43 protein-coding genes and 1 tRNA gene are annotated in these 52,349 nt (G+C 70.5%); 14 read left to right on the top strand and 30 right to left on the bottom strand.

Annotation, left to right across the window (positions count from 1 at the left end; all coding sequences use genetic code 11):
* The coding region (locus Q8Q85_03320) for a hypothetical protein (GenBank protein MDP3773275.1) at window positions 1-235 on the top strand (235 nt) is incomplete at its 5' end.
* On the opposite strand, the gene Q8Q85_03315 is transcribed toward Q8Q85_03320, so the two are convergent.
* The 13 genes from Q8Q85_03315 to Q8Q85_03255 all read right to left on the bottom strand — a co-directional run bounded on the left by Q8Q85_03315 (window position 222) and on the right by Q8Q85_03255 (window position 10,171).
* Window positions 222-677 (bottom strand): redoxin domain-containing protein, encoded by a 456-nt coding sequence (locus Q8Q85_03315; protein MDP3773274.1) that lies wholly within the window; start codon window positions 675-677, stop codon window positions 222-224. The two genes, Q8Q85_03320 and Q8Q85_03315, sit on opposite strands and share 14 nt — an antisense overlap.
* A 104-nt stretch (window positions 678-781) precedes the next feature.
* A complete protein-coding gene (locus Q8Q85_03310) occupies window positions 782-2,194 on the bottom strand; it encodes a proton-conducting transporter membrane subunit (protein ID MDP3773273.1) in 1,413 nt (470 codons plus the stop codon).
* Entirely contained in the window at window positions 2,191-2,493 is a 303-nt protein-coding gene (locus Q8Q85_03305) for a hypothetical protein (protein ID MDP3773272.1), read from the bottom strand. Before Q8Q85_03305 ends, Q8Q85_03310 begins: the two co-directional genes overlap by 4 nt.
* Window positions 2,494-2,504: 11 nt before the next feature.
* The gene (locus Q8Q85_03300; GenBank protein MDP3773271.1) at window positions 2,505-3,026 is read right to left on the bottom strand and encodes an NADH-quinone oxidoreductase subunit J; all 522 of its coding nucleotides are present in this window, start codon (window positions 3,024-3,026) and stop codon (window positions 2,505-2,507) included.
* A complete protein-coding gene (locus Q8Q85_03295) occupies window positions 3,023-3,724 on the bottom strand; it encodes an NADH-quinone oxidoreductase subunit H (protein ID MDP3773270.1) in 702 nt (233 codons plus the stop codon). Before Q8Q85_03295 ends, Q8Q85_03300 begins: the two co-directional genes overlap by 4 nt.
* 359 nt (window positions 3,725-4,083) lie before the next feature.
* Window positions 4,084-4,156 (bottom strand) — tRNA-Ala (locus Q8Q85_03290).
* 125 nt (window positions 4,157-4,281) lie between these two features.
* Window positions 4,282-5,466, bottom strand: coding sequence for a prolyl oligopeptidase family serine peptidase (locus tag Q8Q85_03285; GenBank protein MDP3773269.1), 1,185 nt, complete (start codon window positions 5,464-5,466; stop codon window positions 4,282-4,284).
* A complete protein-coding gene (locus Q8Q85_03280; GenBank protein ID MDP3773268.1) occupies window positions 5,388-5,822 on the bottom strand; it encodes a hypothetical protein in 435 nt (144 codons plus the stop codon). Before Q8Q85_03280 ends, Q8Q85_03285 begins: the two co-directional genes overlap by 79 nt.
* Window positions 5,798-6,160: a hypothetical protein gene (locus Q8Q85_03275; GenBank protein ID MDP3773267.1), complete on the bottom strand. Its 363-nt coding sequence runs from the start codon at window positions 6,158-6,160 to the stop codon at window positions 5,798-5,800. Before Q8Q85_03275 ends, Q8Q85_03280 begins: the two co-directional genes overlap by 25 nt.
* Entirely contained in the window at window positions 6,094-6,633 is a 540-nt protein-coding gene (locus Q8Q85_03270; protein MDP3773266.1) for a hypothetical protein, read from the bottom strand. Before Q8Q85_03270 ends, Q8Q85_03275 begins: the two co-directional genes overlap by 67 nt.
* 15 nt (window positions 6,634-6,648) lie before the next feature.
* Entirely contained in the window at window positions 6,649-7,044 is a 396-nt protein-coding gene (locus Q8Q85_03265) for a hypothetical protein (GenBank protein ID MDP3773265.1), read from the bottom strand.
* Complete coding sequence (locus tag Q8Q85_03260) at window positions 7,041-9,266, bottom strand: M6 family metalloprotease domain-containing protein (protein MDP3773264.1); 2,226 nt, start codon at window positions 9,264-9,266, stop codon at window positions 7,041-7,043. The genes Q8Q85_03265 and Q8Q85_03260 overlap by 4 nt, the downstream gene beginning before the upstream one ends.
* A gap of 155 nt (window positions 9,267-9,421) precedes the next feature.
* Window positions 9,422-10,171 carry a phosphatase PAP2 family protein gene (locus tag Q8Q85_03255; protein ID MDP3773263.1) on the bottom strand — a complete coding sequence of 250 codons (750 nt, stop codon included), beginning with the start codon at window positions 10,169-10,171 and terminating at the stop codon, window positions 9,422-9,424.
* Between the two features lie 45 nt (window positions 10,172-10,216).
* On the opposite strand from Q8Q85_03255, the gene Q8Q85_03250 reads away from it, so the two are divergent.
* From Q8Q85_03250 to Q8Q85_03235, 4 genes are read left to right on the top strand one after another with little or no spacing between them, the layout of a single operon-like run.
* A complete protein-coding gene (locus Q8Q85_03250) occupies window positions 10,217-11,428 on the top strand; it encodes an aminotransferase class I/II-fold pyridoxal phosphate-dependent enzyme (protein MDP3773262.1) in 1,212 nt (403 codons plus the stop codon).
* A gap of 23 nt (window positions 11,429-11,451) precedes the next feature.
* Entirely contained in the window at window positions 11,452-12,552 is a 1,101-nt protein-coding gene (locus tag Q8Q85_03245; GenBank protein MDP3773261.1) for a hypothetical protein, read from the top strand.
* Complete coding sequence (locus Q8Q85_03240) at window positions 12,549-13,523, top strand: NAD-dependent epimerase/dehydratase family protein (GenBank protein MDP3773260.1); 975 nt, start codon at window positions 12,549-12,551, stop codon at window positions 13,521-13,523. Before Q8Q85_03245 ends, Q8Q85_03240 begins: the two co-directional genes overlap by 4 nt.
* Complete coding sequence (locus Q8Q85_03235; GenBank protein MDP3773259.1) at window positions 13,493-14,380, top strand: phosphatase PAP2 family protein; 888 nt, start codon at window positions 13,493-13,495, stop codon at window positions 14,378-14,380. Before Q8Q85_03240 ends, Q8Q85_03235 begins: the two co-directional genes overlap by 31 nt.
* Here the strand turns inward: Q8Q85_03235 and Q8Q85_03230 are convergent.
* Window positions 14,346-15,449, bottom strand: a complete 1,104-nt coding sequence (locus Q8Q85_03230; protein MDP3773258.1) for an NAD-binding protein — start codon at window positions 15,447-15,449, stop codon at window positions 14,346-14,348. The two genes, Q8Q85_03235 and Q8Q85_03230, sit on opposite strands and share 35 nt — an antisense overlap.
* 71 nt (window positions 15,450-15,520) lie before the next feature.
* On the opposite strand from Q8Q85_03230, the gene Q8Q85_03225 reads away from it, so the two are divergent.
* The 5 genes from Q8Q85_03225 to Q8Q85_03205 all read left to right on the top strand — a co-directional run bounded on the left by Q8Q85_03225 (window position 15,521) and on the right by Q8Q85_03205 (window position 23,474).
* Window positions 15,521-17,314, top strand: coding sequence for a hypothetical protein (locus Q8Q85_03225; protein ID MDP3773257.1), 1,794 nt, complete (start codon window positions 15,521-15,523; stop codon window positions 17,312-17,314).
* A gap of 31 nt (window positions 17,315-17,345) precedes the next feature.
* On the top strand, window positions 17,346-19,217 hold the full coding sequence (locus Q8Q85_03220) for a hypothetical protein (protein MDP3773256.1): 1,872 nt from the start codon (window positions 17,346-17,348) through the stop codon (window positions 19,215-19,217).
* A 116-nt stretch (window positions 19,218-19,333) separates the two neighbouring features.
* The gene (locus Q8Q85_03215; protein ID MDP3773255.1) at window positions 19,334-21,580 is read left to right on the top strand and encodes a VIT domain-containing protein; all 2,247 of its coding nucleotides are present in this window, start codon (window positions 19,334-19,336) and stop codon (window positions 21,578-21,580) included.
* An 18-nt stretch (window positions 21,581-21,598) separates the two neighbouring features.
* On the top strand, window positions 21,599-22,081 hold the full coding sequence (locus Q8Q85_03210; protein ID MDP3773254.1) for a sigma-70 family RNA polymerase sigma factor: 483 nt from the start codon (window positions 21,599-21,601) through the stop codon (window positions 22,079-22,081).
* A complete protein-coding gene (locus Q8Q85_03205; protein MDP3773253.1) occupies window positions 22,068-23,474 on the top strand; it encodes a zf-HC2 domain-containing protein in 1,407 nt (468 codons plus the stop codon). Before Q8Q85_03210 ends, Q8Q85_03205 begins: the two co-directional genes overlap by 14 nt.
* 20 nt (window positions 23,475-23,494) lie before the next feature.
* On the opposite strand, the gene Q8Q85_03200 is transcribed toward Q8Q85_03205, so the two are convergent.
* On the bottom strand, window positions 23,495-24,697 hold the full coding sequence (locus Q8Q85_03200; GenBank protein MDP3773252.1) for an FAD-dependent oxidoreductase: 1,203 nt from the start codon (window positions 24,695-24,697) through the stop codon (window positions 23,495-23,497).
* Between the two features lie 171 nt (window positions 24,698-24,868).
* Here Q8Q85_03200 and Q8Q85_03195 point away from each other — a divergent pair, with 171 nt between their 5' ends.
* Together Q8Q85_03195 and Q8Q85_03190 are read left to right on the top strand one after the other, a co-directional pair.
* Window positions 24,869-26,842, top strand: coding sequence for a protein kinase (locus Q8Q85_03195; GenBank protein MDP3773251.1), 1,974 nt, complete (start codon window positions 24,869-24,871; stop codon window positions 26,840-26,842).
* Window positions 26,839-30,300, top strand: a complete 3,462-nt coding sequence (locus tag Q8Q85_03190) for an Ig-like domain-containing protein (protein ID MDP3773250.1) — start codon at window positions 26,839-26,841, stop codon at window positions 30,298-30,300. Before Q8Q85_03195 ends, Q8Q85_03190 begins: the two co-directional genes overlap by 4 nt.
* A gap of 80 nt (window positions 30,301-30,380) precedes the next feature.
* On the opposite strand, the gene Q8Q85_03185 is transcribed toward Q8Q85_03190, so the two are convergent.
* From Q8Q85_03185 to Q8Q85_03115, 15 genes are all read right to left on the bottom strand, one after another.
* Window positions 30,381-31,667 (bottom strand): hypothetical protein, encoded by a 1,287-nt coding sequence (locus tag Q8Q85_03185; protein MDP3773249.1) that lies wholly within the window; start codon window positions 31,665-31,667, stop codon window positions 30,381-30,383.
* Between the two features lie 57 nt (window positions 31,668-31,724).
* The gene (locus Q8Q85_03180) at window positions 31,725-32,306 is read right to left on the bottom strand and encodes a cytochrome c (GenBank protein MDP3773248.1); all 582 of its coding nucleotides are present in this window, start codon (window positions 32,304-32,306) and stop codon (window positions 31,725-31,727) included.
* Window positions 32,299-32,823 carry a DUF3341 domain-containing protein gene (locus Q8Q85_03175; protein ID MDP3773247.1) on the bottom strand — a complete coding sequence of 175 codons (525 nt, stop codon included), beginning with the start codon at window positions 32,821-32,823 and terminating at the stop codon, window positions 32,299-32,301. Before Q8Q85_03175 ends, Q8Q85_03180 begins: the two co-directional genes overlap by 8 nt.
* A complete protein-coding gene (gene nrfD / locus Q8Q85_03170) occupies window positions 32,823-34,187 on the bottom strand; it encodes an NrfD/PsrC family molybdoenzyme membrane anchor subunit (GenBank protein ID MDP3773246.1) in 1,365 nt (454 codons plus the stop codon). The genes Q8Q85_03175 and nrfD overlap by 1 nt, the downstream gene beginning before the upstream one ends.
* A gap of 3 nt (window positions 34,188-34,190) precedes the next feature.
* Window positions 34,191-37,178: a molybdopterin-dependent oxidoreductase gene (locus Q8Q85_03165; GenBank protein MDP3773245.1), complete on the bottom strand. Its 2,988-nt coding sequence runs from the start codon at window positions 37,176-37,178 to the stop codon at window positions 34,191-34,193.
* A 183-nt stretch (window positions 37,179-37,361) separates the two neighbouring features.
* Window positions 37,362-38,015, bottom strand: coding sequence for a cytochrome c3 family protein (locus Q8Q85_03160; protein ID MDP3773244.1), 654 nt, complete (start codon window positions 38,013-38,015; stop codon window positions 37,362-37,364).
* Between the two features lie 81 nt (window positions 38,016-38,096).
* The gene (gene lgt / locus Q8Q85_03155; protein ID MDP3773243.1) at window positions 38,097-39,056 is read right to left on the bottom strand and encodes a prolipoprotein diacylglyceryl transferase; all 960 of its coding nucleotides are present in this window, start codon (window positions 39,054-39,056) and stop codon (window positions 38,097-38,099) included.
* 103 nt (window positions 39,057-39,159) lie between these two features.
* A complete protein-coding gene (locus Q8Q85_03150; protein MDP3773242.1) occupies window positions 39,160-41,157 on the bottom strand; it encodes a hypothetical protein in 1,998 nt (665 codons plus the stop codon).
* A gap of 190 nt (window positions 41,158-41,347) precedes the next feature.
* Window positions 41,348-42,136, bottom strand: a complete 789-nt coding sequence (locus tag Q8Q85_03145; GenBank protein ID MDP3773241.1) for a hypothetical protein — start codon at window positions 42,134-42,136, stop codon at window positions 41,348-41,350.
* A gap of 271 nt (window positions 42,137-42,407) precedes the next feature.
* Window positions 42,408-43,130: a hypothetical protein gene (locus Q8Q85_03140; GenBank protein ID MDP3773240.1), complete on the bottom strand. Its 723-nt coding sequence runs from the start codon at window positions 43,128-43,130 to the stop codon at window positions 42,408-42,410.
* Entirely contained in the window at window positions 43,127-44,023 is an 897-nt protein-coding gene (locus Q8Q85_03135; protein ID MDP3773239.1) for an amidohydrolase family protein, read from the bottom strand. The genes Q8Q85_03140 and Q8Q85_03135 overlap by 4 nt, the downstream gene beginning before the upstream one ends.
* Entirely contained in the window at window positions 44,020-45,078 is a 1,059-nt protein-coding gene (locus tag Q8Q85_03130; protein MDP3773238.1) for an aminotransferase class III-fold pyridoxal phosphate-dependent enzyme, read from the bottom strand. Before Q8Q85_03130 ends, Q8Q85_03135 begins: the two co-directional genes overlap by 4 nt.
* 168 nt (window positions 45,079-45,246) lie before the next feature.
* Window positions 45,247-47,997: a heparinase II/III family protein gene (locus Q8Q85_03125; GenBank protein ID MDP3773237.1), complete on the bottom strand. Its 2,751-nt coding sequence runs from the start codon at window positions 47,995-47,997 to the stop codon at window positions 45,247-45,249.
* Window positions 47,994-49,004 carry a hypothetical protein gene (locus Q8Q85_03120; GenBank protein ID MDP3773236.1) on the bottom strand — a complete coding sequence of 337 codons (1,011 nt, stop codon included), beginning with the start codon at window positions 49,002-49,004 and terminating at the stop codon, window positions 47,994-47,996. Before Q8Q85_03120 ends, Q8Q85_03125 begins: the two co-directional genes overlap by 4 nt.
* The gene (locus Q8Q85_03115; GenBank protein ID MDP3773235.1) at window positions 49,001-50,530 is read right to left on the bottom strand and encodes a peptide ABC transporter substrate-binding protein; all 1,530 of its coding nucleotides are present in this window, start codon (window positions 50,528-50,530) and stop codon (window positions 49,001-49,003) included. The genes Q8Q85_03120 and Q8Q85_03115 overlap by 4 nt, the downstream gene beginning before the upstream one ends.
* A 48-nt stretch (window positions 50,531-50,578) precedes the next feature.
* Between Q8Q85_03115 and Q8Q85_03110 the strand changes: the two genes are divergently transcribed.
* Complete coding sequence (locus tag Q8Q85_03110; GenBank protein MDP3773234.1) at window positions 50,579-51,571, top strand: ABC transporter permease; 993 nt, start codon at window positions 50,579-50,581, stop codon at window positions 51,569-51,571.
* On the top strand, window positions 51,568-52,349 hold a 782-nt coding region (locus Q8Q85_03105), incomplete at its 3' end, for an ABC transporter permease (protein MDP3773233.1). The genes Q8Q85_03110 and Q8Q85_03105, both read left to right, overlap by 4 nt.

The raw sequence follows: 52,349 nt of genomic DNA, 5'->3' as shown, positions 1-52,349 counted from the left end.
GCTGGTGGCGCGCGCCTCCCGCGAGACCGCGGGTGCGGTAACGATCCCGCGGGAGTCGCCGCTCTACACGCCGATCTTCGACCTCAACAACGACGGCCTCTGGAGCCCGGCCGAGCAGCTCGCCGGGCGGCGCGCCGCGCTCCTGGATGCCGCCGATCCCTCCCTCTACTTCGGCCCCCCGCGCCTGGTGCGTGTGGGCGTCGTGCTGTCGCTCCCCGGCGCTATAACGCCCTGATCTGGGCGATCAGCTCCTCGTCCTGTCGCCGGTGCCCCAATTCGGTCTCGGTGTGCGCCCAGCGCAGAGTTCCCGCCTTGTCGACCAGGAAGTACGCGCGTCGCGAGAAGAACTTGTCCGCGAGCAGGGTGTCGTAAAGACGGCAGACGTCCCGGTTGAAGTCCGACAGCAGGTCAATCGAGAGCCGTTCCTTCGCCTTGAACTTTCGGAGCGACGGGATCGAGTCCACGCTGACCGGGAGCACGCGGGTGCCGAGCGCCTCGAATTGCGGGTAATCCGCGGAGAACGAGCCCAGTTCCGCGGTGCAGGTGCTGGTGAAAGCGAGCGGGAAGAAAGCGAGCAGGGCGCTGGAGTCTCCGCGGAACGACGACAGCGTGACATCCTTCCCTGCGGTCGAGGGCAGCGAGAAATCGGGAGCGGGTTGGCCGATGACGGGGGCCACGGCGCAGGCCTTTCGAAAGGTGATGGGTGATAGGGAGACCGATGCCTGATGCGATGTACGAGTCAATCTACCGGCGCGCGTGCCGCGGAGCAAAGCCCGTCAGGTCAGATCACGAAGTGGGACAGGAAGTCGGCGCCGCGATGGAGCGGCCCCGGAGCCAGCGCCAGGACGAGCAGCAGGATCGCGAGCGCCCAGGCCACCTTCAGCGCAACGCGCGCGGGCGGAGGAGCGGCGGCGGCCCCGCGCCCGCTGTCCCCGCGTACCAGCAGCTGACGCACCAGGGCGAGCGCGAGGAACGCGAGAACGGTGCTGGCGGCCAACCCGGCCAGCGCCGGTGCCCACCATCCCTCGCGCCAGGCGGCGTCGAGGAGGCGCCACCGGGCCAGGAACCCCGCGGTCGGCGGGAGCGCGGCGAGCGCCAGGAGACCGGTGACGAGCGGCACGGCCACGAAGGGTGAGCGCCCAACGATCGCGCGGAAGTCGCCGGGTCCGGTGACCGGCCCGCGGGCCGTCGAGTCGGTGAGGACGAGCAGGATCGCGGCGTTGGCTGCAGCCACCACCAGCGTGGCGGCGAGCGCCGCCGAAACGGCCCGCGGGCCCGGCGTCGCAAGCGCCGCGATCACGAAGCCCGACTGCGCCACGAGCAGGTACGACAGCAGGCACCTCGCGTCCCTTCGTGGCCGCAGGTTGGAGGTCCCGAACAGGAAGGCCACTACCGCCACGAGCGCGAGGAGCACGGCGAGGGAATGGCCGAGCGGCGCGAGCGCGGCGACCAGACGCACGATGACCACGCCGAGTCCCATCCAGATGGAGGTACCGGCGAACAGCGCGGCGCGCGGCGAAGGGTCGCGCAGCAGGTGGGGCAGCCAGGCGTAGAACGGCGCCGCACCCCACCGCACCAGGAACCCGCAAAGGAAGAGCGCTGCGCCCGCGAACCCGGCCGGCTGCGCGGCATCGGCGCCGAGCGCGGACGTGATGTCGGCGAGCCGCGTGGCCCCCGTCGCTCCGACGAGCAGCGCGAGGCCGAGCGCGCCGAGCGCCGACGGCGTGAGGCTCGTGCTGGTCAGCCGCCCCCAGCCGCGATGCCCGTCGGCGAGGCTGCCTAGCCCGGCGAGCGCGATCATCGCTACTGACGTGATCTCCAGGGCTAGGAAGAGCGCGAGCACATCGACCAGGCTGGCGGCGACGACGAGACCCATCGCCGCGACCACCAGGAAGAACTGGTCCTCCGCGGCCGGCTCGGGGTGCCCCGTCGCGCCGCGGGTGGTGCCTGCGAGCACCAGGCCGGCGATGACTATCCCCTTCGCGGCCTGGGAGTAGGCATCGACCCGGTACGCGAGATAGAGGAACTCGTCGCTCACGCCGATGGTGCCTATCGCGGCCGCAAGCGCCGCGATCCCGCCGCCGACGAGCACGACACCCGAAGCGCGCCGCCTCCGGCCCGGCATCATGGCGAACAACGTGACGGAGGTCCAGACGAGCGCCAACTCCGGCGCGAGCGCGACCAGCCGGCTCACGCCTTCGGCGCTCCGCCCACCCGACCCGCGCCGCCGCCCCCCCCGGCCCCACCGGCCGCGCCGGCCGCGCTCGCCAGATGAGCGCCGATCACGAGCACGCCGACCGCCGCGCCCGCCCCGACGAGCACGACCGCTACCACCTGGCCCAGCGCGCTCTGCGATCCCGAGAGAGTGGTCGTGGCGGCCGTCGTCAGGATCGCGGCGGCCAGCATCAGCTCGAACGCGAGGAGCGCTCCCAGCAAGCTGCGCCGGCAGATCAGCGAGCCCAGGCCGAGCGAGAAGACAGCCGCGGCCGCCACCAGCGTGTAGGTCAGGGTCTCGGCGACCGATCCTCCACTTCTTCTCGCGGCCCCGTAGCCGCCCTCGCGAGGACCAGTGCCGCGATGGCGGCGACGGCGAGCAGCGCCCCGACGAGCTCCAAGGCCGCGACCGAGTCGGTGAGCAGCCCCCAGCCGACCCAGACCGCGGCCGTCTCCCGCTGGCCACCCGCGGGCGGCCATTCGGTGCCGAGTACGAGCGCCGTCAGCCCGGCGAACGCCGCGAGGCCGATGACGATCGCGACGGAGACGCGGGACCGGCGCGGCGGCCGCGCGGCGGCGGGGGCGATCTTCGCGGCCGCGAGCAGTCCTGCCGGCAGCGCCGCCGACATGACGAGGACGATGAGGATGGCCAGGAAGTCGTCGCCCAGCGTCAGGCAGACGCCCGCTACTCCGAGCATCGAGAGGGCGAAGCCCGCGATCGCGGGCGCGGCGCCGCGCGCCAGGGCTACCACGGCCGCGCCGAGCACCGCGATGGTCGCAGACGCGCCGAACCCGAAGCCGGCCCAGTTCACCGGGGCCGACCGACCGCGACGAACGTGGCGATCAGGTTGAGCAGCGCGGCCGGGGCCAGCACGCGCCAGGCCAGGCCCCGCCGCCGCTCGTCCGGCAGTCCGCTAAGCCGGCGGCTCAGCGCCAGCACCGCGAGCATGAGAGCGCCGGCCTTCGCGAGCAGCCAGACGGGTCCGGAGAGGAACGGGCCCGAGTAGCCTCCGAGGAACAGCGTGCCTCCGACCGCGCATCCGACCAGGAGGTGCAGTCCTTCAGCTAGGCGGCGCGCGCCGGGGGCGTCCCCCATGGGCGGGCGCACGCCGTGACTCACCGCGACCGCCAGCGCGAGTACGAACCCGAGCGCGGCGACCGGTTGCAGCAGCAGATAGGGCAGCGTGTTCTCCTGGGCCAGCACCCCGTTGCGCAGATCCATCGTTTGTGCCGTCACGACGACCGCGGCGATCGCCAGCACCATCGCCACCCAGCATCCCGCCCAGACGATCGCCCCACCCGGTCGCTCCGCCGCCGCCATCCAGTCGTCGCCGGCCGTGCCCGTGACCGCCAGCGTGAGCGCGACACCGGCGTAGCCGGCCACTAGGACGAAGAGACCGTACGGAAGGTCGGCGAACGGCCCGGTGGTGGCCATCGGGATCACCGAGGCGAGGACCAGCGCGGCGATCGAAAGGCCGACGCTCTCCGACAGGTCGTCGGTCGCCTTCACCGGTCGGCCAGCGTCACAGGGCGCGCGTCCTCACCGCGTAGACCCCCGGCGCTGCCGCCACGATCACGAACGCGACCAGGAGGGCGACGGACTGCCAGGTCTGGAAGAACCGGAAGACGAGGCCGATGGGAAAGGAGATAGAGGAGGGTCCCGGAGGTCGCGATGGCGACCAGTAGGCCGAGCACATCGCGCCAGGGGCCGACGCGGGTCTCGTCGCGCGCCGGCTCCGCGGGGCCGCCCGTCGCCCTGCCGGCGGTCCGGAGCAGCGCGACCGCAAGCATCGCCGCCACCAAGCCGGCACCGAGGAAAAGCTTGACGATTCGGTACTGATGGAGCGTCGAGGCGTCCATTAACAAGGATGGAGCGGACGGGATTCGAACCCGTGACCCCCTGGTTGCAAACCAGGTGCTCTCCCAGCTGAGCTACCGCCCCGTGCCGGCGGCCGGAATGTAGCGGCGGGGCCGCGACGCGGGCAAACGCCTACGCGGGCCGCGCGAGGATGCGCCGCTCTTGATCGGCGAGCCCGATCGGCGCGGCGAGCACGCAGAATGCGGCGTCTAATTCCCCGTGCGCACCGTCTCCCGCTCCCGCAGGTTGGTGTCGAACAGCCGGAGAATGCGCCGGTATTCGTCCGCCCAGCTGGATGCCTGCCGAAAGCCGTGCGGCTCGACGGGATAAATGGCGATCTCCCAGTTCTCCTTGCGCAGCTCGATGAGCCGCTGCGATAGTCGGACGGCGTCTTGAAAATTGACATTGTCGTCAACCATGCCATGGCAGATCAGCAGGGCGCCGCTCAGTCCCTCCGCGAAATAGATCGGGGAAGACCTGAGATACGCGGTGCTGTCCTCCTGCGGCTCGTTGAGGATCGCGGCCGTGTAGCCGTGGTTGTAGTGCGCCCAATCGGTCACCGGCCGGAGCGCGGCACCGGCCCGGAAGACACCCGGAGTAGTGAACATGGCCATGAGAGTGATGAAGCCGCCGTACGAGCCACCGTAGATCCCGATCCGCGTGGAGTCCACGCCCAGCGTGCGAGACATCCACCGCGCGCCGTCCACGTTGTCCTCGAGGTCGGGGCCGCCCATGTGCCGGTAGATCGCGGCCCGCCAGTCGCGCCCGTGGCCGGCGCTCGCACGGTAGTCCAGGTCGAGCACCGTGTAGCCTCGCTCCGCCAGCAGGTGGTGGAACAGGTACTCCCGCGAATATGACGACCACCACTTGTGCACGTTCTGGGTGTAGCCGGCGCCGTGCACGAAGATCACGCCCGCGCCGTTGGACCGGCCCGTGGGCCGGTACAATCGCGCCGGCACCTGCACCCCGTCGCGCGCCGGGACCATCACCAGCTCCGGCACGCGCCATGCGAAGCTACGGAATTCCTCGGTGGTGGACTCCGTCACTTGCCGCCACGGCGCGCCGGGGCGGTTGGCCTGGATGTACAGCTCCGGCGGATGATTGGCCTGCGAATACATGATGGCGAGCCAGCGGTCGTCCGGACTCACCACCCCGTCGTGCCGGCCCTCGCCTCGCGTGAGCTGCGTCTTGCCGGCGCCGTCCGTTCCCATCGCGTAGAAATGGTGCTCGCCCCAGTGAACCTCGCTGGAGTGGAAATAGAAGCGTCGTCCGTCGGGGGACAGCTCCACTCCCTGCACCTCCCACGGGCCGCTGGTCAAGGCGCGCCGCGTTCCACCCGAGGCCGGGACGGTATAGGCGTGCGCCCACCCGGAAACTTCCGACGTGAACCAGATCGTCTCGCCGTCAGGTAGCCATCCGGCCTGTACGAGAGCTGAGCGACCCACGCGCTGTCGTGCAGTACGTCCACCTGGCGCACCGCGAAGCCGGGCACGTCCACCACCCAGAGCCAGCGGTCGTTGAAGTCCGCCGCCATGCCGCGCACCAGCGCGCGGCTGCCGCTCGCGGACCAGCCCACTCCGCGCACGCTCAGCTGGCGCCGGCCGAGGCCCGGGTCCACCCAGTTCACCGCGCCGGTGGCCAGTTCCAGGATGGCGGCGCGGGTGCGCGACTGTTCGTCGCCCACTTTGGTGCGGTTGGGCTGGGTCTCGACGTAGCCGGTCGCGCTCACCCAGATGGGCAGTGTCTGCACCGCGCGCCCGCGGCGCGGTCGCTCACCGTCAGGAGCAGGTAGCGCCCGTCCGGCGAGACGTCCCACGACTGGATGTTCTGTCCCTCGGCGAGATAGAAGGGGCGCGGACCGGTGGTGTCGGAATCGCCGCGGATCGCGAAGGGATCGGGGTCCGCTCGCGGAGGCCGGCGCACGAACTCGAAGAGCCGCCGCTGCTGGGCCCGGAGGAAAGCGCGCTGGCCGGTCGTGTCGCGCGCCGCGCCCGCGGGCTCCGGGCCGCGGCGGATGTCGGTCACCTGGCGCAGCGGACCGCCGTCGAGCGAGATGCCGTAGACGTTGTTGTCGCGGACGAAGTACACGGTGCGCCCGTCCCCGGGGGCTGGACGTTGCCCTCCGCTCCGGGCGTGTCGGTGAGGCGTCGGCGCTGGCCGCGCACCGCGTCGAACCGGTACACGTCGCCGCGGAAGAGATAGGCCTTCGCGCGCCGGTCCCGCGACCAGACGCCGTTCTGCGGATACCCGCTGTCTGCCGGCGACGCCATCCTCTCCGGCTCGCCCCCGGTCACAGCCACGCGGTACGACGCTTCCGCGGTGTCCACGTCCGGCTTCTTCCAACGGAAGTAGACGTAGCGCGAGTCGTCCGAGAACCGGACCAGGCGTGGCGGCGTGCCGTAGAGGTCGGGGCCGCGCATGATGTTGTCTATGGTGAGGTCGAAAGCGGGGGACGAAGGTGATGCCGGTGCGGGCGAGGCGGGTCCGGAACGCTGCGCCTGGAGCGGCGCGACGAACCCCCCGGCGAAGGTGATCGCCAGGAGTGCGAGCGTACGGCTCATGGGTGACTCCGTTGTCTAAGGCTTGACGACGGAGAGAACGTAACCCGTGGTATCGAGTTGGGTGTAGTCCCGGGCGACGACCTGCGTGACGAAGGCCGTGTAGGATGCGAAGCGGTCGATGTCGTTCACCCGGATGAGGGCTACCGCGCCGGGCGCCAGCGTCTGGCCCGACGCCGCGATCACCGCGATGTGCGTGCTGTCACCGGGGAACGTGGTCGAGACGACGCCGTAGCTCGCGCCGGAGGGCGCCACCGCGCCGCTGAGCCGTCCCTTCACAGTGAACAGGATCGCACGGTCGGCACCGGTGTTGGGGGTGGTGAGCCGCACCGACAGCTCTCCCGCGGTCGGGCCGTCGCTGCACGCCGCGAGCGCGACCGCCGCCGCGGCCATCACTGTCCGTCGGACGTTCATCGCCGCAGCCTCCCCAGCACGCGGGCCATCACCTGCGCGCTCACGGTCGTGCCCGACCGGTCGAGCCACGCCACGAAGTCGCCGAGGTCGAAGACGCCGTTGTTGTTGGCCTGGAGGTCCATCAGGCTCTGCTGCGCATCGGTGAGCCCCGAGCCTCTCAGCAGCTGAGCCACTACGCTATCCAGCAGCAGTGGAGTGAACGACGCCGTCAGGGTCAGCGGGCGCCTGACCAGCAGCGCCAGGGACGGATCGAGGCTGGTCGTGTCCCCATCCCACGCCACGAAGATGTTCTGCGGTGAGGGGCTCGCGGTGACGCGCAAGGTGTCGGTCGCGGGGAGCATAGCGCTCCCGCCCGCGCCGAGACTCGGCGAGATGGTGATCGTGCCGTTGCCGCTCTTCGACACCGTGACCCGGTGGAACACGGCGAGTTGCGCCACCAGTGAGAGCGGGTTCGCCGGCGTGACAATGACGGTGTGCGAGCGCGCCCCGCTGTCGCTCCAGCCGCGGAACTCGAAGCGCGTCACGCCCCCGCCGGTCGTCTGCACGGAGTCGATGTCCACCAGCAGCGTTTCCGCGCCCGAAGTCACGAGCCGGCGGAACACACTGTACGCGACCCCGTTCACCCGCACAACCGCCGCCGTGTCGCTCGCCCGGACCTCGCTCCCCGCCAGCAGGTGAAAGGCGACTGCGCCTCCGGGGGTCACCTGGCGGATGGAATCGATCTGGATGCCCGACGGCAGGCCGGTGTTGAGGTTCGATGACGGGTTCGTAGCCGCACCGAAGACGGTGTTGTTCGTGGTGCCCGGGAACGGGTCACCGGCGTCGCCGCGGTTCCGGACGTCCGGGGTGCTGCTGCGCAGGTGGTTCAACCCGTCGGCCTGCCTCAGCCACACGGCGTGGATCGGGCCCGAATTCACCTCGTTCAAGAAAAAGCTCTGCGCGTACTTGGTCGAGTCCACGTGCCAGATCAGCAGTCCCGGGCCCTTCGACCGGATCAACGCCGTGTCCGAGAGCGCCGCCTGCCGGTTCTCGAGCAGGAAGTACTCCCCGCGCAGGTTCGCGACGGTCGGGCGGATCAGGAACGCGGTATCCCCGACGGCGGTGGGACCAAGTTGATACGAGCCGGGAAGCGTGAGCGCGCGGACCGCGATCCAACCCAGCTCGGCGCGCGAGAAGGCCTCCATGCTGGCGGGGCTCAACGGCGTCGCGAAGCCGCCCGAGCCCATTAGCCCCCAATGGCCCACCCCCTCCGAGTCGTCGCCGTCGTCGGGATTCGTGTCGTAAAGGTCGTCGAGGCCGAGGCCGTGTCCCATCTCGTGGGCGATGGTCCCGATGCCCATGATCTGGGCGCCGGTGCAGGCGTCGCTGCCTCCGACGCCCGACTGGATCGTGTAGTTGTCGATCCTGATCGGCCCGCCCCCCGTGCGCGGATCGTTGGTCGTGTAAGGCTGTCCGGTCCAGGCGCTGTAGTAATAGCGGTGTGACCAAATGTTGTTCGCGGATGACGGAGCCTTGGCCACGCACTCCCCGCCCAGCTCCGGCTGTATGAACCCGGCGATGTCCACCTCGCCATCGTCGTCGTCCGAGTTGGGGATCCCGTCCGGCCCATCGTTGTCGAACAGACCGAAGTTGACCGTCGAGTCCACGCCCAGGATCGCCTCGCGCATGAGCTGCGCCATGCGCCCGGGGCTGGCGCCGGAGGAGCACAGCGCGTTGCAGTTCCCTTCGTACCAGGTGTCATTGCTGTCGAGCGCGACCCGCGCGAGCACCTGGCCCTGGAGGCTCAGCAACCCGTTCGACATCTCCTCGTAATAGGTGCGCACGGTGTAGGGCCGCCCCGGCGGGGCCGTCGCGAACGTGAGGGCCGTGTCGTATGCCGCGACCGGGAGCAGCGCGGTCGGATCGGTGTTGCGGAAGCTGACCAGGAAGTACGGAACCTTCAGTACGCCGGAGACCGCCGTGGGTGACGGGGCTGCCTGGGCGCGCAGCGCCACCGGTGCGCGGAACGCGAGGGCTGAGTTGAGGGAGCGAAAGTCGCCAAGGGCCAGCGCGCGCGCCCGAGCGAGGCGAACCCGCCGCGCGCGGACGCGCCACACGGCGTCGGGCTTGAAATCGAACCCGAACGGCTCGCGTGGGCGTCCGTCGACACCCTGGGAGAGTGCGCCTTGCGCCGGCATCGCCAGCGCAGCAAGAAGGAGCATCAGGACCGGCCGACGACCCACCCAATCTCCCGCGAAAAAGGCGTTCTGCGCTGCAACTTAGCGGAAGCGGCGCTCGCCCAACAAGGCGCGCGTCGCCTCGAAAAGCGAATGTGGGGGTCCGGGAGCCGCCCCTCCGTAACGGCGGTCACGGGCGCCGGGTGCGCCGTGGCCGCGCGCTATCGGATCGCGTGCAAGGCGGGGATGGTCCAGCCGATGGCGGTGCCGAGCAGCGCGCCCGCGATGACGTCGGTCGGGAAGTGCTTGCGCGATGCGACTCGCATCACCCCCGTAGCCGCGGCCGTCGTGAAGAGAACGGCGATCTCGGTGCGGTGCCGGCCCGCGACGCCGCGCCGGTGAAGGATGGACGCGTACGCGGCCGCAGCGGCGAACGCCTGGCTAGTGTGCCCGGACGGGAACGACAGCCCGTAGTTGGCCGACGGGTAGTCCAGCGCGTCGGCGCTATAGCGGACCGGCCTCGGCCGGTGGAAGAGCACCTTCATCCAGTCGGTCGCCGCCGAAGTGAGACCCACGGCCTCAGTGAACACGGCGAAGTCCTCACGCCGCGCGTCTCCTCCCTCCCCGCTCCGGGTCGTAGCGAGCAGCACCGCGCCGCCCAGCGTGGTCCCGAGGACCAGTACGTCGCTGACGCGGGCCGGCGCGCCGCGGAGCGGCCCGACCGCGCCCCGATCTATCCGCCACAGCCCCGACGGATCGCAGGGCGCGCAGGTGGCATGGGGCAGACTTCCCTTGAGGAGTTGGGGGACCAGCGTCGCGGCCGCGGCGCCGGTCAGGATGGCCGCATCCGGCCAGGCCCGGACCTCGTACCGCAGCGGCGACGGAACCTGCTGTGCCCGAGCGGGTTGAATGGCAACCAGAGCGCCGACGAAACCGCCCGCCAGCGAGCGCCGTAACTTGATTAACCGCATGATCATCGGTACAATCAGCCCAGTTCGTTTATAGGGGAGGACCCAGTGGCCACGATACAAGTCGCGCGGGAAGTCGCGCTGTTCGAGAAGTGCAAGAGTTTCACCCGGGCGCGCGAAGTCCAGGCGATGGGGCTCTACCCGTACTTCACCCCGATCACCGAGTCGGAAGATACTGTCGTCAAGATCGACGGCAAGACAAAGGTCATGATGGGGTCGAACAACTACCTCGGCCTCACCCATCACCCCAAAGTGCTGGAAGCGGCGCGGGAAGCGCTCAACAAGTACGGCTCCGGGTGCACCGGGAGCCGCTTCCTCAACGGCAACCTTGACCTGCACGAGATCCTGGAGGCCCGGCTCGCCGAGTTCCTCGGCAAGGAAGCCTGCCTCGTCTTCTCCACCGGCTATCAGGCCAACCTCGGCGTCGTCTCCGGCCTGGTCGGCCGCGGCGAGAACGTCTACCTCGACAAGCTCGACCATGCTTCCATCCTGGACGGCGCCAAGCTCTCCCAGGGCGACGTGGTGCGATTCAACCACGGCGACCTCGCCGCGCTGGAACGCAAGCTGGCCCGCGACGACCGGCCGCGGGGCGCGATGATCATCGTGGACGGCGTCTACTCCATGGAAGGCGACATCGCCGACCTGCCGCACCTCGCGCCCATCGCGCAGCGCTACGGCGTGGCGCTCGCGGTGGACGACGCGCACTCGGTCGGCGTCCTCGGGCCCACGGGCGCCGGCACCGCCGACCACTTCGGCATGACGGACGAAGTGGACCTCATCGCGGGCACCTTCTCGAAGTCGCTCGCGTCCATCGGCGGCTTCGTGGCGGGCGCCGACTACATCATCCACTACCTCAAGCACCATGCGCGGCCGCTCATCTTCACCGCGGCGCTCCCGGCGTCGAACACCGCGGGCGTGCTCGCGGCGCTCGATATCCTGAGGAGCGAGCCCGAGCGACGCGCCGCGCTGTGGGAGAACACGCGTCGCCTGCAGGAGGGGCTGCGCAACCTCAAGTTCGACATCGGGCACACCCAGACGCCGATCGTGCCGGTGCTCATCGGCCCGCTCGAAGGGACGCTCGTATTCTGGCGGAAGCTGTTCGACGCCGGCGTGTTCACGAACCCCGTGGTGCCACCGGCGGTGCCGCCGTCACAGTGCCGCCTTCGTACCAGCGTCATGGCTACGCACACCGCGGACCAGGTGGACTTCGCGCTCGACGCGTTCGCGGCCATCGGCCGCGAGTTGGGAGTGATAGCCTGACGGAGACCGTCGCCGTCCGGCGGGTGGTATCGCCGGCCGACCTCGACCGCTTCATCGACTTCCCGTATCGGCTGCACCGGGGCGATCCCACATGGGTCGCCCCGCTGCGCAGGGACGTGAGGACGCTGCTCTCACGGTCCAAGAACCCCTTCTTCCAGCACGCGGAAGCGGACTACTTCCTGGCCGAACGGGACGGTGCGATCGCAGGCCGCATCGCCGCGATCAGGAACGACGCGCACGGCGCGGTCCACGAGGAGGAGAAGCAGGTGGGGTTCTTCGGCTTCTTCGAGAGCGTGAACGACCAGGCGGTGGCGGACGCGCTCTTCGCGGCGGCAGGCGGTTGGCTCCGCGCGCGCGGCCTGACGGTGATGCGCGGGCCGGCCAGCTTCTCCACCAACGACGAGTGCGGCCTGCTGGTGCAGGGCTTCGACACGCCGCCCACGATCCTGATGCCGCACAACCCGCCCTACTACCCGGAGCTGGTCGAGCGCGCCGGGTTCACGAAGGCGATGGACCTGCTCGCGTACCAGGGCTCCGGCGACGCGCCTCCCGCGCGGCTCGTCGAGGGCGCCAGGAAGCTCGCGCAGCGGTACCGGATCACGCTGCGTCCGATCGACATGCGGAGGTACTGGGAAGAGGTGGCGCTGGTGAAGAAGCTGTACAACTTCGCGTGGGAGAAGAACTGGGGCTTCATCCCCTTCACGGACGCGGAGATGGACCACCTGGCGAAGCAGCTCAAGCCGGTGGTCGTACCCGATCTCGTCGTCTTCGCGGAGATGAAGGGCGAGCTGATCGGGTTCGCCATCACGCTACCCGACTTCAACCAGGCGCTGAAGCACAACCCTTCGGGGCGGCTGTTCCCGTTCGGACTCCTCAAGATCCTCTGGCACAAGCGGAAGATCAGCCGGGCCCGCACGCTCACCCTGGGCGTGCTGCCGAAGTACCGCCGGACCGGCACCGACGCGCTGCTGTACGAGTGGACTTGGCGGCACGGGAACGCGCACGGCCTCTTCTGGTGCGAGGCGAGCTGGCTCCTCGAAACCAACCACGCCATCCGCAACGGAATGGAGCGGCTTGGCTTTCGGCCCTACAAGACCTACCGGATGTACGACCGGGCCGTGTGAGAGCGTTCCTCACCGGCGGCACCGGCTTCATCGGCAGCCACGTGGCCGAAGCGCTCCTGGCGCGCGGCGACACGGTCCTCTGCCTCGCCCGCAAGCCCGATCGCGCCGCCGCGCTCGCCGCGCGCGGGGCGCAGGTGATCCCCGGCTCCCTCCACGACACCGCCAGCCTCGAGCGCGCCGTCGCAGGCGTCGAGGTCGTCTATCACGTGGCGGGGCTGACCGCGGCCTTCTCCGAGGCCGAGTTCTTCGCGGTGAACGAGGAAGGGACACGGCGGCTCCTGCAGGCGGTCCGGCGTACGGCTCCCGGCTGCCGCTTCGTGTACGTGTCGACGCAGGCCGCCCTCGGACCCTCGCAGCCCGGTCAGTACCTCCGGGAGAACGCCCCGTGTCATCCCCTCAGCGCGTACGGACGCAGCAAGCTCGCAGGGGAGGCCGTGGTCCTCGGGAGCGACGAGCCGTGGGTCATCGTCCGGCCGCCGGTGGTCTACGGCCCGCGCGACCGGGAGTTTCTCAGGCTGTTCCGCCTGGTGCGCCGAGGCCTCAACCCGGTGTTCGGCCGCGGTGACCAGGAGATCTCTATCGTCTACGCGCCGGATCTCGCGGAGGCGATCGTGCGCGCCGGCACGGTGGACAGGGCCACAGGCCAGGTCTATCACGCGGCCCACGCGCAGGGGGTCAGCTACCGCTGCCTCGGTCTCGCCATCGGTCGGGCCCTCGGCCGCACGCCACACACCGTTCCGGTGCCCATTCCGGTGGCGGCGGCGATCGTCTGGGCGATGGAGCGCGCCGCCGGCGCGGCCGGACAGCGGTCGGTCGTCAGCGTCGACCGCCTCGATGAGTTCCGAGCACCCGCGTGGCTGATCGCCGTGGACAAGGCCGAGCGCGAGCTGGGGTGGCGCGCCGCGCACGACATCGACGCCGGCACGCGCGAGACTGCGGCGTGGTACCGGACGCAGAGACTCCTCGCCTGACCGGGCGCCGGGGCGTCACCGCGACCGACCGCCTGATGATCGGCTTCCTGCTCGTGAACACCGCGGTGGTCGTATGGCATGCTCCGGTCGTCGGCGCCTGGCGGTGGCTCCTGCTCGGCAACGCGCTCACGCTGACGCTGGTCGCCCTGCTGGCGCGCGCCCCGGTGACGGGCCTGGTTGCCTTCATCGGCGGTGGCTACGGCGTTCTGCTGTCCATCGTGTACTACACTCAGCTCGGGGTGATCGCGCTCGACACGGCCCACGTCTACGATGCCCTCGTGCTGCGCTGGGAGGAGGCGGTGTTCGGCGGCCAGGTGAGCGTGATCTGGAACCAGCGCGTGCCGAGCCTGGTGTTGTCGTGGATCATGCACTTCTGCTACGGGTCGTACTACTGGATCGTCACGGGGACCGGGCTCTGGCTCTACTTCCGCACTCCCCGGGAAGCCTACGAGCGCGGGATGTTCCTCATCACGCTCGCCTTCTACACCTGCTACCTCATCTTCGCGTTCCTGCCGGTGACGGGGCCGCGCGAGTTCTTCGGTGACGCCACCGGACCCATCACCACCGTACTGCCGGCGCGATTCGTTCACCGGGTGCTCGAGGTTGGTTCGGCGTGGGGGACGGCGTTCCCGTCATCGCACGTGGCTGCGTCGTGGATGGCGGTGATGGCATCCTGGCGGGACGCGCGGCGGCTGGCCCTGGTGCTCGCCCCGGTGTCGTTCGGGCTCGCGCTCGGAACGGTGTACGGCCAGATCCACTATGGGGTCGACGCGATCGCGGGAGCGATCCTCGCGGTGGCGCTCTTCGCGGTGGGTGACCGGGTCAGGAACGCCCTGCGGCCGGCCGCTCCGTGGTAGCGGCCATTTCCGCGTAGGTCTGTCCTCCGTACTTCTCGCGCAGCTGGCCCACGGCGGCGGGGTCTCCCATCACGATCAGCGTCGCGGCTTCGGCCACCACGAGATCGTCCTTCGGCTTGAAGTGGTAGCGCCCATCCTTGCCTTCGACGAGGGCGAGCAGCAACAGTCCGGGGATCGCGTTGACGTGCAGCTCGCGCAGCGACTTGCCGATGGCCGGCGAGCCCCGTCCGACCAGGATCTCCTCGATACGCAGGTTGCGGTCGCGGTCGCGCAGCATGGAGTCGAGGAAGGTCACGACGGCCGGCCGGATCATCTCCGACGCCATGCGCAGCCCGCCGATGGAGAACGGCGAGACCACGCTGTCGGCGCCCGCGCGCCGCAGCTTGGACTCGTTGCGCGGCTCGACCAGCATGGAGACGATCCGCATGATCGGGTTGGTCTGCCGGGCGGTGAGCGCGCACAGCACGTTCTCGCGGTCCGACTCCATCGCCGCCACCAAGCCCGCCGCGCGCATGATGCCTGCCTCGCGCAGCACCTCTTCATCCGAGGGGTCTCCTTCGACGTGGAGCAGCTCACCCTCGGTAGTGATGAGCGGATGCGGGGTCCCGGCCGGATGCACCGAGACGACGGAGCGGCGCACCCGCCGCATCTCGTCTATCACGTGGCCGGCCACCACGCGGTCACCGCACACGATGACGTGCTCCTTGAGTTCGCTGATCGCCTTGCGCATGCGCTTCCTCCAGAACACCTGCTCGAGCTGACCTTCGACGAAGAATGCCGTGACCGTCGAAGCGAAGTAGACCAGGATCCCCATCCCGAAGACCAGCAGAATCATCGTGAAGATCCGGCCCGCGGGGTTGTTGTCCATCGGGATGATCTCGCCGTAGCCCACCGTGGTCAGCGTGATCACGGTCATGTACAGGCTGTCGAGGAACCGGTGCTCGCCGCGCCCGATGATCATGTACCCGACCACCCCCACCACGAACACGATGAGGGTGCCGGCCGCGGCGCTGAGGAGGCGGCGGCGGACTTCGGCGAGCTGTTCGTCGGCTTTGGTTAGTGCTGGCATGAACGAGTAGCCTCGGTTCGCGTGAAGCTATACGGTTGACGTCCGGCCCGGCAAACCCCATTCTCCGGCGCGTGACGATCGTCGGCCTTCCTATCCTGAACCCCTCGACCCCGCGACGCGAAGCGATGCGCGCCGCGCTGGTCGCCAGCCTCGCGTTCCTCGGCATGGTGGGTTGGGCCCTCGCCGAGGCCGCGTTGCCGTTGCGCGACGGCCCCCTCACGGTTTTCACCTACGGGGTCCCGGGGATCGGCCCCAGGGCCTGGGGGATGGACCCTTCGGACTGGCACGGCCTCGCGGCCATTCCGAGCCGGCTGGTACCGTCGGTGGGCGCTTACGCGGCGATCCGGATTCTCGGCGTGGTCCTGATATCCGCGGCGGCGCTCGCCGTGATCCACCCCGGCGTCCTCCAGAGGCCCCGCCAGTACTTCCTGCCGCCGCTGCGCCGGGTGGTGGCCTACGCCTCGGCGGTGATCATCGGCGTCGGCGCGCCGGAGGCGATGTCCCGTCTCGGCGCCGCTCTCACCCCCGACATCACGTTCAATACGAACGTGGACATCGGTGCCGCGCTCCGGATCGGCGCCGTGTTCGTCGTCTTCTGCGCGTCCCTGTGGCTGATCGCGGGCCCGGGGGTGCTCAACATCCGCGCCTACCTGCGGTTCGGGCACGGCGCGGTCGCCGGACTCTCGATGTGGGGCGCGTGCTGCCTGGGTGTGCTGCTCGCCGAGCCGCTGCGCGCGCTGGGCGAGCTCGCGGCCGTGGGCAACGTCCTCGCCACGCTGGACGCGAGCCGAGGTGCGCCCGGCGGGACGTACGGCTGGATCCTCCTCTCCACCATCCTGACCTATGGGCTGGCGATGGGGATGGCCGGAGCCCTCGCGGTCGTTGGCGCGCCGCAGAGCCTGGGCCCGAAGAGCCGCGGCGGCGCCGGCGCCGCCGCCGCTGCCGTTCTGGGGCGGGTCCTGCTCGCTGGGTGGCGGACCTCGGCCGGCTCGCGCCAGCGGGTCTCCGAGGCCGCGCCCGACGTGGTGGAGTCCCTCGGCCTCTCGGTGAGCGGCCCCGCGCGGCCCATCGTGCTGCTGATGGGGGCGGAAGACGCGCGCCGCCGAGTGCCGGCGAGACAGGCGCTGCTCCCGCGCTCCCTCGCCGCCGACTGCGCCCCATCACCCGCGTACGCCGACCGACCGCTGCCGGCCGCCTCGGAGGCCAACCTCGCCGCGCTCGACCGCTGGCTCGGCGCGCACCATGACGAGGTATCCGCACTGGCCGCGCGGGCCGTGGGCTGCCGCGTCGCCATCCTGGCTCGCCTGTTTCGGACCGAAGACGCGCGAACGCAGATCTTCGGCGACGCGGCGCCCGCCCTGGTCGGCGCCTTCGCTTTCCGCCTGGGGCTGAAGGGCATCGAGACGTTCTCAGGAGATCCGGCCGCCGCGGCCTGGGTCCGCGCACTCCGCGACACGGCCCGCTACGCCGCGACCGCGGACTGGCGCGAGAAGCTCGAGCGTCTCGCCGCCGGACCACCTGCCGTGACCGCCCCCGAGGTGCGGGGCCGCCTCGCCGCGCCCGACCCCGCGGCCTGGCGCGTCGCACTCGTCACCGGGGCAGAGCCGGGCACCGACCCCTGGCTGCTCGCCCCGCGAACCGACGGCCTCGCCCTCCAGAACATCGTTCGCACGGCCACGCCGAGCGCCTTGGGGGACTTCACGTTCCGCGACGTGCCCGCGGGGCGGTTCCAGCTCGCACTGCTCGCGCCGGAAGGGACAGCGCCCGAACGCCTTCGGGGCCTTTCGGTGGCGGGCGATCCTGGCCAGTTTATTGTCGCCGCGGCGAGCCGCCGCGATCTCGGCACCATACGCATCAGCTACTGAGCCGTCACCAGGGCTTTCCACCGGAGTCGCCATGACCCTTGCCGATCTTCCCGTCCTCAACCCCTCTACCCCGGGCCGAGAGGCCAAGCGTGCCGCCATCGTCGCGGCGCTCTTCCTCGTGTTCGGCGTCCTCTACGCGCTCGCGCGCGCCGCGGCCGCGGTGCCGCCAGACCTCTCCGCTTCCACGGAAGTGGTCTTCGGCTTCGCGTTCCCGCGTGGATGGGGCATCGCTCCGGCGTTCTGGAGCGGTCCGGCGGCGTGGCCGGGACGCCTCGCGGCGGCGGGGCTCGAGACGACACTGGCGGTGACGGCCACGGTGATCATGGCGATCGCCCTCGTGGTGGTGATGCACCCCGACATCCTCTCGCGCCAGGGGCCGCAGTACGTCTCGCCCGCACGGCGAATCACGACCGTTGCGATCGCGTTCGCCCTCGCGTTCCTGCTCTACCGGGGCACGCTCGACATCGACGGCCTCTTCTCCACCGACCTGGCCCAGGACCCCGACAAGGCGCGCCGCCAGCTGGTGGGAATGGGCGCGATCTCGGCAGTGCTCTTCGGCGGAATCTGGTCGTTCGTCGGGCCCAAGGATTTCGGGCGACGCATCCCGCTGCGCATCTCGCACGGCGCCCTGGGCGGCATCGCCGTCTGGGCCGCGGTCGCCTTCGCCACGCTCCTCTCCAGCGAGCCCCGGAGCTTTCTCTCCAGCTCGGCCGACACCTTCTACACTCTCTTCACGATCGACGCGGCGGGCGGCAGCCCCGGTGCGACCGCTGGATGGTCCGTCTCGTCGGACGTGCTGACGGCGGGCGTCGCGATGGCGGTGGCCGGCGCGCTCCTCGTCGTGACGGCGCCGCAGTCGCTCGGTCCGGGCAACCGCCGCGGCAGCACCATGGTAGGTGGGATCCTGGGCGCGTTCCTCGCAGTCGTCGCGCTCACCACCTACAACACGTCCACGCGCCGGGCCCAGGACGTGGCGGTGAGCGTCGTCGAGGTGCTGGGGCTCGACCGCACGGCGCCCACCCGCACCCCGATCATACTGGCTGGTCAGGACCTTCCAGAGTCGCGGCGGTTGGTGACGCGCACCCAGTCCTCCCCGACGACCACCGCGGACGACTGCGCCCATAGCGCGGGCGACGACCGCGTGCTGCCGGCGGCCACCCTGGCCAACGTGCAGAAACTGACCGCGTGGCTGGACGCGCATCGCGGCGAGGTGACCGGAACGTCCATCCGCGTCGCGAGCTGCCGCGTCGCGCTCCTGGCGCTGCGCTGGGACCCCGAGGCGGCCCGCGCGGGCGTCTTCCTGTTCGACCGTCCCGAGCGTATCGGCCCGATCACCTACCAATTCGCGATGTCCGGCCTCGGCAGCCCCAAGCCGGCGACCCTGAGCCGCATCCTCGCGGCGCTGGCGGACACCACGCGTTTCCAGCACGGAAGCGAGGCCGCGACGCGATTCGCCAACTACGCACGGCTCGCCGGCGACACCGCGTCCGAAGCGGCCTGGCGGCAGCGGGTGATCCAGCCGTCCGACCTCTCAACGCTCCGCGCTCGGCCGGCCTACACCGACGGCACGGTCAGCGGCCGCATCGTCTCGGTGCGCAGCGGGTGGCGGGTGGGGCTCATCGTCGCCGACGATCCGAGCACGGGGTTCGATCCCTCCACGCTCGCGCCGCGCACCGAGGGCTCGGTGCTCGCGAACATGGTGACTGCCGCCGACGTCGGGAACGACGGGCGATTCGCTTTCACCGGCCTGCGCGACGGCTACTACATGCTCGCGCTGCTCTCACCCGAGGGCACCGCCGTCGCCGACCTGACGAACCTCCAGGTCCGTGGGGATCCCGGCGTGTTCCGGCTCGATCCCGCCAGGAAGACGGTGGATGTGGGGGCGGTGACGGTGAACTACTGAATGATGTTGTGAGTGATGAGCGATGAGTGATGGGTGATCACCCATCACCCATCACGTTGTGCAAGTTCTTCCCCCCCGAACGTCCCCCTCTCAGAACCCCAACCGAGAGGTCTTGCATGTTCCGACGTCTGCTGCTCACCACCGCGCTGGCCGCAGGTACCGCCGGCGCCCTCAACGCACAGGGCTGGATCGAGATCGAGCGGCCGATCAGGCCGGGGATCGTCTCGGGCTCCGTCGTGCGCATCAGCTCCAACGTTCGCGCGCGCATCGTGGGCCGCGTCGCGAGCATCGAGGTCGAGGAGCAATTCCGTAATACCGGCGGCGGGATAGCCGAAGGTACCTACCTGTACCCGATGCCTGGCGAGGCCGTGTTCCAGAACTTCTCGCTCTGGATGGGTGAGAACGAGGTCCGCGGCGAGATGATGAACGCCGAGCAGGCGCGCGCCGTGTACGAGGAGATCGTCCGGCGGGTGCGCGACCCAGCGCTGCTCACGCTCGAAGGGCACGGGCTCATCCGCGCCCGCGTCTTCCCGATCCAGCCGGGCGAGACGCGCCGCGTCGTGCTCCGCTACACCCAACTCCTCCAGCGCAGCGGCGACGCGCTCCGGATGCGCTACGCCGTGGGCAGCCGGGACGCCGGCTCGGGACGCGGGCTGCTGAACGAGCCCGCCGGCCTCAGGGACAACTTCCGCTTCCGTGTCACGCTGCCCAACGCCGACACGTACGGCACCCCGTATTCGCCTACGCACGGGATCACGTCGCGCCGTTCGGGCGACGACCTGCTCGTCACCCTCGACTCCAACGCCACCGGCGACCTCGAGCTCTTCATCCCGATCCGTCGCGGGCTCGTCGGCACGAGTCTGGTCGCGCACGCCCCGGGCGGAGAGGACGGCTTCTTCATGCTGCTCGTCTCTCCCGCGCAGAGCGACGACGGCGCGGTCCTGCCGCGCGACCTCACGCTGGTCGTGGACGTCTCGGGCTCCATGTCCGGTGACAAGATCGAGCAGGCCCGAGCCGCGCTCCGACAGGCCCTGGGCACGCTTCGCCCGGCGGACCGGTTCCGGGTGATCAGCTTCTCGAACCGCGTCACCAACTTCCGCGACGGCTTCACCCCCGCGACGCCGGACAACGTAGCGGCGGCGCGGTCCTTCGTGGACCAGCTGGCCGCGGACGGCGGCACCAACATCGCCGGCGCGCTCGAATCCGCCCTTGGCGCGACCGTTGCCGAGGAACGGCTGCCGATCGTCGTCTTCATCACCGACGGCATCCCGTCGGTAGGCGAGCAGGCGCCGGAGCGCATCGCGCAGGCGGCGGGCGGCCGCATCGGCCGGGCACGCATCTTCACGGTGGGCGTAGGCAGCGACGTCAACACGTACCTGCTTGACCGCCTGGCGAACGAGGGACGCGGCACCGCCGAGTACGTGGCCCCCGACGCCAACGTCGAAGTGGCGATGGGCGGGCTCATGAACAAGATCTCGCGTCCGGCGCTCACCAACCTGCGCATCGACGGCGCGCCGGTCGAGCTGACGCAGACTTACCCCTCGCGCCTCCCCGACGTCTTCTTCGGCGAGGAGCTGGTGATCTTCGGACGTTACCGTGGCCAGGCCAACGGCCAGATAACGGTGATCGGCCAGCGCAACGGCCGCACCGAACGCTTCACCACCGACGCCGCCTTCCCGGCGAGCGAGGCCGACAACGCGTTCATCCCGCGACTCTGGGCGTCGCGGCGGATCGGCGAGGTGACGCGCCAGATCCGGATCGAGGGCTCCACCCCTGCGCTGGTCCAGGAAGTGCGCGACCTCGGCCTCAGGTACGGCATCCTCACCGAGTACACCTCGTACCTGGTGCAGGAACCGGTCACCTCCATCCGCGATATCTCGACGCGGCCGGTGATGCCCAACCAGGCGCCCTCGGCCCCGTCCCTCCAGGGCGGCGCCGGCCAGGCCCGGTCGCAGACCGGCGGCGAGGCGTTCCGCCGGGCGCGGGCGAGCTCGTCGATGATGGGCGCCGGCTCCCTGGCCGCCGCTGACCAGGCCGCCGAGGCGCGAATGGACGAGCTGGCAGGCCCCGCCGGCGCACGAGGGAACGTGCGGCGCGTGGGTGGCAAGCTGTTCGTGCGGATCGGCAACGTCTGGACGGACGCGACGCACCAGGACAGCTTGAGGGTGGTGGAAGTGGCCCCGTTCAGCGAGGCATACTTCCAGCTGGTGCGCGCGTTGCCGCAGATCGCCCCGTTCCTGAGCATCGGTGACGAGGTCCTGATCGCCGGCCGTCGCGCCAGCGTGAAGCTGACCGCGACCGGAGCCACGACTTGGCGGCCCGGCCAACTGGACGCCGTGGTGAGGGCGTTCCGGGGGGCGTAAACGAGCGACATAGGCGAGCTGTACAAGATGTATCACGGTTCGCTCGTCCGGCTGCTGTATCGCCGGACGGGCGACCGTGACCAGGCGGAAGACCTGGCGCAGGAAGTGTTCGTGCGGGCGATGGAGTCGCCGCCCCAGAACCCGAAGCCGTGGCTCTTCGCGGTGGCTTTGAACCTGGTGCGCGACGACGGCCGCCGCGCGATACGCCAGGAGCGGAAGCTCGAGCTGCTGAAGGGCGAACAGGATGGCGCCTCGGCCCCGGCCGCGGACCATGACATCGAGCGGGGCGAGAAGATCGAGGCGGTGCGGGCCGCGCTGGCCCAGCTATCGGAGAACGACCGCGAGGCCCTCTTGCTCAAGGCGGAAGGTTTCAACTACGATGAGATCGCGTCGGCCCTCGGCCTCAGCAAGGGCGCGATCGGCACGACGCTGGCGCGCGCGCGCCGCCGGTTGGTGGAGGCGTACCGCGCGAAGGGAAGGATGAAGGATGCCGCACGTTGACGACGGACAGCTGAACGCGCTCCTGGACGGCGAGCTCGCGCCCGCCGACGCCCGGGAGGTCGAGGCCCACCTGGCCTCCTGCCCTCTCTGCGGGAACCGGTTGGAGGAGGCGAAGCAGTTCCTCGCGGAGTCCGCCAGCCTGCTGGACGTGCTGGTGCCGCCGGAACGGCCCGCCGACCGGCCCGAAGCTGCGGTGCCGCTCGCCGGGGTGTCGGCCGGGCTGCCGCCGGCCACGCCGTCCGCCTCGGAGCGAAGGGTCTCCAAGACGGCAAAGGAAGTGGCGCTGGACATTGATGGGAGCACCCAGAAGAGCCCGGCGATCCGGCCGATCTTCCCGCGCGACGTCGAGCGGGTGACGCGGGTCGCCGACGAGCCCCTCAAACCGGCTGCGCCGCGGCGGCAGGTGGACTGGTCGCAACTCGCGTGGGCGGCGACGGTCGTCCTCGCGATGGGCGTCACCTGGATGTTGAACGAGCTGAAGCACGCCGGCGGCGCGCCGGCCGGCACCGCCCAGGTCGCGGTGAGCGATGGCGCGTCGCCCGCGACGGCCTCGCGCGAGCCGGCGGCTACCGGCTCGGTCGCGAGCGGCGTCGAGCGCTTGCGGGGCGCCGTCAAGCCGCCTACCGCGCGCGGGAACAAGCCCCTGCCGCCAAACCGCGCCGCTGAAGCAGCCCTCGACGCGATGCCGCTCGACCGCCCCGGCCCCGCCGGCGCCGCCGGCGCCGCTGGGGCCATCGGCGGCCGGAGTAACAGCGGCGATCTCGCCACGCGGGAACGCAGCGACCTGTCCGGCGCCGCGGGCGCGGGTACGGGCCCGGCAACTCCGCCCGCGGCCAGGCGGCAGGCGCCGGCCGCTCCTGCCGCTCCCTCCGCAGGAGCGCCCCTGGCACGATACGTCAGCCCCTCGCCGTCCCCCGGCGCGGAAGCCGCAGCGCGATCACCGACCCGCGCGCTGCGCCCGGCCGAAGCCGGGCGTTCCGAGGTGGCGATCACGACATTCAGGCGCGTCAGCCTCGATCAGGCCGCCCGGCGGCTTTCCGGCGCCATCCGCCTCATCGATGGACGCCCGTGGGACCACGTGGAAGTGGGGCCGGGCCGGCTCGTCGCCGGAGCGGACCAGGAGCGCGACGTGGTCCGCGTCTTCTACTTCGACGACCGTGGCCGACCGCTCACGCTCGACCAGCAGCGGATCCCCGCCCCGGCCGATACGAGCACGGAGACGCGCGGCGCGGCAGTGGAGGCGCTCGCCATGGCGCCCGGCGATACACTCGTCACTACGACGCCTGCCGGACTCACGAGGATCAGGTGGCTGGATCGGAAGTTCTTCTGGCTGAGTCTGGCGGGGACGATGGACGTGGATGAGCTCAGACTATTGGTCAATCGCGTGAGGTGACAGGAAACGCTGCCTTCCCGCTAACTCTCCGGCACCGTTCCGGCGGTGATGTGCTTCTGCAGCTTCTCGAAATCGGCCGCCCTGTCCTCCGAATTCAGATTCACCATCACGGCACCCGTCAGCCGGAACCCGCGCACATAGAGTGCCGTCAGGCTCGGAGCGTTGACGTCGGTCGAGCCGCGGATCTGCACACTGTCCGGGTGGTCCGTCTCGCCCAGCACGTTGATGGTGATGTCGAGCAGGTCGGAGAAGAACGCCGACTGGTGCGTGTACGGCTCGGCCGCGCCTGCCATGTTCCGCCCCGCCTGCTTCCCCTGGGCGAACGCGTTGTCCCAGTGCTCGAGCCGTCGCGGCTGCTTCGTCACCGGGTCGGGGAACCGCGTGATGTCGCCGGCGGCCCATACGTTCTTGCCCGCCGTCTCGAGCCGCACGTTCACGATCACCGCGCCCCGTTCGATGGAGAAGCCGGAGGTCGCGAGCCAGTCGGTGTTGGGCTCGGCTCCCACGCCGACGACCGCGACGTCGGCCGGGATCTGCTCGCCGTCGTCGGCGACCACCGCGGCCAGCTTGCCGTCCTGCGCCCGGAACCGGGAGACGCGGGTTTGGGTGCGGACCGTGATCCCCTGGCTCTCGAGGAGTTTCTGGAAGAACGCGGACAGCGTGGGGTCTGAGAAGCGCGGGTAGACGGTCGGCCCGATCTCCAGGACCGTGACCTCGGCGCCGAGATGGCGCGCGGTGGCCGCGACCTCCATGCCGATGAACGAGCCGCCGACCGCCACGACCTTGGTGCCCGGCTTGATGGCGTTACGCAGAGCGTAGCAGTCCTGCAACGTGCGCAGGTACAGCAGCCCCGGCGTGTCCGCGCCGGGCGCGTTGAGCTTGCGGGCCCGGCAGCCGGTCGCGACCAATAGCCGGTCGTAGGGGACGCGGTCGCCCGTTTCGAGCGTCACGCCCTGCTTGCCGAGGTGGACGGACTTGGCCGTCTGGCCCATCCGCACGGTCACCTTGTTCTTCGGGTACCAGGCCGCCTCGTGGACGCGGACTTTCTCCACCTGGTCCTTCCCGGCGAGGAAGGTCTTGGAGAGCGGGGGCCGGTGATAGGGCAGCTCGCGCTCGGACGTGAGGAGCGTGATCGGCCCCTCCTTGTCGAGCTCGCGGATGCCTTCGATGGCGCTCGCGGCTGCGAGGCCACCCCCCACGATCACGTACTGCGTTTCCGCCATGACCGCTGAACCGCCCGGAAAAGGTGCTCCAAGCTACGATGGAGCCCACGGATAGCCAAGACGGGCTGTGGACCCTCGCGCCCCCAATTCCGGTGACCCGTGTCACCGTATCGCACTGTGACGGCGCCCTTCCCTGACCCCCCAGCGGGCTGTAGAATGAACGACCCCCGTATGCCGACTGATCTGAAGTGTCCGAAGTGCAGCACGCCCGTGCCCGAGACGAGCCTATTCTGCTCGACCTGTGGGGCGGCGGTCACGGATCCCGGCGCGAGCGGGCCCGGCGACCGTCTCAGCGACTCGGGAGCCATCCAGCTCAAAGTCCTCCTTCTGGAGGAGACCAAGGGCGAGTACGAGATCGCGGATGAGCTGGGCCGCGGGGGGATGGCGGTAGTCTACAAGGCGCACGAAGTGCACCTTGCGCGCGATGTCGCCATCAAGGTGCTGCCACCAGAGTTGACGTTCGGAAAGGGCGCCATCGAGCGGTTCAAGCGCGAGGCGAAGACCGCCGCCGCGCTCGATCACCCGAACATCATCCCCATTTACCGCATCACCCCGGGCGGCCGGCTGTTCTGGTACGCCATGAAGTTCCTCGAGGGGCGCTCCCTCGCGGACATCCTCGAGACCAAGGGCCTGCTGACGGTCACCGAGACGGTCGGCATCCTCGAGCAGGTCGCGGAAGCCCTCGACTACGCGCACCAGCGCAGCGTGATCCACCGCGACGTGAAACCCGGCAACGTGATGCTCGACGCCCGCGGCCGGGTGATCGTCACGGACTTCGGGATCGCGAAAGAGCTCCATAGCGGCGCTCTCACTGGGTCGGGCGCGATCCTCGGGACCCCTTATTACATGTCGCCGGAGCAGTGCCGCGGCAGCGCAACTCTTACGGGCGCCGCGGACCAGTACTCGCTCGGCATCATGGCCTACCAGATGCTGAGCGGGCACCTCCCGTTCGAGGCGGAGTCGGCCATCGACCTCCTGCACAAGCATTGCATGGAGCCGCCGCCGCCGTTGGAGGCCCTGCTGCCGTCGCTGCCGAAGCACGTGATCGAAGCGGTGAATCGCGCCGTCTCCAAGAAGGCCGACGAGCGGTTCCCGACCGTGACTGCGTTCATCAACGCGATGAAGGGCGCGCCGAGCGGCGACGAGGCGACGCTGATCATGCGTCGACGTCAGTCGATGAAGGAGCGGCTCAACACGCTGGTGACGGGTGGCCACGCCAAGCCGTCGACGCTGAAGAAACTCGGCGGGATCGCGGTGGGCGTCGTCGCGGTGGGCGGACTGGTGGCGGGGAGCGTTTGGTTCGCTACGAAGCTCATCACGGGTGGCCAGGATGGCAGCCCGTCGACGGTCGTTCCCACTCCGCCCCGAGACACCCTCGCGGTGGCTTCGCCGCCCGTGCCGGCCGCGCCCACAACGGGACAGCTGGTCATCGATGGCCTGCCCACCGGGGGCTCCGTAGCCATCGACGACCGCGACACGACGGGCACGAGCTTCCTGATGCTGCCGGGGCCGCACGTCGTGCGGCTCGCGGCAACGGGTTTCGAGCCCATGGTTGACTCGTTGACCGTGGCGGCGGGCGACACGAACCGGGTGCGGTTCGCGGCCCGGCGTCTTCCGGCCCCGCCTACAGCCGCAGCGACCAGCGCCGCGGCCGAGCGCCGTCGGCTGGACAAGGCGCGCCTCGACTCGGTCACGAGGGCGAACCGCCTGGCTGCCTCGGCGCGCTCTGACTCGGTGAGGAGGGCCAACAACACGCGCGACTCGCTGGCCCGCGTGGTCTCGCGGGCGAGCCGTGACTCGATCGCACGGGTCACCGCCGCTGCTGCGACCGCTCGACGCCCGGCACGTGACACGACCGCTCGAACAGCTCCCGCGACGCGCGACACGCCGGCGGCGAGCCCGGCGGCGGGCGCAGGCATGGGCTTCGTGCGCGTGACGGTGGCGGGCGGCTGGGCCAGTATCCTCGTGGACGGCACGCCGCGGCGCCAGGGGACGTCATGGGCGGACTCGCTCCCGGCGGGACGGCATGTCATCACCGTGCTGCGCGACGGCTTCACCGCCGAGCCGGCCTCCCGCTCGATCACGGTGCGCGCCGGGCAGGAGCGGGCCGTCACCTTCGCCATCCGTCCACGGAGCACCCCGTGAGGCTGAGGCACGCGCGCGCGCTGCCCGCAGTCCTCATTCTCGGTCTTCTCCTCCTCACTCAAGCGAGGAACCTGCGCGCCCAGCGCGCGCGTGATTCCCTTCGGGCCGGCCACGCCGCCTACGACCGCGCCGATTTCGCCAGCGCCGCGCACCTTCTCGCCGTCGGGCTCGACCCCGCGGCGGGCCCGCGCGACACCGTTTGGATCAGCGGGGTCCACAAGCTGACGGACGCCCTCCTCGAGCTCCAACGCGACACGCTGTCGGGACTCTGGCTCCGCTGGGCCAACCGCGTGGCGCCCGGCTTCCCCGTGGACTCGAACAACTTCACGCCGCGCGTGACCTCCGCCATCCTGGCGGCGCGCGCCGCGATCCGTGCCGTGCCCGACGACAGTCTGGTCGAGACCACCTACCAATTCACCGGTGAGACATCGCCCGGCCGCGGGGCGCTCAGGGTCCAGCGCGGCACCGTGAACTTCCTCGCCGTGATCGACACCACGGCCACGGTGCTGCCCGACGAACGGATGACGCTCGCCGCCGGCATCCACACCGTCCGCGTGAACGCCGACGGCTACCGGTCGGTGCGCTTCGCGCGTGAGGTCCTGCCCGGCGTCACGACCATCGTGCGGGTGCGGCTCTCGCCCCCCGGCCCGGCCGTGACGGCCACGACGCCGGTGGCCCCCGCGGGCACCGTGGGCGGTCCAAGTTTGAGCGCCGGCGGCGCGACGACCTGCTCGGCCTCCCCGAGCGGAGCGACGTTCTGCTGGGGCTCCAACGCCGCCGGCCTCCTCGGCGCGGGAATCACCGACATCATAGGCACGCCCGCGCTCGTGGCCGGCCAGCTCTTCGTGACCGTGAGCATCGGACCGTCGCACGCCTGCGGGCTGACCCGCACTGGGACCGCGTTCTGCTGGGGGACCAACGCATCCGGGCAGCTCGGCAACGGGCAGACGGCCGGCAGCGCGTCGCCGGTGCAGGTCTCCGGCCCCCAAGCCTTCCAGGCCATCGCGGTCGGCGCATCGCACAGCTGTGGTCTCACACCCGCGGGGGCCGTGTCGTGCTGGGGCGCCCACGGCGCCGGACAGCTCGGCAACCGCGCCGCCACCGGCCGCAACGTGCCGTTTGCGGCGGCGCTGCCGGCCGGCGTCACCTTCCGTTCCATCGTGGCAGGCGGCTCCCACACCTGCGCGCTCACCGCGGCCGGCGCAGCCTGGTGCTGGGGATCGAACACCGCCGGCGAGTTGGGCACCGGCACCACGGCGAACGCCGGCGCCCCGGCCGCTGTCATCGGCGGAGTTGTGTTCAAGGCGCTCACCGCCGGCGCGAGCCACACGTGCGGACTCACGCGCGAGGGCGCGGCGCACTGCTGGGGCTCGAACGCGAGCGGGCAGCTCGGAGCCGGCGCGACGCCGTCGAGCCCGAGGCCGGTCGCGGTAACCGACGGGTTGGTGTTCCAGAGCCTCCAGGCTGGCGAGTCACACACTTGCGGCATCACCACGAGCGGCGCGACCTACTGCTGGGGCGCGAACCGCTCGGCCCAACTCGGCAACGGGCAGACGGCCGACAGCCAACGTCCGGTGCTGGTGGTGGGCGGCCTCACTTTCGCGGCGCTAGCGGCGGCGACGGCGCACACCTGCGGCGCGACCGCCGAAGGCGTGGTCTACTGCTGGGGCGACAACGCGTCGTCGCAGCTCGGCGCCGCCGCGGGCCGGACGAGCGTCGCTGCGGTGCCGGTCCTCACGCGGCCGGCGGCACAGGTGGCGGGGCGCACGGCGGCCCCGGTCAGCGCGTGGACGGCGCAGCGCATCCCGTCGCCCGTGCGCCTCGAGCGGGTCTGGGCCGCTCCCTCCGGAGACCTCTTCGCGGTGGGCGAGCGCGGCACGATCCTGCGCTCCACGGACGGGACGACCTGGACGCCGATGTCGAGCGGCTCGAGCCTGCCGCTGTGGAGCGTCTGGGGCGCGTCGGCAACGGACGTCTTCGCGGCGGGCGAGAGCGGGACGGTGCTGCGGTTCGACGGGCGCGCGTGGACCCCGGTGCGCACCGGAGATGCCGGCGAGGCGATCTACGAGTTGTGGGGCACGGAAGCCACATGCGTGTACGGCGTCGGCCGGCGCGGTCTGGTCGTCAAGTTCGACGGCTCGAGATGGCGCCCGATCCCGTCCGGCACGACGCAGGACCTCTGGAGCGTGTGGGGCGCCTCGTGCAACGACGTCTTCGCGGTGGGCACGGGCGGGACGATCCTCCGGATCGACGGCACGGCGGCGCGGGCAATGCCCAGCGGAACCACCCAGTTGCTGGAGGCGGTCTGGGGCACGTCGGCCACCAACGTCCTAGCGGTGGGGGACGGCGGGACGGTAGTGCGCCTCAGCGGCGGCGCGTGGGGCGCCATGCCGGGCGTGACGACCCAAAGCCTCCTCGGCGTCGCCGGCACGTCGGCGACCGACGCGTACGCGGTCGGCGCCGGTGGCGCCGTCCTGCGCTTCAACGGGTCATCGTGGAGCCCGATGACGAGCGGGAGCACGCAGACGCTGTGGAGCGTGGCGGCGAGGGCGGACGGGTCGGTGTACGCATCGGGTGACGCGGGCACGATCCTCCGCGGGACGAGAGAAGTCGCATCCGTGACGATCGCGGCGCTGCGCGAAGACTTCGAGGACGGCAACTACAGCGGCGGCCCGGCGTGGACCACCGACAGCGCCGGCGCGGGCGTTCGGCTCGAGGTCGCGGGCGGCGAGGCACACGTGGCCAGGAGCGGCTCGCGCGGCGTCGTGGGAACGGCGGGGATCTCCCTTCCGCTGCCGGCCCGCGTCACGCCCACGACGGCGATCCAGTTCGACGTCAAGGTGGGTGCGAGCGGCGTGCCGGACGGCTGCGGCCTCAACTGCGCGGCCTTCCCTGCCACGGTGCGGGTCCGCGTGCGCAACAACAACCAGACCGAGTCCGAGGTCTGGTACGCCTTCAACGACGACGGCGGGCGCAGCCAGAATCTCGGCAACGTCGTGATCGTGGCGCGTAGCGACGCCCCGGCCAACCAGTGGCTGCGGAACCAGCGGTTCGTGATCCGCGAGGCCCTGCCCCGCGCCGACTCCATCATCCAGGTCTCTCTGGGAGGAGTCGGCACCGACTTCGACGGGTGGTACGACAACGTGCTGCTGCCCGCACCGATTCTCGCGGGGGTAACGGTCGCGCCCCACACGATCACCATCGACCAGGCCGGCGCCACGCGCCAGCTCGTCGCCACCGCGCGCGACTCCGGCGGCGCTCCGATGACCCTGCCGCAGCCGGCAACCTGGACTAGCAGCGACACCGCGGTGGCACAGGTGACGGCGGCGGGGCTGGTGATGGGGCTAGCCGGCGGGACCGCGACGATCCGGGCGACGGTAGGGCAGATGAGCGGCACAGCGACCGTCACCGTACGGCTCCCCGCCCGGCCGGGTCGGCGGCCGGTCCGGAGGCCGTAGGCGAGCAGTACCCTGTGGAGCCAATGACTAACGGCTAGCTTCCAACGGCCACCGGCTAACGGCCTACCTGCCGCCTTTCTTCAGAACGACGCATGCGCATGCTTCCGCCGCTCCCCCCGCTCCAGATACGTAGGACTCACGATCGGGAACCGGTCCGCGAACCACGCGTACGCCAGACCCCACAATCCGAAGAACCCGACCGTGACCAGCAGCTCCTGCCAGCCCAGCGGCAGCTTCGGAGCGCTCGGCACGATGGACGGCACCGTCAGGACGTAGCGGTCGATCCAGACGCCGCACAGCGAGATGGTGGCGAAGGTGGCGAAGACCGCCGGCGTCTGCTTCGGTTTCGCGCCGATCAGGCCCCAGAACGGGATCAGGAAGACCATCACGACCATCAGCGTCGAGATGTTGCGCCAGGTGGGCGACGCCATGCGGAGGAACAGGAAGCTCGTCTCCTCCGGCATGTTGCCATACCAGATCACCAGGAACTGCGAGAAGAAGAGGTACGCCCAGAAGACCGTGAATCCGAAGCACAGCTTGCCGAGGTCGTGGAGCGTTGTGGTGGTAATCAGGTCTTCGAGCTGGAGGTGCCGACGCCAGAACATCGTGAGCAGCCCGAGCGACATCAGCCCTGTCAGCCAGGCTCCCATGAAGAAGAAGCCGCCGAGGAGGTTCGAGATCCAGTGCGGCGCCAGCGACATGATCAGGTCGAACGCGAGCAGGCTCATCACGACCGCGTACGCGAAGATGAGCCCTGGGGCGATGTAGTTCTGCCGCTCCTCGGAGAAGTCGGCTCCGCGGCCGGGCTGGTCGAAGCCCTTCGCCAGCCACGCGTAGAGCTGCTTGACTCTTTCGGGAGCGCCCGCCTGGAGCAGCGCCGCGTCGGGCCTCAGCGAGTGGTAGAGGAACCAGAAGTCGAGCCCGTAGAGCACCAGCAGGGCCGCGATGTCGCGGCCGAACATGAAGCCGTCGCGGAGCCAGAAGGCCTTCACGTGCGGCTCGGTGATCGGCGCGGCGATCCACGGGAAGATCTGGGCCCGGCCTATCCAGAGCACCAGGAACAGCGCGAACGAGACCGGCAGGAACGCCGCCGAAGCCTCGGCGATGCGGCGGATGGGGTAGCTCCACCGCCCCTTGGCCACCTTGACCACGGCGCTGAACAGGAGGCCGGCCTGCGCGAGCCCGGTCCAGTAGAGCCAGTTGATGTGGTAGGCGCGCCAAGCCCTCGCCGAGTCGGCGCCGAGCGCCAGCAGGATGAACGTGAGCGCGCCGACGGCCGTGGACGCCAGTAGCAGCGGCTTCACCCAACCAGGCAGGGGCCGATCCAGCTTGCGCAGGACCGCGTCGCGCCGCGAGTGGTCGGTCACGCTCCGCTCCTGCCCACCGGCACCTGTCCACCGCTGCAACTCTGCAACTCTGCAACTCTACGGCCCACTGTTTGCCGCCCCCTGTAGCTGCCGGACGTAGTTCACGACGTGCCAGCGGTCGGCACCGCGGATCTTGTCCCCGTACCGCGGCATGATACCTCGGCCCTGGCGGATGACCGCGTAGATGTAGCCGTCGGTCCGCTGCTTCGTCATGTCGGTGACGAGCGGCGGGACGTAGCCCATCTTCCCCGCCACCGGGCCGTCGCCGCCGCCCTGGGCACCGTGGCAAACGGTGCAGTAGGTGTCGTAGATACGGCCGCCGCGCGTCAGCGACGCCTCGGTCCGCGCGGCGGGGTTGGCGACCTCATGCAGGTCGGTCAACAGGTCGAGCGAGTCCTCGTGCCCGGTCACCGGCACGGAGCCGGGCGGTACCCCGCGCGGCGCCGCCTCGCCGGGGAGCGCCTCGAACGGCCTCGTCACCGCCTGGTCACGCATGGTGGTGAACCACGGAATCTTGCCCACCGCGTTGTCGAGCGTAGTGCAACCTACAGCGGCGACGGCAAGCACCGCGGCCGCGAGCGCGCGTCGGGCCGGCCGGTTCGTCGGTGCGGCTATGCGGCGGTGCGCCGGCTCAGACATCGTTCACCTCTTCGGCGCCCGCGGCGCGCATGATCTCCTCGGCGGTAGCGACCTGCGCCGGCCCGCCGAAGGCCACGATGCCGAACTTGTCGTTGCTGAAGCGCGGATCGTATCCCGCCGCCATGCGCAGCTTGGGCAGCTGCGCGTTGATGAACATGCCGGCGACGGTGACCAGCGCGCCGAACAGGATGGTGCACTCGAAGCCGATGATCACGAACGGCGGGAGGGACACGATCGGCTTGCCGCCGGTGACCAGCTCCCAGTCCAACGACGTCGATATCGCGTAGGCGAACCCGAGCGCGCAACCGGTGAGCCCGCCCACCAGCGTGAACACGCGGACCGGGCTCTCCTTCTTCGCGAGCACGTCGTCGAGCTCGTGGTTCGGCACCGGCGAGTACACGGTGAGGCCCGCGTAGCCGTGGGCCTTGAGCTCGCGCAAGGCGAGCAGGCATCCGTCGAGGGTGCCGAAGACGCCCACGACGCCGGGGCGCGTGACAGACACCGGAAGCGTGGCCATCAGTGCCCCCCTCGCGCGTGCTTCCGGCCCGGCGGCGGCAAGGACTCCTTGATCTCGCAGATGGCCATCGACGGGAAGAACTTGATGAACAGCATGAACCACATCGAGAACCAGCAGAAGCTGCCGATCAGGATGCCCATCTCGTTCCAGTTCGGTATGTAGTACGCCCACTGCCACGGCTCGAACTCGTGGGCAAGGCTCGAGACGATGATGACGAAGCGCTCGAACCACATCCCGATGTTGATGAAGATCGAGATGACGAACAGCGTCGGGATGCTGGTCCGGATCTTCTTGAACCAGAGCAGCTGCGGGATGAAGGCGTTGCAGGTGATCATCGTCCAGGTGGCCCACCAGTACGCCCCGAACGCCCGGTGGTAGAACGTCTCGCGCTCGATCGCGTTCCCGCTGTACCAGGCGACGAAGTACTCGGTGCCGTAGGCGTAGGAGATGATCATCGAGGTCAGCAGGCAAAGCTTGGCGAGGTTCTCGAAGTGCCGGACCTGGAGATACCGCTCGAGGCTGAACGCCTTGCGGAGCGGCACCAGGATGGTGATGACCATGCCGCAGCCGGAGAAGATGGCGCCCGCCACGAAGTACGGCGCGAAGATCGTGGCGTGCCAGCCCGGCACGATGGCCATCGCGAAGTCCCACGACACCACGCTGTGCACCGATAGCACCAGCGGAGTGGAGAGCGCGGCGAGGAACAGGTACATCCGCATGAAGTGCTGCCATTCGCGGTCCGAGTTGCGCCACCCGAACGACAGCACACCGTAGAGCTTCCGCCGCCACCCGACCGACTGGTCACGGATCGCCGCGATGTCGGGGATGAGTCCCATGAACAGGAACGTGGCCGACACGGTGAGGTACGTCGAGATGGCGAAGACATCCCACACCAGCGGCGACTTGAAGTTCGCCCAGAGGCCGCGGGTGTTCGGGTACGGGAAGACCCAGTACGCGAACCAGGCCCGCCCGAGGTGGAGCACCGGGAACAAGCCCGCGGTCAAGACCGCGAACACGGTCATGGCCTCGGCGGCGCGGTACACCGCGCTCCGCCACCCCGATCGGAACAGGAAGAGGATCGCGCTGATCAGCGTGCCCGAGTGCGCGATGCCAACCCAGAAGACGAACGTGGTGATGTAGGTGCCCCAGAAGATGGGCGGCGTGTACCCGGTGACGCCGAGGCCCAGCCTTATCTGGCGCATCCAGCAGAACGCGCCGAACGCCAGGCCGCTGAGGATCACGCCCATCGCCATGAACCAGCCCCGGCCCGGCGGCTCGATCGTCCGGATGACGTCCCGGTTCACGTCGGCGTACGTGGGCTCGGCGGCGGGCGTGCCGTGCAGCGCGGGGGCGGAGGCTGTCATGGCTTACGCCTCCTCCGCGTGGATGACGCGACTCAAGTAGGTGATCCCCGGTTTCGTGTTGAGCTGCTCGAAGACGTGGTACCCGCGCTCGTCCTGCTTCTTTCGGCTCACGCGGCTGTTCGGGTCGTGCGCGTCCCCAAAGATGATCGCGCCGGCCGGGCAGGTCTGCTGGCAGGCGGTGGTGATGTCGCCATCCCGAAGGGTGCGGCCGCTCACCCGGGCGTCGTTCTGCGCGAAGCGGATGCGCTGCACGCAGAAGGTGCACTTCTCCATCACGCCCTTGGTGCGGACCGTTACGTCCGGGTTGAGCTGCCAGCTCAGCGCTCCCGGGAACGAGTACTGCTCGCTCACCGGATTGCCGTAGTCCCACCAGTTGAAGTAGCGGACCTTGTAGGGGCAGTTGTTGGCGCAGTAGCGGGTGCCGACGCAGCGGTTGTAGACCTGGCCGTTGAGCCCGTCGGGAGTGTGGTACGCCGCGTACACCGGGCAGACCGGCTCGCAGGGCGCGTTGGCGCACTGCTGGCACAGCATCGGGACCTGCCGCACCTCGAAATCGGTGCCGGTGGGAAGGTCGGTCTGGCCGCCCTCGAACCCGTCGTAGTAGCGCTCGAGGCGGATCCACGCCATCTCGCGACTCCTCACCACCTGCGACTCCCCCACCACCGGGATGTTGTTCTCCGCGTAGCACGCCGTGACGCAGGCGGAGCAGCCGGTGCAACGGGAGAGGTCGATGGTCATCTCCCACTTCGGGTTGTCCTTGCCGTAAACGCCGAGATTCGTGCGCAGCGACTGCGACGCCGCCGCCGTGTCGATGGCGGCCTGCTCCGCCTCGGTGATCGCCTCGTGCCCGTGCTCTCCGGCGTGGCCGGCCGCGAGCGCTCCGAAGGTCACCGTGCGCGCGATGCCGCGGTCGTGCTGCCGCGCGCTGCCCTCAGTGGTGGCGAGGGGCCGCCGCTCACCGGTCTTCGTCAGGGTGACGCGGGTCTGGCAGAAGGCGAGTGCGCCCGACTGGTCGGTCGCGTCGGCCGCGAGCAGGGCGAGCGGACTGGCGCCACGGTCCTTCGCGAGCCGGCCGTACGCCGTGTGGCCCTGGCCGATCGGCATGGCGACCACGTCCCGGCGCACTCCGGGGAAGACGTAAACGACCGCTTCCACCTGCCGCGCCCCGGACGAGACGGTGACGACGTCGCCGTTGCGCACGCCGAGGTCCTTCGCCGTCTCCGGATGCAATTCCACCCACGTCTGCCAGGCGATCTTGGTCGTCGGGTCGGGCAGCTCCTGGAGCCAGCCCTTGTTGGCGCCGCGGCCATCGTAGAGCGCGGCGGAGGGCACCACGAGCAGCACCGGCCCGTCCGCCGGACCGTCGAACGTCGGGAGAGCCCACGAGAGGCGCGCGAAGTCCATGGCGAGGCGCACCGGCTTCGGGGCGGATTCCGCGAACCCGCCGCCGGCGGCGAGCATCCCGTCGAACGTCCGGGGCGCGATGCCGGCCGCGACGAGGTCGCGCGCGGTCGTGGCGCCGGGGGGTGCGACGTTCCGGCCGGCCTGCTGCGCCACGGCGAGCAGCACGTCGGCGGCCTGCCTGGTGTCGTGCACCGGTGTCATCACCGGCTGCACCAGGCTCCTGACGCCGGGCATCGGCTCCAGGGCGCCCCACTGCTCCAACGGCGTGTGGTCGGGCAGGATGATGTCCGCCAGCTCCGCTGTCTCATCCGGGTGGCTCGCGAACGCCACCTTGAGACGCACCTTCGCGAACGCCTCCGCGAAGCCGGCCGAGGCCGGCAGCGTGAACGCGGGGTTGGAGCCGTGCACCAGGGCCACGTCCACGGCGCCGGCGTTCATCGCGGCGATGAGGGCGCGCATGTCCGAGTAACGCGAGACCCGCTCCCACGGCGATGACGCCTGGAAACGCACCGTGCGTCCCAGGTTGCCGGCCAAGTAGTTGAGGACGTTGACGGCGACCGCGGTCTGCGTGGCGGCGCGGTGCTGGTTGGCGACTCCGCCGGCCACGGCGAGGGAAGGCTGCGCGTCGCCGAACTCAAGGGCGAGACGCTCGATCACCGTTTCCTCGACGCCGGTCGCTTCGGCAACGGTGCGAGGCTCGAACCGCGCGAGTATCGCGCGGAGACGGTCGGCGTCCACGCCGGTCACGCGGGACTTGCCCTGCCGCATCATCGAATAGGCGATGCCGAGCGCGAGCAGGCCCTCGGTGCCCGGCTTCGGGGCGACCCACTCGTCGGCGCTGAAGCCGGTCATCCCCCGCCGCGGCTCCACCGCGACGAACTTCGCCATCCGTCCTTCGTGGTAGCCGTGCGACTCGGCGAAGCCGCGCGCGAACTCCACCGGCGACAGCCACGTCTCCAGGAAGTCGGCGCCGAACGAGAGGATGTAGCGCGCCCCCGCGAAGTCGTACTGCGGGACCGACGCGAGGCCGAAGGTCAGGCGGTTGGCCTCGCGCAGCGGCTCGAAGGCGAACGCTTCGTGGCGCAGGCGGCGGGTGGAACGGAACGCCGCGAGGAAGGTGTCGTAGAACCGGTCGAGCGTGCCGCTCTCGGCGCCGGTGACCAACGCCACGCGGTCGGTGCCGGAAGTGGCCGCGGCGCCCAGCGCCGAAGCGAGGTCGGCGATCGCCTGGTCCCAAGTGATCCGCCGCCAGACGTTCCCTTCGTGTTTCCTCGGCTGGGTGATGCGGTCGGGGTCGTACAACCCCTGGAGCGCGGCGTGACCGCGCGAGCAGAGCCGGCCGCGGTTCACCGGATGCTTCGGGTTGCCCTCTACCTTTATCGCGCGTCCCTCGCGCGTCTTGACGCGGATGCCGCACCCCGCCGGACACTCCCGGCAGGTGCTGGCGTATACGGTCGCGATGCCCGGGATGAGGTCGTCGGACGGGACCAGATACGGCAGCAAGTGGTCCGGGCTTTCGGATCCGCAGCCGGCCGCGAGACCGGCGCCCGTCACGCCGGCGACTTGGAGGAAACGTCTACGCTTCATCGCGGCCGCGCGTCGGAGTGTGAACGGAGAGGGAGCGGGGAGCGGGGAGCGGTACCTTTGGGTGAAGAGGGAGCGGTACCTTGGGGAGCGGTACCTTGGGAGCCGCTGGGTGGCGCTGGAAGCGCACCGCGACCGCCGTCCGCACGGATGGGTACCGCTCCCCCGGGTACCGCTCCCCAAGGCCTAGAAGTGGCATGTCGTACAGTCCCGCGTGATGCCGCGCCGCATGTGACAGTTCGTGCACCACCCCATCTGGTTCACGTTCTGGGCCGCGAAGACCCGCGGCATCTGCTGGATGTTACCGTGACAGGACTGGCAGGCCAGCCCGGCGTTGACGTGACGCATGTGCGGGAAGTGCGCGTGCTCGGCGATCTTGTTGACGCGCACCCACGGTATCGGTTCGCCGCGCCCGGCGAAGTCGCGCAGCTTGGCGATGTCGGCGTTCGGGTTGCCGGCGGTGTCGGGCGCGGACATCACGAGGTGGCACCCCATGCAGGTGCTCACCGTCGGGATGTTCGCCGTCCAGGAGTTGGCGGCGTTGTTGTGGCAATAGAGGCAGGGGATGCGATACTGTCCGGCGTGAACGTCGTGGCGGTAGAAGAGGGGCTGCTCCGGCCCGCGGAGCCGGCCGGGCAGCGTCGGCCAGGGCCCGCCGGGTTGCGCGCTGTCGAGACTGGAATAGCCGCTGCCGTGAGTGGGCAGGAGCGGGAAACTCCAGCCCGGCGCTGGTGTCGCAGTCTGCTGGGAGCCCTGACCCCCGGCCATCGAAACGCCGGCAAGAGCGGCCCCGATCCCGAGCAGCGTCCCGCCGGCGATGATGGCTGTAGTACGCTTCATCCAATCCCTACGCAGAGAGGTTGGTGCATGCGACGCAGTTGATCAGGGGAGCCGCAAAATTCTAGCCGCGGCACAGGGCAATCACAAGGGCGGAGGAGTCGGCGTCGCGGGTTCCACGGGCCGTGGCCACCCGAGCACCAGCGCGCCTCCCAGCGCGACGAAGAGGCTGAGCACCTGGCCCATCGAGAACGGGCCAAGGACGAGCCCCATCGGATTCGATGCGCTGGCGAACTGCGCGTCGGGCTGGCGAGTGAACTCGGCCGCGAACCGGGCCGCCGCATAGAGGAAGAGGAACACGGCCGTGACGGCGCCGGGCCGCCGAGTCCAGGCGCGGCGCCACCGATAGATCGACCACAGGACCATGCCGATCAGCACCCCCTCGAGCAACGCCTCGTACAACTGCGACGGGTGCCGCAACGGCACGTCTGAGGCGAGCGCCGCCCATCCGCCGCCCGCGCGCAGGGCGGCGTAGGCATCGTACCAATGGAGCGAGCCCGCGGCCGCCAGCTCGGGCGAGAGGACGAGGGCAACGGGATCGGTCGGGAAGCGCATCGCCCAGGGAACGGCCCCGGACACGACCCTTCCGTACAGCTCCCCGTTCACGAAGTTCGCGCAGCGCACCAGGAAGATGCCGAAGGGGACGGCGAGGCAGAGCGCGTCGGCGAGACGCCGCCACGAGTGGGCCCGGCGCCGCGCGAAGAGCGCCGAGCTCACGACCACTCCGAGCAGCCCGCCGTGGAACGAGAGGCCGCCCTCCCAGATCCGCAGCAGCTCGAGGGGGTGCGTCAGCAACCGCTGTTCGTAGAAGAGCGCGTAACCAATGCGCCCGCCGAGCAGCACGCCGGCGACCAGCCAGCCGATGAGGTCGCTGACGTGGCTCTTGGTTAGGGCGATGAACCGGTCGCGGGCGAGCTTGTCGAGTACGAGCCCGCCGAGGAGGAAGCCGCCGAGGTATCCGAGCCCGTACCAGCGGACCTGCACCGGACCCAGGTGCAGCGCGACGGGGTCCCAGCCGGGGAACGTCAGTTCGGCGAACAGCACGCGCGAGGCACCCTCCCAACGCGGACGCGCACCCCCGGTGCCGGGGAGGCGTGTGCGCGAGCTACCCGAGGGCGGGCGGTGAGGCCGGTCGACGCCATCGTACTCAGGCGGCCACCGCCGCGCGCCCGCCTTCGCGCCGCGACGCGACGATCGCGAGCGCGTACGTCAGCGCAGCCAGCAGGTAGAGCACCTTGATACCGGCGACCATGGACCCGTATTCCAGCACCCCGCCCACGATGGCCCCGAGGACGTTCCAGCCCAAGGCCCTGGCGGGGTCGGGGCGCAGGGCGAAGAACCGCGGGAACAACAGCGCGGCGAAGAGGATCGGGAGCGCCACCACCAGGCTCCCCAGCGTCCACTGGGCGACCAGCCCCAGGCCGGCGAGCGAGCGCACAGGGAGGACAGCGCCGAGCGCCAGCGCGGCGAGCAGTCCGGCGAAGAGGACCCGCGGCTGAGGCCTGAACCCTCGCGCCACGGCGACATTGGCCGCCAGGACCACTGACAGGATCGACGCGAATACCAGCACGTTCACCGTCCACGTGGAGCCGAACAACAGCGCCATCTCGGTGACGCTCTTGGTCTCCAGGAGCAGGAAGCCGGCCCCGAAGCAGAACATCGTCGCGTCGAAGCTGCCCGCGCCGCGCCACCCGCCGACGGCGCCAGCCACACCCACCAGCGCGAGGGCCAGCACCCCGCCGAGTGCCCAGAGGTAGTGGCCCGGGACCGACGGGTGCCGGAGGTAGAGGTACGGCCAGTTGTCGGTGGGCAGGCGAGTCTCACCAAGCAGCCAGCTGGGTACCCTGTAATCCGCGATGTGCTCGCGCGGCATTCCCCCCACGAAGACCGTGTTGAACAGAACAGGCGGCTCGATACGGATCGCCAGCGCCGGTGCCCCGAACGCCCAGTACAGGTTCTGGTACACCCGAGCGGCGATGTAGCGGAAGCCGGCCATCTGGTACATGATCAAGCGGCCGCCGGGCTCCAGGCGCGCGCGGGCGTCCTGCATTGCCTCCATGGTGTAGACGTAGTTGTCGAGGCGCAGCGACGAGAGCCCCGACAGCAATGTCTGGCTGTCCAACGTACCGAAGACGATCAGCGAGTAGTGCCGCCGCGTCTTTCGAAGGAACGCCCTGGCGTCGTCGACGAACACGCGCACCCGCGGGTCCGCGTACGGGCTGGCGCGGTGGCGCGCGCGGCCGAGCGTCAGGATCGCGGGGTCGATCTCGACGGCGTCGATTGCCTTCGCCCCCATGGCGAGCAGTAGCGCGATGTCGTTGCCCGTCCCCGCCCCGACGACGAGCACCGTGTCGAGGCGCTCGACGAAGTCATAGGGCAGCCGGTAGTCGTGCAGCACGCGGCGCACCGTCGGGCTGCGGCTGCTGTCGGCGAAATCGACGATGAACTGGTGCAGCGAGCCGTTGACGTTGACGATTTCGTAGCCCGGCTCCGGGCCCGGGTACACGTCGATCCGGTAGTACGGCGACCAGCGCTCGTCGGGGCGGGCGCCAGCCAGCACGACGCCGAGGCCAAAGCCCGCCGCGGCCAACGCTCCGAGGCGCCCCCGCCACCCGGACCCGCCCAGCAGAAACTCGGCGGCGAACGCCGCACCGAACCACACGACGGGCGGCAGGCTGACCCGGCTCATCAGGGCGAAGACGGCGACGCCAGTGAGCGCCCCGCCGATGTCCAGGCTGTACGCGGTCAGCGGCCGGAACTCGCCGAAGAGGCGACCCAGGCGCGCGCCGAGCGGGACGAAGACGGCCGCCAGCACCGTGAAGACCAGGAGCACGGTGGGCGCGAGCCCCAGCGCCACCGCCGTCGGCGAGGGCTGGCCATAGATGCCCCACAGAAACTCACCGCGCGGGACTTTCACCGTCACGTCCCGGAGCAATGACACGGCGGCGAACAGCGCGACCGCGAAGGCCGGCCACGCCGACGCGAGGTGGCGCAGCCGTCGCCACGCGAGCAGCCCGATCCCGCTGCCGAGGAAGGCGCCGAGGATTACGAAGTTCGTGTAGTACGAGAAGAACTTGACCTCGGCCGCCACGTACCGGATGAACGCCAGCTCGAGGAAGAGGACCAGACCGCTGGTACCAGCCAAGCGGAAAGCATTGGCTCGGGAAGCGGGCACGCGCAGCGCGCCGGCAATCATGGGCGCGGAAGGTACAGGGCACCGGCCGGCGGCGCCAAGCGGGCCGGGGCGTGGCTAGGGCTCTCTGACCGGAAAAAGCGAAGCGCGCGTCCCGAAAGAGGACGCGCGCCCGCAAGCTATGAGGGCCTACGCGGCGGCGCTAGCCGTCGCTCTCGTCGCCGTCCTTGTCCGAATCTTCGAACCCCTTGATCGAGTTTTTGATGTTGTTCTCGACCAGGCTTTGGTTCGCTCCCCCCTGGTTGGCCGTGGCGGGGCCTACCAGCGGCCCGCCCACGCCGTTGCGGAACCACGTCGAGACGTCGAGTCGGATGGTCACGTTGGTGGCCGAGCCGGTCGCGTCAATCACCAGCGGCGGCACGAACTGGATCTCCTGTTCGATGTCGAGCGACGTCGTGAACGTGAAGGCCGTCCCATTGTACGACCCGGTCACGCGGATACTCGTGTTCGCCGGCCACGTCGGGTTGGCGGCCAGGAAGGCGTTGTCAACGGCGTCGCCGCCGAGCTTGTGGATGTCGAACTCGATCTCCGTGTAGGTACCCGAGTCGATCGCCACCGTGACCTCTGTGGCGGCTCCCGCCGCGAGCGGCACGGTCACCAGGGTCGCGCCCACCTCGAACTCCTCGCAGGCGTCGCTGTTCGCCGTGGAATCGCAGTCCGCCGTGTTCGCGCGCTTCAGCTCGATCTCGCGCAGCAGGACCTCGACACTAGTGATGACGAGCGTGTTCGTGCCGTCGGTCAGGGTCATCGAGTCGGCGAGCACGCCGCCGACCGACATCGCCCCGCCCACACCCGGCGGCTTCACGCCGGAGAACGACAGGCCCACGGTCTGCCCGCTGGCCGCCGGGCTGGTGGAGTCGCTGCACGCGGCAACGGTCCCGATGGTCACGAGCATTCCCGCCAACACCATCCGCTTCGCTTGGAGCTTCATCTGACCTCCGTCTAATGTGTGTGGACACCTGGTCCACGTTCGGCGACACCCGGGCGGCGCCCAGATGTTGCTTGAAGTCTGAACAATCTAGCCGCCGGGGAGGGTCGTCGCAGTGCGACGAATCACGCGCGGCGGCGTGACCCAATCACATGTCCGTCGTTGTGCGGCGGTTCGCGGGCAGAGCGTACGGTCATCAGGTGATGCGCGTCACGAGGGTTGTTTCATTTCCGAGACGCCGACTCGGGTTTCGAGCACATTGACCGCGGCGTGCTCACCCGGAGAGCTCGAGCCTCGCCAGCGCCGCCTCGGGCAGCCGGAACGGGAAGTGGGTGCCGAGGACGAAGCGTTCCCGGCCCACCGTACGGTAGAGGTGCGCGAGGTGATCCTCCGGCGGGCCCCAGATCCAGCTCACGTCCCACCTGATGCGCGCCGACTCCGGCGGCGTCGAGCCGAAGTGCACTTCCTCCACCACGCCGCGGTCCGCGCAGGTGACGAGCAGCTTCACCCTCGGGTGCGCGCGCACCGTGGCGCGCACGTCCGCGCCGATGAGGTCGCGCGCCACGTCGAGCGGGTGCCGCTGGCGTCCGTCCTCGATCCGCATCGTGAGGACCAGCTCCAGTCCGGCCTCCGCGCACGCCGATGCGAGGTCCCGCATCGCGTCACCGCCCGCGTCGAAGCCGTAGTGCGCCGGATAGGTGCGCACCGCGGGGCACCCTTCCTTCCTGGCGCGCGTCACTTCGCGGTCCCATCCCGGATGGACAGGGTTGATCGCGGGGACCGGAAACAGGCGGCCGCGATGCTGCGCGAGGGCTGCGAACAGCTCGTCGTTCCCCGCCGCGACGTCGCGGTACCAGAGACTCGGCAGGTGCCCCACCCACGCCCGCGCGATGCCGAGCCGGTCCATGTCGGCGAGCAGCCGCGCCGGCGTCGGCTCCGGCAGCGCGCGGAACGGATACGCCCCGATCATCGCGTTGTGGTCTACCAGCGCACTCACTTGTCTCCCCTCTCTCCCCTTACTCCCTTTACTCCCCTTACTCCCCTTACTCCCCTTACTCCCCTTACTCCCCCAATCACCTTCTCCCCAAATAGGCGTTCAGCATTCCTCCACCGCACACTCTCCATATCCTCCCTCGCCAACCCCATCGCCTCGAGCGCGCGCAACTTCGCCAAACCCGTCTCCATGGTGAGGTCGGTCCCCCACAACAGGCGTGAAACGCCCAGGCACTCCAGGCACAGCTCGAGCATCCCCCGGTCCACACCGCTCCCCGACAGATCCACCCAGATGTTCGTGACGCCGACGAGTGCCCGCACCGAATGCGTCCAATCCCCTCCCCCGCCGAGGTGCGCCAGGATGAACTGGGTCTTCGGATGACGGTCGGCCAGCTGCAGCAGGTCCAGCGCGTCGGAGATCTCCTGGTTCGACACCTCGCCGCGCCGATGCTGCCAGATGTGTTGGAGCACGGGGGCGCGCCGGTCCGCGGCCAGCTCGGCGATAGGATCGAGCAGCGGGTCTGAAGCACGGCGGCTCGCGGCCAGCTTCACGCCGATCATGCCCGTGTCGAGCCACCTCTCGATCTGGCTTAGCGCGTGGTCGGTGAAGTTGGGGTTCACGGTGACGTAGCCCCGGATGCGGTCGGGATGCGCCTCCATCAGGCGGGCCATCGCGCCGTTGCCGTACGCCACGTCGTCCGGCGAAGGGAAGTAGGTGGGCGAGGTGTGGCCCCAGGTCCCGAGGATCGAGGCGACATGCGTCGTGATCCCCATGCGCTCGCCGACCTCGAGGCGGCGCGCGTTCAGGGCCTCCCAGTCAGCGCGGCCGCAGCGGTCGTGTAGGAAGTGGACGTGCACGTCCACCAGCGGCGAGGACTTCGCCCGCGCGCCACTCATGCGCTCACCTCCGCCACCGCGCCGCGAATCGCGTCCAGCGTCGCCTTCACCTCGTTCTCTCCATGAGCCAGGCTCGGGAAGTTGTACGCGCCGCGCTTCAGGAGTACCCCGCGCTCGACGCACCCGAGCAGGAACCGCCGCTCCCGTTCCGCATCCCTGAAGCGCAGCAACCACATCTCGGGGAGGCCCAGAAGGTCCCGCTCCCCGCTTCCCGCTCCCCTTCTCAATCCTTCCATCATCATCGTGCCGATACGCGCCAGGTGTCCCGCCACGTCCTCCCGCTCCCACACGTCCAGCACCGCACCGGCCGCGGCCAGCGAAACGGATTCGGTGGCGAGGGTCGAGGATACCCACGTTTCGCGGAAACGCGCCATGAGGTCCGCGCGGCCCACAACCGCCGCCAGCGGGAAACCGTTCGCCAGCGCCTTGCCGAGCACCGCAAGATCGGGCTGCACGCCCCAGCGTTCGGCGGCGCCGCCCTTCGCGAGGCGAAACGCCGTCTTGACCTCGTCGAACACCAGCACGATGCGTCGCTCCGTCGCCAGCGCTCGCGCGGCCTCGAGCCAGGCCAGGGACGGCGCGTATTCGATCACCGGCTCCAGTACGATCGCGGCGGGCGGATCATCGCCGGTGCTCTCCCGCTCCAGCGCGGCGACGTCGTCGAAAGGAACCGAGGTCCAGAGTCGCGCGACCGCCGCCGGCACACCGGAGCCCGCGGTGGGTCCGTCGAGCCAGCCGTGATAGCCGCAGTACACGACGCGCTCTCGGCCCGTGGCGACCCGCGCGATACGCACGGCTGCCTGCACCGCCTCGGCGCCCGTCTTCAGGAAGCGCGCCTGCTCGGCACCGGGATACGCCGAGCACAGCCGCTCCGCGATCTCGACCTCGAGCACCGGCGGCAACGGTCCGACGCCACCGTCACGCGCCGCGCGCGCTACCGCCTCGACCACCGCGGGATGCCCGTAGCCCAGTCCGACCGCGCCCAACGCCATCGTCCAGTCGAGGAGCACGCGGCCGTCCGCCGCCCACCCGCGCGCGCCTTCGGATCGCACCATGTGCGTCGGCCCACCTGGACCCCCGAACAGCGCGTCGGGTCCCTTCGAGCGGGTGGAAGTGAACCCCGCCACCGCGTCCGCAGCTCGAAGCGCCCAGTCACCCACTGGACACCGTCACCTGCCAACCACTGCGGCGTCGGTGGCGTCTGCACCCTACTGCGCACCGCCTCACTGCACCCTCACGCGTGGCAGCGGTCCCGGCATCGGACGGTCGCCCGCAAGATAGAGTCGTGTCCCACGCGCTCCCGACCACACCATTTGACCCACCCGACGCTCGCGACCTGGGCGGGCGCGGTTCACGTACAGGTCGAACCCGAATTCGTCCAACTCTTCCTCCGGGAGCTCGATCGCCAACGTCGCCCGATAGCCGCGTGCCGTCGGCATCCACGCCCCCTCCACCACCATTTCGACTTCGGCGTCCGTTCCGCGCACCGCTCTGACCCGGATGCGCGACCGATCATCGGCATCGGGCACGACGAGCCAACCGTAGAACATCGTCGTCTCGAGGTAGACCTGGAACCCGTCGCTGTGGGCGTCCGGGTTCTCGTTGTCCAGCTCCGGGTCCGCCGCGTCCCTCGGACGGAAGAGCGGGTCGGGCGCCGCGACGTCCACGCCGAGGTAGACCCGGCCGCCATCGGTCGCAAGGTACGCGCGCGCCGAGAAATCGTCCGGGCCGGCCCACCCGTCCTCGGCGCGCCGGAACTGGTGTGGCTGGTCGAGCGCGAGCGGAGGCTCGATGAGGAACCCGTCGAGCGTGCCGTCGAGCGCGGGCGGCTCCTCGACGCGATGGCAGGTCGCGGCGTACGCGGGTTGCGGCGCCGCGCTGCCGGCCGGCCCGGCGGCCCGTTCGGGCGCCGGCGCGTCGCTCTCCACCGCCTCGCGCAGCCCGCCCAGCTCGATCGGATCACCGTGCCCGAGCTCGATCACCCATCCCGTCTCCGTCGGCCGATGGGTGTGCACCCGATCGCCGGTGAGGCGCACGAAGTAATCGGTCTCAACGCACTCGACCTCCAGCCCCTCCCCGGACAGGTCCACACACGCGACCAGCGTGACCTCCTCCCCCGTGCTCACGACCACCGGGAACTCCAGGTCGGACGCCGTGCCGCCCGACGTTCCGGCCGGAGGTCCGGGCGCCTTGGACATCTGGATCTGTATCGGCTGACGACCGGAGAGGAGCACGCGCAGCGTTCCTTCAGGCCGCTCGAAGACCATGCCGTGCTCGTCGGCGCGGACGCGACCCAGTCCGTGCCACGGGAGCGCGAGCGTCCGCTCTCCGGCCTCGCTGCCCATCTGCACCACGTCGAGCACGTACCACGGTGTGACGACGAGGGTGCGCTGGATCGTCGCACCGTCGTACGCCGTGCCGTCGGGCAGTTGCGCGCACACCCAGCCGAAGTCAACCAGCTGGTCGAAAGCGAGGCACTCGCCGTGCGCCACCGCCTGCGACAAGCCGTCGAGCAGCGGCGCGTTGTGGGCCGCGGTGGCGCGGTACCACGCGAGGTCCGGCGAGACGTAGGAGCCGGTGCCGAAGTCCACCAGCCACGGGATCCCGTTCGCGTGCACCGTGAGGTTGAGCCGGTCGGGATGGCCGTGCCCGCCGCCCGGCTCGCCGTAGTCGAGGCTCACGTAGCGCGCGTCGCCGTTGCCTCGGAAGATGGCGAGGCCCGTTGCCTCGAGGTGCACCGTGGCGGGCTTCCATTCGTCGGGGGCCGCCGCCGGCAGCTCCGGCGCCATCCAGAGCAAGGCCTTCCATCCGAGCCTGTCCCGGCGTATCCCGGCCGCCGGCTCCGCGCGCTCGACCTCGGTGACCTCGCCCTCGGCGCCGTCGCGGGGCGCCAGGGCCTGGTCGTAAACATGCGCGAGCAACGACGCCAGCTGGTCCGCGTCGCGCGTTGGCCCACCGGGGGGCGTGCGCGCCAGCGCGAGCTCCCACAACTCAGCCATTCTCCTCTGCCTGAGCGACACCCCGAACTTGGAGTCCCGCCGCGCGGGAAAAGTGAAGTCCGGCAGCGCCGTGAGCACCGGCGCGCGGAACGCCGCGCGGAACTTCGCGCCGTGACGGCCCGCGTCGGACCACAAGTCCAGGTCGCCGGCGGCACGCAGCATCTCGGCGCCCCAGGCCAGGCCTCGCAGCGCGAACCAGTGGTAGTTCTCGCCCTCGTACCAGAGCCCGTCGGCAAGGAGGCCGCCGTCGAGCGAGGAGAGGATGCCCGACGGACCGTGCGCCGCGGTCCGCGACATCACCTCGTCGCCCAGGACCCGGCCGAGCGCGAAGAGCGCCGCGGAATTCCAGACCTGGCGGTTGGACCGGCCTTCGTCGAAGTCGGCGATGATCGCGGCGCTCGGCGCGAACAACCGGTCGCGCAGGTCGCGGGCGAGGGTGGTCGGAATCCGGCTGCGACCTTCGAGGAGCGAAGCCGAGGCCGCGAGGTGCAGCACCCAGATGGACTCGAGGTAGGTCGAAAAAAAGGGACGGCCCGGGCCGAGGACGTTGTCGGCGTTGGGATACTTCTCGTAGCGCGCGACGAGCGCCTCCAGCGCTTCGAGCGCTCGTGACTCCGCGCGGGCGTCGTCGCCGAGCCCCGAGAGCAACGCGCAGTGCCAGATGCGCTCGGCGAGCCAGAGCTGGTACCAGTAGACCCACCAGCGATGCGCCTGTTCGGTGGACCAGATGCGGCCGCAGGTGGTGCAGCGCTGCGCGTGCGGCGACGCCGGGTCGAACCCCAGCTCCGCGCCCTCGTCCTGGCAGAGACTGCCCCAGCGGGACAGCAGCGCCTTAGCCTCCGGCACGTAGAGCGGCCGCTCGAGGAACCCGGCGAGACCATCGCGCAGACGCCGGCGGGCCGCCGCAAGGTCCGCCGACCCGGCGATCTCCCCGCTCCGCCGTTCCAGGTCTTTCGCTCCTATCAACAGACTCATCGTTCCCCCGCCTCCCACGCTACGACCCCCGCCCCATCGAACGTGAACGGCAGCACCGTGCCACCGGCCGCCCGCAACGCCTCCGCGACGGCGAAATCGCGACCGGGCCTCGCGAGGAACACCAGGCACCCGCCGGCGCCCGCCCCGCACGCCTTCGCGGCCTCCGCGCCCGCGGTCGCGGCCGCCTGCTCGAGCGCCCGCATCGTCTCGGTCTGCATGCCGGGGGCGAGCGCCTGCTGGTGCCGCCAGTTCTCCGCCAGCAGCTCGCCCACCTTGCCCACGTCGCCCAGCACCAGCGCGTCGCGCATCCGCTTCGCGCACTCCTTGATGCCGTCGAGAGCGCGCAGCACCTCGACGTCGCCGCGCTCGATGCGCTCCCAGACCGCGCCGTGCGTCGCATCGGACGAACGCGGCGAGCCGGTGAAGCAGAGCACGAGGTGCTGCTCCAGCTCCTTGAGGCATGCGAACGGGACCTCGAGCCGGGTGGACGAGACCTCCGGATCGCCGAACTCCATGTACTGCACGCCGCCCAGCGCCGCGATGTACTGGTCCTGCTTCCCGCCGCGCACCCCGGCGTCGTGCACCTCCACCTGGTGCGCCGACTGCGCCAGCTCGGCCGGCATGCGCCGCTCTCCCCGCGCCGCGGTGAGCGCCGCGACGAGCGCCACGCCGAGCGCGCCCGAGCCACCGAGGCCCGAGCCCGCGGGGGCGTCACTACGGGTCACCAGCTCGAATCCGCCGGGGGGCGCGTACCGCCGGGCCGCCGCCTTGAGCAGCGCCAGCTCGCCGTCGGGGCGCAGCTCATCGGCGCGGCGCGCCGTCACGACGGCGCCGTGTTCCAGCGCGCTCAAGCGGACGCCGTCCCGCTGCGGCCTGACGAACGCATGCGCGTAGAGACTGATCGCCACGTTGACTACCGCGCCTCCCTGGCGCGCCACGTACGGCGGCACGTCGGTCCATCCGCCGGCGAGATCGATGCGCATCGGTGCCCGCGCCCGGGCGATCATCTCGTGGCCACCTCGATCCTCCAGCGGGCCAGCGTCGCCAGCTCGCCGCGCAGGTCCATCGTCACACCGCCCACTCGCCGCCGCGCGCCCTGCACGCCGCGCGCGTGATAAAGGAAGGTCACGGGAACGTCGCGAGCTGCGAGCCGCTGCACTTCGGCGAAATCTCCGGCGTCGAGCGCGCGGTCCACGGCATCGCTCCGGTACTGCGCGTACTGAAGCGGGCCGCTCATCCGGCGCGAGTCGAAGAGCGAGCCGAGATAGCCGAGGGCGAGGTCGCCGGAGATGCCGGTCACCAGCGCATCATAATCGCGTGCGCCGCCCTGGGCAGCGGCGAGGAACGCGCCCAGCTCGAGCTGCCGGATGCGGACCTCCACGCCGACCGCGGCGAGGTCGGCCTGGATCATCTGCTCGAGGACGTTATCCGCGGATCCCACGGTGTTCAGGGTGAACGCGAGCCTCCTGCCCTGGCGCGCGCGCACCCCGTCGGGCCCGAGACGCCAGCCGAGCGAATCGAGCCGCACGGCCGCGACCCCGCGGTCGAAGGGTACGCGCGGTACGGCCACGGCCAGCGGGTGCGACGGCGGCACCGGGCCGTCCGCGACTTCACCGAAACCGTAGAGGTAGGCTCGAACCAGCTGCTCCCGGTCCAGTGCCATGGTAAGCGCGCGCCGGAGCCGCACGTCGTCGAATGGCGGCCGGCTCGTGTTCCACACCAGTGCGTAGGTGAGGAGGATGGGATAGTCGAGCGCGTCGAGGCCCCGGGTCCGGCGGACCAGGCCGGCGTGCATCGGCAGGATGCCGGCGAAGTCGAGCTCTCCGGTGACGAGGCCCGCGAGTTTGGTCGTCGCCTCGTCCACGACGACGACTACCAGCCGCTGAAATCGGGGCGGACCGCCGAGGGCGCGCGGGAAGTCGGGGTTCGCCGCAAAGACCCAGCGGCGTCCCGGCTGGTGCGAGACGAAACGGAACGGGCCGTTGCCGACGGGTTCTTCGTTGAAGGAAGAGGTGCGTAGCGCGCGGTGCGTGGTCGTGCCGAGGAGATGCTCCGGTAAAATGGCGAGATCGGTCAGCACATCCGGGAAACGCTCCTGCGCTCGGCAAAAGCTGACGCGGACGGTGAACGAGTCGGGCGCGGCGACGCCGGTCACGCAGGCGAGGTCGCCGGAGCGCGGGTAACCGGTCGCGGGGTCGCGCGCGGCGTCCAAGGTGAACGCCACGTCCGCGCTCGTCGTCGCCGCGCCGTCGTGCCAGCGCACGTCGCGACGCAGCGTGAGGTCCAGCGCGTGCCGGTCCGCGGTCCACGACCACCGCTCGGCGAGGTAAGGCTCCGGAACGAGCGCCGTGTCGTAGCGCGCCAGCGTCGTGAAGAGCGCGTAGCGCTGCACCTGTTTGGCGAGCGGATGGGTCGTGATCAGCGGATTGATGGACTGGAGGTCCGCACCCGACGCGTAGAACACGGTCCCGGGCGGCGAGACCGGACCGCAGGCCGCGAGGGCGAGCACGGACAGAAGCGGGATCCTTCGCACGACGGGGGAAACTAGAGAAATGAGGCGCCGGGCGCGAGATTGGCGGCGATGCGCGCGTCCTTGCTGAAGCGCCTCGTGCTCGCCGTGCCGACCCTGTTCCTGGTGCTGACGCTCAGCTTCGTGGGCCTGCACCTCGCGCCGGGCGATCCGGTGCGTCTGTTCCTCGGCCCCACCGCCGACCCGGCGGCGGAGCAAGCCGCCCGACATGCGTTCGGCCTCGACCGCCCGATCCCGGTGCAGTACGCCGAGTGGCTGGTGCGATTCCCTACGGGCGACTGGGGCACGAGCATCGCGCAGCAACGGCCGGTCGCGCGCGTCCTGGGTGACGCGCTCGGCCCGACGCTGGTCCTCACCGGCCTTTCGCTCCTGCTGAGCTATCTGGCCGGCATCGCGCTGGGCGCGGTGCAGGCGGCGCGCCGGCGCTCGCGCCTCGACGCTGCGATCACGGCGGTGACGACCGCCCTCTACGCACTTCCCTCCTACGTGCTCGCGCTCGGCCTCGTCCTCGTCTTCGCGTACGGCGCGGTGCTCTGGGGCTGGCCGGCGGTGCTCCGCTTCCCTGCCATCGGCGCCGAGAGCGTGGGCGCGGAGTTCCTCGACCCTGGCGCGCGGCTCGCGGACCGGGTGCGGCACCTCGTCCTGCCGGCGCTGACCCTCGCGGTGGTCGGCGCGGCGGGCGCGGCGCGGTTCGTGCGCGGTTCGATGGTCGAGGCGCTGCGTCAGCCTTTCGTGCGCGCCGCCCGGGCGAAGGGTCTCACCGAGCGCACCGTCGTGCTGCACCATGCCCTCCGGAACGCGCTGGTGCCGGTGATCGTGCTGATCGGGCTTCAGCTGCCGGCGCTCTTCTCGGGCGTGGTATTCGTCGAGACGATCTTCGCGTGGCCGGGGATGGGCCGGGTCACGGTGCAGGCGGTGCTGTCGCGCGACTATCCGGTGGTGATGGCGGCGACCGCGGTCTTCGCGACGCTGGTCGTGGTGGGGAACCTGCTCGCCGACGGCTTGGCGGCGCTGGCCGACCCGCGGGTGCGGGGCGAATCGTGACGGGGGCGCACCGGCTCGGGGCGCTGGGCCGCGACCGTCGGGCGCTGGTTGGCGGACTGGTGATCGTCGTGATCGCCCTGGCCGCCGCGATCGGCCCGTTGGTCTTCGGCCATCAGACGATCGAGATGCGCGAGGTGGTGGCGCGGCGGTTCCTGTCGCCGCTCGCCCGGACGCCCGACGGCGCGCTGCACCTGCTGGGCACCGACCGCTTCGGGCGCGACCTTCTCGCGCGGCTGCTCCTGGGCGCGCGGATCTCCCTGGCCGTGGGCGTGCTGGCGGCGATGGCGTCGCTCGGCATCGGCGTGTTGTTGGGAGCGGTCGCGGGCTATGCCGGCGGCGCGGTGGATCGTGCCATCATGGCGCTGACGGATGCGGCGCTCGCGATCCCGCGGGTGCCTTTCCTCCTGTTGCTGGTCGCGCTCTTCCAGCCGGGCCTCACGATCACCATCGCGGCGCTCGGCCTCACCGGCTGGATGACGGTGACGAGGCTGGTGCGCGCCGAGGTGCGGTCGGTGCGCCGGCGGCCGTTCGTGGAGGCGGCGCGCGCGCTGGGCGTTCCGCCGGCGCGGGTGCTGGCCCGGCACGTGCTGCCGCACGCGCTGACTCCGGCGCTGGTGGCTGCGGCGCTCGGCGTCGGCAACGCCATCATGCTCGAGGCGGGGCTTTCGTTCCTCGGCCTTGGGGTCCAGCCGCCGGCGGCCTCGTGGGGCAACATGATCGCCGCGGGACGGGACGCTTTGGTGATCGCGCCGTGGGTGGCGCTGGCGCCGGCGGCCGC

The sequence above is a fragment of the Gemmatimonadales bacterium genome (assembly GCA_030697825.1).
In the GTDB taxonomy this organism is placed as follows: Bacteria; Gemmatimonadota; Gemmatimonadetes; order Gemmatimonadales; family JACORV01; genus JACORV01.
This window is presented reverse-complemented; position numbering and strand designations above follow the sequence as displayed.

Bases quoted from the DNA above. Each gene is read 5' to 3' on its own strand.
- Q8Q85_03215 (MDP3773255.1), top strand. From the start codon at position 19,334: ATGTTCCGACGTCTGCTGCTCACCACCGCGCTGGCCGCAGGTACCGCC.
- Q8Q85_03205 (MDP3773253.1), top strand. From the start codon at position 22,068: ATGCCGCACGTTGACGACGGACAGCTGAACGCGCTCCTGGACGGCGAG.
- Q8Q85_03165 (MDP3773245.1), bottom strand. From the start codon at position 37,178: ATGAAGCGTAGACGTTTCCTCCAAGTCGCCGGCGTGACGGGCGCCGGT.
- nrfD (MDP3773246.1), bottom strand. From the start codon at position 34,187: ATGACAGCCTCCGCCCCCGCGCTGCACGGCACGCCCGCCGCCGAGCCC.
- Q8Q85_03175 (MDP3773247.1), bottom strand. From the start codon at position 32,823: ATGGCCACGCTTCCGGTGTCTGTCACGCGCCCCGGCGTCGTGGGCGTC.
- Q8Q85_03230 (MDP3773258.1), bottom strand. From the start codon at position 15,449: ATGCCAGCACTAACCAAAGCCGACGAACAGCTCGCCGAAGTCCGCCGC.
- Q8Q85_03160 (MDP3773244.1), bottom strand. From the start codon at position 38,015: ATGAAGCGTACTACAGCCATCATCGCCGGCGGGACGCTGCTCGGGATC.
- Q8Q85_03255 (MDP3773263.1), bottom strand. From the start codon at position 10,171: ATGCGGTTAATCAAGTTACGGCGCTCGCTGGCGGGCGGTTTCGTCGGC.
- Q8Q85_03200 (MDP3773252.1), bottom strand. From the start codon at position 24,697: ATGGCGGAAACGCAGTACGTGATCGTGGGGGGTGGCCTCGCAGCCGCG.
- Q8Q85_03195 (MDP3773251.1), top strand. From the start codon at position 24,869: ATGCCGACTGATCTGAAGTGTCCGAAGTGCAGCACGCCCGTGCCCGAG.
- Q8Q85_03110 (MDP3773234.1), top strand. From the start codon at position 50,579: ATGCGCGCGTCCTTGCTGAAGCGCCTCGTGCTCGCCGTGCCGACCCTG.
- Q8Q85_03265 (MDP3773265.1), bottom strand. From the start codon at position 7,044: ATGAACGTCCGACGGACAGTGATGGCCGCGGCGGCGGTCGCGCTCGCG.
- Q8Q85_03135 (MDP3773239.1), bottom strand. From the start codon at position 44,023: ATGAGTGGCGCGCGGGCGAAGTCCTCGCCGCTGGTGGACGTGCACGTC.
- Q8Q85_03120 (MDP3773236.1), bottom strand. From the start codon at position 49,004: ATGATCGCCCGGGCGCGGGCACCGATGCGCATCGATCTCGCCGGCGGA.
- Q8Q85_03145 (MDP3773241.1), bottom strand. From the start codon at position 42,136: ATGAAGCTCCAAGCGAAGCGGATGGTGTTGGCGGGAATGCTCGTGACC.
- Q8Q85_03220 (MDP3773256.1), top strand. From the start codon at position 17,346: ATGACCCTTGCCGATCTTCCCGTCCTCAACCCCTCTACCCCGGGCCGA.
- Q8Q85_03270 (MDP3773266.1), bottom strand. From the start codon at position 6,633: ATGAGCCGTACGCTCGCACTCCTGGCGATCACCTTCGCCGGGGGGTTC.
- Q8Q85_03130 (MDP3773238.1), bottom strand. From the start codon at position 45,078: ATGGTGCGATCCGAAGGCGCGCGCGGGTGGGCGGCGGACGGCCGCGTG.
- Q8Q85_03125 (MDP3773237.1), bottom strand. From the start codon at position 47,997: ATGAGTCTGTTGATAGGAGCGAAAGACCTGGAACGGCGGAGCGGGGAG.
- Q8Q85_03180 (MDP3773248.1), bottom strand. From the start codon at position 32,306: ATGTCTGAGCCGGCGCACCGCCGCATAGCCGCACCGACGAACCGGCCG.